The organism is Schinkia azotoformans (assembly GCF_035811335.1).
Classification (GTDB): domain Bacteria; phylum Bacillota; class Bacilli; order Bacillales; family Bacillaceae_J; genus Schinkia; species Schinkia azotoformans.
The window spans coordinates 173,014-230,684 of sequence record NZ_JARSMD010000016.1 but is presented as its reverse complement, the minus strand read 5'-3'; the positions used below and the strand labels follow the sequence as shown (position 1 = coordinate 230,684).

The window sequence follows — 57,671 nt, the reverse complement described above, 5'->3', positions numbered from 1 at the left end:
GGAAAACGAAAAGGACAAAGGTTAAATAAATAAACCTTTGTCCTTTCTATTTATTGTTCGACCTCACTGCCCACCCCTAGGCAAATGAATAAAAATATTGTTTTATTGCAATCCATATAAGAAGTTTGGTAACCATAAGCTTAATTGTGGTACAAATGTTACGATTGCAAGAGCAACAACTGTAGCTAATAACCATGGCCCAGTTGCTTTTGTAACATCGACAAGTGACATTTTTGAAATACCACTGGCTACGTACAAGTTCAGTCCGACCGGTGGCGTGATCATACCGATCTCCATGTTAACGATGATAATGATACCAAAGTGAATTGGGTCAATTCCTAATGCCATCGCTACCGGGAAAAGGATTGGAGCAAGAATTGTTATAATTGCTGTTGGCTCCATAAATTGTCCGGCAATAAATAAGATTAAGTTAACAATTAAAAGGAACGCGATTGGTCCCATATTCATATCCTTAATAACTGAAACAAGCTCATGAGGGATTCGCTCTAAAGTTAGAATGTGAGCGAATACCATCGCCATAGCAATGATAAAGAATAACATTGCTGTTGTCTTCGTAGATTCAATTAAAATGCCAGGTATATCTTTGATTCTTAAATCTCTGTGGATGAAAAATCCAACAATTAATCCGAAGAAGCAAGCTACGGCAGCTGATTCTGTCGGTGTAAACAAGCCGGAATAAATACCACCGATAACTAAAATAGGTAATGATAAACTCCAAATTGATTCGCGAAAAGCTTTCATTTTTTCAGAGAATGTAGCCTTAGGGCTAAGCGGATATTTATTTTTCTTTGCTACATAAAAACTTACAAATGCAAGAAGTCCTGCTAAAAAAATTCCTGGTACGATACCAGCTAAGAACATTCTTCCTACTGATTGTTCAACTGTAACACAGTATACAATCATCGGTACGCTTGGCGGTATAAGAATTCCAAGAGAACCAGCAGTGGCAATTGAACCTACCCCATAACTTTTCGGGTATCCAAATTTCACCATCGCTGGAATCATAATACCTCCAATCGCTGCAACGGTTGCTGGGGATGAACCAGATATAGCCGCGAATAAAGCACATGACATAATAGCCGCAATTGATAAACCACCAGGTAAATGACCGATATACGCATTAGCTAAATTAATAAGACGTTTCGCAACACCGCCAGTTGTAAAGATGTTACCAGCTAGTACGAAAAAGGGAATCGCCATTAATGGAAAGTTATCAAGACCAGAAAACACTTTTCCAGCTAAATCAGGAAGCGGATCGGTTGTAAAAAAATAAATAACTGCAAAAGATGCTAAACCTAATGAAATCGCAATCGGTAAACCTAAAAATAAACATAAGAATAATAATGAAAATACCGCTAAAGCTGCACTGCCTATCATAACTGAATAAATAACGCCGACTAATGATAGAACAATAAAGAATAATGAACTATATTTTTTTAATGGTGTTCCTGACTTTGGCATCAAAGGTTGCTCTAATGTTTGTTTAGGTACTGCATTCATTTTAATGTGCACCGCCTTCCTGTTGTTCAGCTAAGAGCTGTTCTGTCGGAGTTTTAATTGCTTTAATTAATTCTTGAAGATAACGGAATGTCATTAATGTAAATGCTATTGCAACAATGCCCTTTGGAATGTACATAGGGATTTCCATCTCCGGGGATACATTACCGAACTGCGCTAAAATTCCAATATGCTGATAACCTAGAATAGCAACAACAAGGCAGAACAAAATATTTAAACTATACATAAAAAGGATCATCCCTTTTTGTAAATTAGGAGAAAACTGCTTTACAAGTAAATCTACACCAAGATGAACTTTTTCACGTACACCAATTGAAGCACCGATCAAACCAACAAAAATCAATAAATAGTTAACCGCTTCTTGCGTGAAGCCTAAACTTGAACCAAAACCTCTACGTAAAATAACCTCAATAAATGCGAAAGTCGTTGCAAGCGATAAGGCAAGGCCGCATAGTAATTCCTCGGCTCTCGAGATAATTTTATTTAAGAAATTCAATGTTTTCACATCCCTTATCATCATACTTATGTCGAAATTTGTCTAACAATAGTTTTAAAAATAAGGGGCGTATCAGCCCCTTATTTTGTTCATGAAGTCTAGCTCCAGCGCCCAGCGACTAGTGGACTTCACCCACCTCCCTACGATAAGTCAACATCGACTCAGCATAGCTTCGTCGCCGGATATCCTTTATCTCAGTCGATGTGCTCCAGTCCATTCGTCGCTAAACGAGTGCTTACGCTTTGTGTTTTACCAAAGTGCTTTTGCAGCATCGATTAGATCTTTGCCGATTTCACCTTCGAATTCTGAATAGATAACAGTCATTGCATCTACCCATGCTTGTCTTTCTTCTTCAGATAGTTCAATAATTTCTGTTTTACCAGAAGCTTTAATTTCTGCAAGTTGTTCGTCATTTACACGCTTACTATTGTCACGAACCCAAGCAGTCGTTTCGTCTAAAGCCTTTTGTAATTGTGTACGAACATCTTCTGGAAGACCATTCCAGAAATCAGAATTTGTAATTACAGCATATCCAAGGTAGCCGTGGTTACTCATTGTGATATATTTTTGAACTTCATGCATCTTTTGGGAATAAACGTTAGAAATTGTGTTTTCTCCACCATCGATTACACCTTGCTCTAATGCACTATATACTTCACCAAATGCCATAGGTGTTGGGTTTGCGCCTACTGATTTGAACTGGGCTTCAAGTACTTTACTAGACATTACACGTAATTTTTGACCTTTGAAGTCAGCTGGAGCTACAATCTTTTTATTTGAATGTGTTTGTTTGAATCCGTTATCCCACATTGCTAAACCAAGTAGGTTTTGTTCCTCAAGCATTGTAAACAGTTTGCCGCCGATTTCTGGGCTTTCCATTGCTGCTTGAACGCCTGCTTCATCTTTGAAAATGAATGGCAAGTCAAAAAGAGTCCATTGTGGATATAGCTTTGTAACAACTGATGTTGAAGGTGCAGCTAATTGAACGTTGTTTTGCTGTACTGCTGCTAATACATCCTCATCTTTATATAGCTGAGAGTTCGGGAATACTTGAATTTCAACTTTTCCATTTGTATATTCTTCAGCTAATTGTTTAAACATTTCAGCTGCTTGACCTTTTGGTGTGTTTTCAGCAACAACGTGTGAGAATTTAATAATAATCTTTTCGTCACTAGCACCGCCGCCAGCTTCTCCACCTTCTTTAGAAGTACTTTGTTGTGATCTTGCACCACAGCCAGCTAGAATACCAACCATAAGTACTGCTGCGAGCATCATCATAAGCCACTTTTTCATTAAAAAACCCCCTAGATTTGTTTTAAATTCATAAACACCATTAAAAACATTTCGTCTCTTTTGTTTATTATGAATTGTCTATTATAGTACAGGCGGCGTCGATTTTTGTTAATAATTTGGTCATATTGTACCTTTTGGTCTTTTTGGTCTGAAAACGCTAACAGTATTGGTGTGAACAGAAAAAAGGAGCCATTAAGCCCCTTTTGAAAGTTTGTCAAAAATATGAATTGTAAGTAATCTATAAAATTATTATCCTTTTGTTATATAACGGTTTATTGGCCTTCCAACCCCGCCGTACTGGACATCAATGAAGATATGTCCACTCTTGGCAAGATAGTCTAAATAGCGTCTAGCAGTTACTCTAGCTAGACCAACTTTTTCAGCTACTTCCTCAGCTGAAAGAGGCAGTTTTTGGTCATTTAGGTAGTTCATAATCTTTTTGAACGTTACTTCATTCAATCCTTTTGGTAATTCTAAATTTGATGATTCATAGTCTTCTTTTTCAAAGCGAATTTGATCTAAATCCTGTTGAGTAAGATTTGCTTTGCTGTGAAGCTGGTTTCGGAATGATCGGTAGTTTTCTAGCGATTTTTTTATCCGTTCAAATTTAAAGGGCTTCATAATATAATCAAACGCTCCATTTTGAAGTACATTTCGAATTGTTTCCATATCTGTAGCAGCCGTAATGGTAATTATATCAACGGTAATAGCCTCTTTCCTAATTTGGTGAATCGTTTCAAGGCCGTCCTGAGCAGGCATGAAAATATCAATAAAAATGAGGTCGGGCTTTAATTTTTTGATCATTTTTATTCCTTCATAACCATTCCCGGCAATTCCCACAATCTTAAATCCTTCTATTCTTTCAATGAATTGACGGTTAACCTCTTGTACCATCGGATCATCTTCTATTAGCAATACCCTAATCATTTGACTCGTCATTTTCAAAACCCCCTATTGGAGAATTTTCGTAAAAAGTAATTATAAAGGAAGTACCGAATCCTTTTTCGGATTCGACGACAATTTCACCTTTTGCTTTATTCACAATTTCCTTTACTAAATGGAGACCGATACCATGGCCTTCTTGCCCTTTTGTTGAAAATCCATGCGAGAATATTTTTTCTTTAATTCCTTCGTCCATGCCATCACCGTTATCCTCTACGAGTATGGAAGTTACATTAGAATCTTGTTCAATACTTATGAATATTTGTTTATCTGTCTGACTCACTGTACGAAAGGATTCAAATGCATTTTCGATTAAGTTACCAATGATGACGACAAAATCATGATGGTCAAGCGGGGGAGGAAACCATCCTAAATTGCTATTGCGGTCGATGATAACTTGGATCCCCAGCTCTTTTCCCCTGCTGACCTTACTTAATAACAAACCTGATAAACTTTCATCACGAAAGCTCTTCCCTAAAAATTGCGTTAATTCCTGTTGTTCCTCTGTTATTTGAAAAACATAATCAAGCGCCTTTTCTTTATGATTCATTTGAATGAGACCTGCAATCGTATGGAGCTTATTCATATGCTCATGGTTTTGGACGCGGAGAGCGTTTACAAAGGCTTTTACCCCAGTCAGCTCCTCTGCCAATTTCTTTACCTCTGTTTGGTCTTGGAAAATAGCAATAGCACCGACCGTTTGATTATTTACTTTAATCGGAATCCGGTTGGAATGAAGGATTTGATTACGTACATTTAATTCCTTGTTATAGATGGGATGATTATAAGTCAGAATTTCCGGTAAATAGGTATCTGGGACTACATCACGAATTTTTTTTCCGATAATATCCCCTGAAACCCCTAATAATTGTTTTGCCTTATCATTAAAAATAGTAATAATTTCGTTATTGTCTATAGCGACTATGCCTTCGTGCATGGCATTAAATGTTTCTGTTCGTTCAACAAGTAAAGCGGCAATTTCATAGGGTTCTAAATGAAAGATTTGCCGTTTGATATGATTGGCCAACATCCATGAACCCCATCCTCCAAAGAGGATTGATACGATTAATGTAGTAATAATTTCAAATTTAAGACTTGCGATAATTTCGAATACTGTCGGCAGTAAATAGCCAACTAAGACGACTCCGATTTGCTCATGCTCATGATTCATTACAGGAACAAAAGCACGGACAGCTGTTCCTGATTCCCCTTTTGCTTTCACTGTATACGTATGTTCGGCAAAGGCGGGGCCTTCATCAGTACCTTCCGATACCTTCCCTATTAAAGATTCTACCGGGTGAGACAATCTGACTCTATTCATATCAAGTACGACGATATAACTGGCGCCATTAATGATCCGTACTCGCTCCACAAGCGGATTAATGGTGCTGCGTTCTTCCGATGAACCATTTACGGTAGATCTGATACCTGGAAATTCAGCAACTGTTCTTGCTGTTATTAGCGCCCGATCCTTTAATTCATCTTCTTTGACATTAATAAAATTTCCGATCAGCCCGATTCCAATCATAAAAATTGAAAAACCCATAATCATTAAAATGAGGCCCATGATTTTCCAACGAATTGGTATATTATGATACATTACAATACTACCTCTGTATTAAAAAAATTATATATAGTATATTGTACCACGCTTGGACAGGTATGATAAAATTATCTTAAAAATATTTCCATTATGGTGAATGTTATGAAAACCTTTATTAGTACTTTCATTTTGATTTTTATATTTTTTATGTTTGTTTTTTTTATTGGCTTTGGGCCTAATAATGACTCAAAATCGATTCCTTTTGATCATGAGCAGGAAGGGTTGAATAAACAAATTGTCATTAATTTTAGTCATGTTGTTGCTGAAAATACTCCTAAAGGACAAGCAGCCGAACGATTTGCAAAATTAGTAGCTGAGAAAACAAACGGCAAGGTAAAGGTAGAGGTTTTTCCAAATGGGGTTTTGTATGCTGAGGGTGAGGAGGTCAATGCGTTAATACGTGGAGAAATTCAAATGATTGCACCGGCCTATTCTAATATGACTGAGCTTTTGCCTGAATGGCTTATACTGGATCTCCCTTATATTTTTAAGGATGATGAGCATGTTGAAGCAGTTTTGAATGGTGAAATAGGGGACGCTTTACTCTCCCAATTGAAAAAACATAATATTAAAGGGATTGCCTTTTGGAGTAATGGATTTAAACAAATGATGAGCAATCGTGGCCCTTTAAAGGCGCCGGCAGATTTTCTAGGCCAACGATTTCGAATTATGCCAAGTAAAGCACTTGAAGATCAGTTTCATGAGTTAGGTGTGAAAACAAGTGCGATGCCCTTTAATCAAGTGTATCGCAACCTTGAAAGCGGATATTTGGATGGGATTGAAAATACGATTTCAAATATTTATTCCAAGCGCTTTTATAAAGTTCAAAAGTATATGACGATCAGCAATCACGGCTATTTAGGGTATTCGGTGATGATGAATCAAGAGTTTTGGGACTCCCTTCCGAAAGACATTCAAAAGGATATAGAAGAGGCCATGGATGAAACAACAAATTGGTTGTATACTGAGTCACAGGAAATTAATAATGATCAATTAAATATGATCAAAATAACGTCCGATATTCTCATACATGTGCTTAGCGATGAGGAACGAGAAAGTTGGATTGACTTTTTCCAACCCTTATACGAAGAATATGGTGAGAAGTACGGAAAAAGATGGATTAATGAAATTCAGAAACTATCGAACTAGACTAGGGGGAACAGTATGAGTGTAATTAAACTAGCAGTTATACCAGGGGATGGAATAGGGAAGGAAGTAGTGCCGGCTTCCTTAAAGGTATTGGATGTTTTGGCAGAGCTTCATGGGGGCTTACGGTTTGAATATAAACAGTATCCTTGGAGCTGTGAGTACTACTTAGAGCATGGGGTTATGATGCCGGAAGATGGCATTGAACAATTAAAGGATTCTGATGCTGTCTTTTTAGGTGCAGTTGGAAATCCAAACCTTGTTGCCGACCATATCTCACTTTGGGGATTATTAATTAAAATCCGTCGTGAATTTGAACAAGTTATCAATGTTCGTCCGGCACGCAGTATGAAGGGTGTTACGTCCCCATTAGCCAATCCTAAAGATTTTGATTTAATTGTTGTCCGTGAAAACTCTGAAGGTGAGTACAGCGAGTCAGGCGGACGAATTCATAGTGGTGAGGATGAGATAGTCATCCAAAATGCCGTATTTACTAGGAAGGCCACAGAACGGGCGATGCGATATGCTTTTGAACTAGCGAAGAAGCGTCGTAGCAAGGTAACAAGTGCAACGAAATCTAATGGAATTGTCCACAGTATGCCGTTCTGGGATGAGGTATTTCATCAAGTAGCCGCTGAATATCCCGGTATTCAGACAGAATCCAGACATATTGATGCTCTTTCAGCCTTTTTTGTAACCCGTCCACATGAATATGATGTTATTGTTGCAAGTAATTTATTTGGAGATATTTTAACTGATATTGGGGCGGCCATTATGGGAAGCATCGGCATTGCTCCAGCTGCCAATATCAATATAAACGGAAAGTATCCTTCCATGTTCGAGCCAGTTCATGGCTCCGCACCGGACATTGTCGGAAAGGGCATTGCCAACCCGATTGGCCAATTATGGACTGCATCGATGATGTTAGATCACTTCGGATATCAGGATTTAGGAAAAAATCTTTTACAAGCGATTCAATCAACATTGGAAAAAGGGATCAAAACTCCTGATCTTGGTGGCAGAAGCAAAATGGATGAGGTCATCGAAGAAGTAATAAACCAATTGAAAAATATGTAAATGTAAAAGTCCAGAGACTGGGCTTTTTTTGTCCTTCATAATTTCTTTATAATTTGCTCACAGTTTGTCAATGGTTAATCAATTACCTTACTTCTATACTAAAAATGAAGACAGCACTTATAGATAAATAGTTGGAAGGGGGAACATTGAGGTGAAAAAGAATCAGAAGAGGTTGTTGGGGATAATTTTTGCAAGTTTAATAGTCTTTACAGCAGCATGTTCGGGGGTCCAGCCGCCTAATCAATCAGTCTCACAGCAAGGTCAAGAAACAAATAAGGAAACTAGTTCCGGAAATAATCAAGATACAAACACAATCGAATTAGCTTATAACCCTCCGAAAATGGAGGAACTTGAAGGAAAAGATGATCCGCTAAGTGAATCAATCAAACGAGGCTATTCGTATGTCAATGAGTCAGATACGGCACTTGATCAGTATGTAGGGAATAAATTGTCTTGCACAAGCTGTCATGCTGGTGCTGGTGTAGGTGAAGCATCTTCACTAGTAGGAGTAACAGCGGTATCTCCAGAATATAATCCTCGTGCAGGGAAGGTAATGAGTATCGAAGACCGAATTAATGGCTGTATGGTACGCAGTATGAATGGAGAGAAACTGCCGCTAGATAGTCAGGAATTAAGAGATATGGTTTCATATTTACAATATATTTCAACCGGTGTCCCAATTGGTGCTGATATACCATGGAGAAAGCCAAATACGATGAAAGTAGAAGATATACCGGAAACAGATTTAGTTCTAGGGGAAGAAATTTATAAAAAATCATGTATTGCATGCCACGGTGCAGATGGTGAAGGAATCGGCGCTAATACTGGGCCTGCTGTATGGGGAGAACATTCATTTAATGATGGCGCAGGGATGGCTAGACTTTCTACTGCGACGATGTTCATCCAAAGAAACATGCCGGTTGGTCAGGAAGGCAGTTTGACAATCGAAGAGGCAGCAAATGTGGCGGCCTACATTCTTTCGCAGGAACGTCCTAAATGGAAGGGTAGAGAAAATGATTGGCCCAAAGGTGGGGCTCCTAAAGACAGTCCTTACTACGATGAGTTAAAAAGTGTTAAAGAAGGTCTATAAAAATTGAATGTTTGAAAATTTGTTGATTTTTAGTAGCTGAGGACTTGAGATGTCTTCGGCTACTTTTGTTATACTAAAACATACTTAACTTTTGAAAAGAGGGTGCATTATATCATGTTTAATGTCTTTATTGTTGAGGATGAACAAACGATAGTTGACGTTCTCACTGCCTACTTTGAAAAAGAGGGATGGTCTGTCAACTCTGCAACAAATGGATCTGATGGATTACATTTGATTAAAATCCTTAATCCTGATTTCATTATCCTCGATTTAATGTTACCTGATATTTCTGGTGAAGAAATTTGCAGAGAGATTCGTAAAGAGTCCAATGTTCCAATTATTATGTTAACAGCGAAAACAGCGGAAGAGGACCGGATTCAAGGAATTGAAATAGGGGCAGATGATTACATCCTAAAACCATTCAGTCCTAGAGAATTGATTGTAAGAATGAAAGCAATTTTAAGAAGAATCGACAGATTTGACAACAGTAGTGAATTAACATTTAACAATCGTGATTTAATAATCAAAGAAAAGGAAAATGAGATTATAGTTAACGGGAAGTATATTGAATTAACACAACTGGAATTTAAATTGCTGACTGAAATGGCCAAATCACCGGGCATTGTTTTTAGCCGTTCTAATTTATTAAAGCTAATACAAAGTGATGGTTTTTATGAGGGATATGAGCGATCTATTGATGTCCATATTAAAAATATTCGCAAAAAAATGGAAGTAAATACGAAACAGCCTCAATACATACAAACAGTATTTGGGGTAGGTTATCGGTTTGGGGGGAAACCAGATGCTGCGCTCGTTACATTCTAAACTTTTATTCTATTTTGTTATTTTATCCATTCTTAGCATTTTTCTGATGAGTATTGCATTTAGGCTTTCATTCGAAGATTGTTTCTCTACCTACCTAGATAACCGACGCGAAGATGAAATTACAAGATTTACGAATGTGATAAAAGACCTGTATGTAATGGAAGGGTCACTTAATAAAAGAAATATTGCAAATTCCGGTGAATTGCAGACGTTAATATCGTACCAAGCAGTATCGGAGGGTTTATTTTATGAAATCAGAAATAAAGATGGTGTTAAAGTTATCGATTCAACGAATTTAATAAAGGATATAATGGGAATTACGATTAATTTTGAAAACAAAGGATCGGTAATAAAGGATTTGGGGCTTAACTCGGAAACAAAATCATTATTTGTTAATAATGAAAAGATCGGGACAGTTACGTTTTATTATAAGCTTGGTTATAAAAAAGGTGAATTTGCGTTTAAGGAAAGATTGAACAAGCATATTATTGCAGCAGAAATGACGATGGTTTTAATTTCTCTCATCGTAAGCTTCTTTTTTTCAAAAAAATTAACGACAGGGTTGAGATATGTTTCTAACAAAGCGAAGGAACTGCGGGGTAATTTAAATGTAAGGATTCCAGTTAAAGGGCTGTCTGAAGAAATAGCCGCAGTGGCTATTTCAATTAATGAACTTGCAGAATCGTTAAGTTATCAAGAAAAGCTAAGAAAACAATATTCATCTGACATGGCTCATGAATTCCGAACACCGATATCAACATTAAGAAGTTTAATCGAAGCTTTTCAAGATGGAATATTACAGCCAACAGCTGATAAGCTTGAAAAATGTCATTCAGAATTAATGCGATTAGTTCGGTTGGTTAATGAGCAGGAACAGTTAATGGTTGCTGAAAATCCTAAACTTAAACTTCAGATTGAACCGATTTCATTATATGAAGAAATTTCGAATATCCAAGAGATTTATGCACCTGGTTTTCAAAAAAAGAATATAGCATTAGAAATTAAGGAATTACCAACAAATGTGAAGTTTCTTGCTGACCGAGACCGATTTAACCAAATTATTTCAAACATATTAATGAATTGTTTCAAATTTACAGGGGAAAACGGACAAGTTATGATTAGTGCTAATGATACTGATAATTTTATTGAGATCATGATAGCGGATAATGGGGTGGGAATTTCAGAAGAAGACCTTCCATATGTCTTTGAACGTTTTTACCGTGGTGATAAATCCCGCGTCCGACAGACTGGAGGCAGTGGACTTGGGTTATCCATCGTCAAGGCGTTGGTTAGTGCCCAAGAGGCAACAATTATAATAGAGAGTAAAGAAAAAGTTGGAACCAAGATCATCCTTCGTTTCCCCAAATATATAGAGAACTAAAAAATGAAGGTTTTTGGTACAAAAAAAAAGCGCATGTACTCACATGCGCAAACATAGGGAGAAAATATTTTATTAATCAGATACTGATTACAAAAATAATATAACCAAAGTATACAATAAATAAACAGTAAATGAAATAGATTTGAAATATTTGTGGTAAATAATTAATAAAATGACCAAATTTCTTATAATAAGTCCAAAATTTTACCTATGTATTGCTAATGTAAATGTTTGATTTCATCCTCAGTTAACATTTGGCTTTGGCCGACACCTTCCCCGGCCATTTTACTTTTGAATTTTTCAAGCATATATAATCCGACCATACTATAAAGTTCCTGTTCATTCATTTCTTCGATTAATTCAAGGATGTCCTTTCTTTTTAAAGCTTCTAAAACAGAAAAGATAATAATGTCCGCGTCTTCCTCATCACCGGTTAATATATGGCTATACATCTTATAAAGATCGTCAATCAACTTTTTCATACTATCAGCACTCCTCTACCGCTCTTCATTTGTTTTAGCTTTCCGTTATCCTCTTAAAAAGATGCATATTTTAACAGGTTTATTTATATTCCATTAGGCTTCTATACAAGCACCATTTTTTTTGTTTAATAAACTATAAGGACAAGGAGGTGTTGTGAAAATAATGGAACAATTGGGAAGTTTCTTGAAATTCTTTATAGCAATTGGTGGCTCGATCGTTTCATTTCTGTACGGTGGCCTCGATTCATTATTAATGATTTTTACTGGATTAGTCGTAATTGATTATGTTTCAGGCCTATTAGCTTCCAGCACAGAAGGAAAATTATCAAGCCAAGTTGGCTTTAAAGGTATTGCTAAAAAAATTATGATTTTCGCACTTATTGCTGTAGCTCATTTTGTTGACCAGTTGCTTGGAAATAACCACCTTATTAGAGATGCCACCATTTTCTTCTATATGGCCAATGAGCTCCTATCCATCATTGAAAATGCAGGAAGGCTTGGAATCCCAATTCCGGGTTTTTTAAAAAATGCTGTTAACCTTCTCCGAAATAAGTCAAAATAACCCTCTTATGAATATTTAACCCATATCTAAGGAAAAAGTAAAGTATATATTAACTTTATTCAGCTGAACCGAATGAAGTTAATGCCTCCGGCGGATGCTTTAGATTTTCAAAGGTAGTTTTTCGAGCAAGCTCGAAAAAATCTGGGCACAAATACGCCAAGGCGCATTTGATAAGTTGTAAGGAGCGATTATCGATGGAAAAACAAACGTACTATATTTCAGTAGGGTCAAGGGGAATTTCGCAAATAAAAACAGGTACTCCCTTTGAACTGGAAATTGAAGCAACAGATGAGGAAATTAGAGCACTGCGCGGGGTTTTTGACGAAATGTATACGGCAGATGTGTCGGGATTCGTTCGGGCTCATATTCCGTTTTTAGAATATCATAATGACCCAGAAAACGATAAGATGGACAGGGAATTAATGAATGTATACCAAATGCTTTACGACCTTGGCAAGACCGAAACGAAACAGCATATTGAATCTATGGGGATATTAACTAATCTAGATGGTGAAAATCACTCCACAATGTAGGAGTGATTTTTTGTAGACTAGAGAAAATACATGGTATGATATTCATAGTAGAATTGTGAAAAAGATGGGGTTTTAATATGATAAATTTTAATGATTATTATGGAAATGTAGTGCAGCTTTCATTTGATTATTTACCTTTTTCGAAAAATCCTAAGCATGTATGGGTCATATGCAAATATAAGGATCAATGGCTGCTAACCATTCATAAAAAAAGGGGATTTGAGTTTCCAGGGGGAAAAGTAGAACCGGGCGAAAGCCCAGATGAGGCGGCACGACGCGAAGTTATGGAGGAAACAGGTGCTACGATAAGCTCGTTACATTATCTTGGCCAGTACAAGGTTCAAGCGAAACTGGATTTAATTATAAAAAATATTTATTTTGCAGAAGTTGATCAATTACATGACAGGGATACATTTTTTGAAACAAATGGTCCAATTTTGTTAGATGAATTGCCAACTAATATTAGATTAAACGAAAAATTTAGCTTTATCATGAAAGATAAAGTCCTTCAGGAAAGCTTAAAGCAAATAGAAAAGCTCTCATTCTAGGGGTGAATGGGAGCTTGATTTTTTGAATTTCCCGAAACTTAATTTTTAAACAAAAAGAATACTGCGTTTTATCTTTTATAGTTGAATGCTGTCCAAATATTAAAAAGGTTGTATCATTCTATGCGTTTTTTTACGTCTTCAATTTTTTTTTAATCCGACATTTTTTTCTTTCAATAGCTTTTATCCTTTTAAATGTTAACAAAGATATTATTATTAATAAACTATAAAAGAAGGTGTAATCTTCAAGTTTAGAAGAAAATAATGATTTATCTATAATTTTTATAGTAATCTCCCTCTTTACACTTTAATTAAGTATAAGGATAACACTCTAAATCTGTAACTATAATGATTTTAATACACTTCTCCATCATTATTAATAATAAAATCACTTAAAGCACTAGCTATTTTTTCTATTTGTTTATAATCTAAAATATCTGGAGTATCTATAGGTTTATTAACCCATTCCCTGAAATTCTCTTGGCTAATAGTAATATTAGGCTTTTTAACCTTTTCAAAGCTCCTATGATCGCTACCTAATATTTGGTTTGTTTCAGTCAAATCTATACTATTTTTATTCATTGAAGTTTTAATAGAATCATACAGCTTTATTGAATATTTACTGTCATTTGGAAATACATAGTTTCCACCATTTTTAGCGCCGATGGAATCTATATTAATGTTGTACATGTTTTTGTACCACGATTTAGATAGTGATTGATTAATAAAAGCTGTACTTCCCATATACAATTGTTCTTCACCGTTAAATGCGCAAAAAATTATAGTTGACTCAAAAGGATTTTCTACTGAGGCAGTCTTTAACTTTTTAGCTACTTCTATTAAGGCTGCTACACCTGAAGCATTATCAAATGCTCCCCTATGTATCTTTCCATCTTTAATCCCTAATGAGTCAAAATGAGCAGATACTATAGTTGCTTTTTCGCTATCTTTACCTTTAATATATCCTACTATGTTTTGAACTGTTTTATACGAATTATAGTCATGGTTTACCCCATTCTGTTGGTATTTTTGAAAGTAACTATTTTCTGATAATGGATCTAGCCCAATATTTTCAAAAATGTTTGCTATATATTCACCAGCCTTTTCATTTCCGTTTGAAAAAGTCCGTCTCCCTTCAAATTCATCTGAACTCAAAGTAGCTACAATTTGTTCTATTGGAGGTACATTTATAGAAGATTTAACTTCCGATATTGAAGTTTTAGCTTTTGAGGTTTGATTACTACTTACAGTTGATTTTTCACTATTTGAACATGATGTAGTAAAAGAAAGAAAAAAACTAGAGCAATAATAATTAAAATACTGATTTTAAATTGATTTATCATACGATTCCCTCCTGAACAACTAAATCTAAAATATTTTATCTTTATATCCAATTATTTAATGACTATGCGTGTTAAGTGTAAAAAAAGCATGAGCTTATTTAAAAATGCAGATTTTCATCTTTTTATTTAAGACACATGTATCTCTGTCGTACCCCTTGTTTCTGAACTAATACTAGAAACACTAGTAGTAGTTAAATAGAATTTTAAGACAAAACACTTAATAATAATTTTATTTTTTCTGAAAATTGAATATAAAAATCTTTTTTATAACAAAATGTACGAATTAGCAGAAAAACGTTACATTTAGGAAAGGAAAGTTGTATTTTAGGAAAAAACAACCACTAAAATGAATATTTCTTTATAATTATGTAGAAAAAAGGGGGACACAGCAACCTTTGCTAGTTTCCCTGTACGATAACGGACATTGTTTAGTTTGAAGAATGAATTCTTTCAAATAAGTGGCTTGTTGACAACAAAGTGGACTTTTATCTAAAGGAACATCTAATTTATTGATTGGCGGTATAAGTTCAAATGCTATAAAAATAAGAGTGTTAATTTAAAGGCCTGGTGATTATTATAACTAAGGATAAAAATTATTTTGATTATTTTCTTGTTTTCCTTATATTTTTATTAATGGTTTTTAGTTGTATAACAATAAGCAGTGCACTAAAATACGTACAATTAAATGATAATTACCTTGTTAAACAGATTATTTGGTTTATTATTGGTTGTATTGTTGCGCTATGCATCTTCTATTTTGATTTTTTTTCAATTAGAAAACTAACACCATTACTCTATATTTTTGGAATTTTATTATTAATTGGTGTTTTAGTCTCACCTGAATCAATTGCTCCTTCACGGAATGGAGCAAAATCATGGTTTATTATTCCCAGTATAGGTTCCATTCAGCCTTCAGAATTCATGAAAATATTTTTAATATTGATGCTGTCCTATATAACAACTAAACATAAAGATCAATATGAAATTGGTATTATATACAATGATTTTAAATTGTTATTTAAACTTGGAATAATTGCTCTAATCCCTATGGGATTAACTCTCTTCCAAAATGACTTTGGAACATCTTTAGTAATGTTTATTATTACATTGGGCATAATATTTTTATCAGGTATAAATTGGAAAATTGTTTGCTCAATTATTTTTATTGGATTGTTAGTACTTGCTATATTAGTTGGAATATTTTTTTATGAGCCAGAAATTTTACTTAATTTTATAAGCCAATACCAATTAAATCGTATTTATTCATGGTTAGATCCTTTTGCGCATCCCAAAGGAATTGGTTATCAATTAAAACAGTCTATTTTAGCTATTGGATCGGGAATGTATTATGGAAAGGGGTTTCAAAATAGTAATGTATATATTCCAGAGTCACATACTGACTTTATATTTGCTTTATTTGCTGAAGAATTTGGTTTTATAGGAGCGAGCTTATTAGTTACCATATATTTTCTAATTATTTATCGTATGGTAATAATTTCTATATTAAATAAAAATAATACATTTGAATCACTTATTTGTGGCGGAATGATAACTATGATTACATTCCATGTCTTCCAAAATATTGGCATGGTTATAGGTTTAATTCCGATAACTGGAATACCTCTTCCTTTAATGAGTTATGGAGGAAGTTCTATTTTATCCACAATGTTGGGGCTAGGAATAGTGTTGAATATTTCTTTAAAAACAAAATACTATATGTTTGCTAAGGGGTAAACTTATGATTAATAATGATGAACAAACTAAAATATTAAAAAAACGGCTTGTAATTATCAAACATTTAGTTATACAAGTATTCATTGTGTTGATAATTGCATCTTTTACTTATTATTCATAAAAGTGAAATTAGTATTGAGTGTAACATCGTGAAATTCAAGCAGAAATCAAATTAAGGGGTAGAACGCGAAAAAAATATATATGTACGGAGCCAACAAGGTTCCTTTTTTTGTGTCAAAACTTATACCTTGATCTATCCAGTATCTATTTTATTTTTCATCTTTCTTGTGTAGCATCGATGAAAGATCGAAATCGTATCATCAGGATAGTTCCAGGATGCGATGAGTAATTTGCATAGAACTTGCACCAAAAGTATACGAAACTACACTGGAAATCATAATGTTGGAAGCAATAAGCAAGTTTCCCTGTACTCTGTAGTGTATCTGCTTATCCCAGTACATTAGAAGAGGAGTTTAAAAGTTTCATAACTAAAAAATGCAGCACAAACCATAACTTTGGTCTATACTACATTTTTTGAAGTTGTCAATCATATATTCTTACTTTAACGGAACTAGGATGGTTACTATCTGCAAAGAAGATATCATATGCTCCTTTCGGACCGATGTTTCTAAAAACAGCACAGTTTTCACCAGTACCAGATGTGTACTCATCTTTTTCCAAAGTTACAATACTATCAACCCCAAATTTAATTACATCCGATGTATAAGGAGCACAAACCTTAAGATCACCGCCACCACTTTGTATACGAATGACATTCGAAAATGTCCATTCCCCTAGAAGGTCCCATTCTCCAGCCCCTAGTGGCTCAACAACCATATTAGGTTCTTCTTCTGCTAGAGTTGCTGCTTCAGTAATATTTAGGGGTAAAGTTAATAAAAATGATGCTAATAATGCAACGCTTGAATTCAAAAACTTTTTCACTAATATTCTCCTCTCTTTTTCTAATACTTACGAAATACACAATATATTAGAATACTTATTCAAGATTTAATAATTAATATAAAATCGAAACCTGACCTACTTGAAAAGACCTACAATTCTATGAATTATTTACTCTAGCGTGAAATAAATTCTTCTCAATCACAGTATTACTATGGAACCTCTGAAAGACCAAATAGACCTAATACGCTACTAAGACTTAAAACAAAGTTTAATAATTCCATCCTTTTCACCTCCATTTATTTTATTTTTTTCTACAGAAATCGATTCAATTGCAGCATATGTTGCTTAATGTCGATTTTCCGCACCCACACAATAAACACTTGTAGTGGTTAATTAAAATTTAAATCAAAATTCTTTCAAATGATCACATTTTTCCTAAAATTGGATATAACACTCGTTTTTATAACAAATTGTGAGAATTAACCAAAAACGTTGCATTTGGGAAAGGAAAATAGCGTTTTAAGAAAAAACAACCATTAAAATTACTAATTGTTTATAATTGTGTAGAAAAAAGGGGAGATGTGGAAATAGGAAAAACTATTTTTATTTCTATCTAGTAAGTATTAACACTCAATTTAAAAGGAAAGAGGGATTTTGATGAATAACTATCGTTCAACAAAAAATTTACTGGTTAAAAAACTTTCTAATCTTGTTATTGCCTTTAGTGGGATAGCTGTTATACAAGGCTGTACTTTTTTTCTTCACGAGGAAGAACTACCGGAGGTACTCAAAAATGAACATCCTTTTAAATAAGTAAAACTAAGGATGCTATAGCTTGATATCACATTATTAAAAGCAGCAAAACAATGTTAATTGCTAGGCTGCTTTTAATTTGTCTTTATTGGTATAATTAGGGAGCGGGGGCGAATTAATGCAGCAACTGGAGCAGCGACTTGTTCATTATTTAACACAAGCACATTATACAGAGGTGGAAAAAGCGAAAATTGCTTTTGGCGTAAAGTTAATACTTTCTGATCTATCCAAATTTATCGCTGTTTATGGGGTAGCTATTCTATTAGATTGCTGGTTTCAGGTCATTATTATGCACTTGGCCTTCTATTTTTTACGTCAAGTTAGCTTGGGGTATCATTTTTCTAGTAACCTTCAATGCGTGATATGGAGCATTTTTTTGTTTCCTGTTCTTTGTAAGATTCAAATAATTATTACTTTTGAACATCATCTGCTGCTTCTATTAGCAAGTACATTTATATTATTTCTTTTTGCACCTGTAGGTACAAAAAAACATGGAATTGTCAGCCAGAAACATCGTAGCTACTTACAAAAAAAGTGTTGGATTCGATTGGTCATTATTCTCGTACTCTATCTTTTACTACCTCAAAATATCCAACCATTTATCGCTTTAGGTGTCAGTGTTCAAGCTATCCTAGTAATCATCCAGCTCATTCTAAATAAGAAAGCGGCATTTTGATGACGGTCTATCATTCAATCAGAATAAATTATCACCTGCATAAAAAAACAAAAAGCACTGCCATTGAAAATGGCAACGAACAGGATAATATAGCATGATAATTATTGGAATTATAGAATTTATCGCATTATTTATAGCAGTATTATTTTTGGCTAATATTAGAATTGATTTATTAAAGTTAATAGTAGGATTTATTTTAATTTTAATTCCCTCGTTGATAGGTTTTTTCTATTTTTCCCAAGGGGTAGGAATTATCGTTTTATTCGTAGGTTTGTCTTTTTTATTTTATATATTGGCGAAAACGAAATGGGTTCTTATTGATGTATGTATAGTCATGATGCTGGGAATCTTAGCAGATAATATCTCTCAATTTTTGCAAAATAAACCGATAGGCGGTCATGATTCAATTATTATGCATATTATCTTGTTTAATTGTGTCTTCTCTGCACTTATCGTACTTTATAAAGTGATTTTGAAAAGAAAGATGACATATGTCTACCTATCTTTTGTCAATCAATTAATTATAATAGTATTGATAATTGTTACTGTTGCAATTTTCTATATTAACGTCTTTGTCTTACATACGAAGATGCTTGTAATAATAAATATAGCTATCCAATTACTCTATCTTTCGCTTATTATTTTATTATTTTCATTATTACTAAGAACAACCAAAAAAGAGTATATGGTTAAGCAAAAAGAAATATTGCAACAACATTTTAGTGAATATACCAAAGCATTGGCAAAAGTAAATGAAGATATGCAAAAGTTCCGTCATGATTATATGAATATATTATTATCAATCCGGGGCTACCTTGATGAAAAAAATATAGATGGCTTAACGGATTATTTTTACACATACATTATTCCTACGGAGCAGCAAACACTGTTTCGTAATAAAATGTTTGGTGTACTTGAAAAATTAGAAGTATTAGATATTAAAAGTATTATTGCCTCTAAAATGATCCAAGCAGAAAGGGAAAATATTGAGGTGAATCTCGAAATTCCTCAGCAAATTTCACAAATTAATATCGATCCAATTGATCTTACACGTGTAATTGGCATCTATTTAGACAATGCAATAGAAGCTAGTGAAAACATTAAAAATCCTTGCATCAATATGGCTTTCTTCCAAAATACTGAAGAAAATATTATTATTATTGAAAATAAATGTAACCCAGACAACCTGCATCTAGACAAGCTGTTCAATAAGTCCTTTTCTACTAAAGGAGAACAGCGCGGACTAGGTTTGCTTAATGCACGCTCTATTTTAAATAAATATGATCATATAACAATGAATACACGTATTGAAAAAGATTGGTTTATCCAAGAAATACAAATTGACCAAAGGAGTTGAAACAAACCATGCGTGTTATTTTATGTGAGGACGATCCACAACAGCGACGATTCTTACAATCTACTATTTTGCAATATACGAGTTTTCACGAAACGAATATAGAACTAGTACTTTGTGCAGCAAAACCTGAAGAAGTGATGACCTATCTTACAGATCATCAGGCGGATTGCTATTTTTTGGATATTGAGCTAGATGCGGACATAAACGGACTAGAACTGGCTCAATTCATTCGGGAAAAGGATCCTTTAGCCAATATTATCTTTATCACAACATTTGCCGATAAATTGAAACTGACATTTACCTATAAACTAGCAGCATTAGATTATATCCTAAAAGAAGCTCCAAATTTAAAAGATAATATCATTTCTGCTTTGCAAGTGGCTTATGAAAAGTATGAACAAATTCATTTCAAAGAAGAAACAGGATTTTTTGCATTAAAAATCGGGGAGTTCATCAAAAAAGTACGCTTTGAAGATATTTATTACTTTGAGACCTCACACCATGCACATAAAGTTATCCTAAGGGAGATAAATGGTTTCTATGAATTTTACGGGAATTTAAAAGAAATTGAAGAAAAAATAGATGAACGCTTTTTCCGTTGTCACCGCAGCTATTTGATTAATCTTGATTATATAGAAAAACTTGATATGCAAAAAAGACAAGTGTTGCTGAAAAACGGTACCATTTGTGATGTCTCTTATCGTTATTGGAAAAACTTAAAACAGCACTTTTTACAAAGTCAATTAACAGGACACAAGTAACAAATAATATTTAAACTAGTAGCAAATTTGGCTCCCCGAATCTAGATAGCTATGCTTCATTTTTCACAAGCTTCTTTTCAAGCCACTCCACCAATTTGTACATAATCGTTGCAAATACTGCTATAAGCAACAGGCTCATTAATACGAGCGTAAAATTGAAGACCTGGAAGCCGTATATAATTAGATATCCGAGCCCCTTAGCGGATACAAGAAATTCCCCGACAATAATCCCAACCCATGATAAGCCTACATTCACCTTTAACGTTGAAATGATTGTTGGAAACGAAGCGGGAAGGATCGTGTGCTGGAATGTTTGGACTCTTGTCGCTCCGAACGTTTGCATTACTTTAATATAATTGGAATCTACCTCTCGAAAAGACGTGTATACAACGATTGTTGTAATGATAACGGATATAATCGTTCCCATGGCAATTATGGAGGTATAACCTGGTCCCAAAGCAACGATAAGGATCGGTCCTAAGGCTACCTTTGGCATCGCGTTTAAGATGACGAGGTAGGGGTCAAGGATATTCGATAACCGTGGCGACCACCATAGGATGGCAGCTAAAATTGTACCTAACAATGTCCCTAAAATAAATCCTAGAATCGTCTCAAACAATGTAACTTGTAAATTAACAAGCAAAGAACCGTCGCTTATTTTTGTTAAAAATAAATTCCACACTTTCGTAGGAGAACTGAAAATTAGTGGATCAATCCAGTGATATTTACTGGAAATTTCCCATAAGCCAAAAAAGGTAATAAAAATAAGAAGCTGCCAAAATTGAGTCAAGCGTTTTTCTTTTTTTAACGTCTGTAAATATTCTTTGTGCAGAAGCTCTGTGTTACGTTGTTTTTGACTCAAGATTGTTCAACTCCTCCCATATGATTTGGAATAACTCTGAAAAACTCGGATGCTGCCTCGCTGCAAAAGGGGTAAGGCCTTGTAACTCTTTTGGGACAATAAAGGATTGTGCGATTTCTCCTGGATTTGCTTTCAGGAGGAAAATACGGTCACTCATGGCGATGGCTTCGCCGATGTCATGGGTTACCAAAAGCGCTGTTTTATTATACTCTTTTAAAATTTGAAACACTAAATCTTCAAGTTTAAGCTTTGTTTGATAATCAAGTGCGGAAAAGGGCTCATCAAGCAAGAGAATTTTTGGATATGTTGAAAGTGTTCGAACTAATGCCACGCGCTGGCGCATTCCACCTGATAATTCACTTGGATACTTTTTTTCTATGTTTTCCAACTTCATCTCTTTTAGAAGATCAAGAGACTTTTGATAATTTTCCGGGGTATCGATTTTCATTATTTTTAAACCAAGCGTAATATTTTCCTCGATTGTTTTCCACGGGAAAAGATAATCCTGCTGGAGCATATAACCGATCATCGCCTTCTGGTCGCTAACATTTATGCCATCAATTTTAATAGAACCTTCCGTCGGTTCTAAGAGTCCCGCAATGATCGAAAGTAATGTTGTTTTCCCACAGCCGCTAGGGCCGAGGAAGGAGATAAATTCCCCCTCCTCAATTGAAAGTGATATATTTTCTAGAGCCGTAGTTGCTGTTTTTGGAGAAAAATAGGTGTGATAAACATTTTCGATTTCTAAAAAGCTCATTGGAGAAAAACCTCCCTCCTATTTAGCCATCACTTTTTTCGCAATGTCTGTATTTACAAGTGTTTCATAATCAATTCGTTTTGGAAGATCACCGGCTTCATCCATAATGTCCTGTAAGTTGTTCCACTCTTCTTCATCCAAAATTGGATCGGTAGCAAAGGAACCTTGGCTCTTATAGCGGTCAACAACCGTTTCAATAATGGATAGGTCCGTGTCTTGGAAATGTGGCGCAATTGCTTCGGCAATTTCTTTCGCACTATGCTCCTGAACCCAAATCTGTGCTTTATAAACAGCTTTCGTGAATTTTTCAATAACCTCAGGATTTTCCTTCATGTAGCTATCCCGAGCCATAAATGTTGTATATGGAACATGACCGGACTCCGTTCCAAATGATGCTACAATGTATCCTTTTCCTTCATTTTCAAAAATACTGGCTGTCGGTTCGAACAACTGCACATAATCGCCTGTTCCAGAGGCAAAAGCATTCGGGATATTAGCGAAATCGATGTTTTGAATCAAAGTCGTGTCATTATGCGGATCAATACCATGTTTCTTGAGAACGAATTCTCCAACCATTTGCGGCATGCCGCCTTTACGCTGTCCTAGGAAGGTGCTGCCTTTTAATTGCTCCCATGTGAAATTGTCAACTTTTTCACGAGCAACAAGAAACGTGCCATCAGTTTGAGTAAGTTGCGCAAAGTTGATGACCGGATCCGTTGCACCTTGGGCTTCCACGTAAATTGAGGTCTCAGAGCCTACTAAAGCAACATCCGCTCCGCCTGTTAACAAGGCTGTCATTGTTTTATCTCCGCCCCAAGTAGTCGTCATTTCAACATCAAGGCCCTCTTCAGCAAAAAAACCTTTTTCAAGCGCTACATATTCTGGGGCATAAAAAATCGAGCGAGTAACCTCAGCCAGCCTAACCTTCTGTGGTGTATCTTGTGAACATGCCGTAAATGCAAATAGAACAAGTAAAGATATTGTTACCACCATTAGTTGACGAAATTTCATATTATACAAACCCCCTTGAATTGAATCTAAAATAGACTATGATGAAAGAATAAAATGTGTGAATGCCCATGTAAAAATTTAAATGGAGCCATGCACCAATTGTCGGTGGGGGTGCCTGTCCCCGCATGGCAGTTGATATAGCAGAAGGGAGTTAAGTTAGTGTTGAAGTATGTTAACATAATTGATTCGCAACGATATCCTTCACCGCACCCTGAGATCGATGTCTTTCTCATTACATATTTAAGCGATCGTTACCGGGTTAAGGCTTTTTTAGCCGTTCCAAAATGGGAGCCGGAGCGGAGAAATGGGAAGTTTCCAGGCTTTTTATACTTAAGAGGTGGAATTAAAGGTGTAGGAATGGTGCGAGTTGGAAGAATCATTCAATTTGCCTCGGAAGGCTTTGTTGTAGTTGCACCATTTTACAGAGGGAATTGCGGTGGGGAAGGTTATGAGGATTTTGCTGGGGAAGATCGAAGAGATGCCTTTGAGGCATTTGAAATATTGAAGGAGCACCCTTTAGTGGATCGCAATAATATCCATATATTTGGCTTTTCCCGTGGAGGTGTGATGGCATTAATTACAGCGATTGAAAAGCCTGATGCGAGATCAATCGTGACATGGGGAGGTGTCTCCGATATGACTTTAACATATGAAGAAAGAGAAGATCTCAGAAGAATGATGAAGCGGGTGATCGGTGGAACCCCGGCTAAGGTTCCTGACCAGTACAGCTGGAGAACCCCGTTAGACCAAGTAGAAAAAATCAATGCCCAGGTATTAATCATCCATGGAGCACAGGACAAAAATGTATCAGTGGAACATGCGTATTTATTGGAAAATAAGCTAAAAGAGCATGGTAAACGGTATTCTAAATGGATTTTCGAGGAATACACCCATTACTTCCCGCCACAAGTTAATCGTCAAGTTGTTCAGAAACTAGCGCAATGGATGCAACAAGGTGAGGATGGTACCGCTATAAGAATTTAATCCAACATCAAATGCTCTCAGGGGTCGGTTTGATTATGGATAACAAGCGATTACAATCATCTTCAAGAGAACAAATCAAACTAAGTCTGTCATCCTTTTTCATTCCAACAAAAAAAGCACGGAACCCCATCAAACGGGCATCACCGTGCTTTGAATTTTATTATTTTACCAATGGACCTGCATTTTTGATTTCGTCAGATACATCACCGAACTGCTTGAAGTTTTCATTGAATGCTTGTGCTAATTCTAATGCTTTCTTCTCGTATGCAGCACCGTCAGCCCAAGTTTTCTTAGGTTGTAATACTTCATCAGGTACTCCAGGGCAATGTAATGGAATTTGTAATCCAAAGATTGGGTCTGTTACTGTTTCAACGTTGTCTAAATCTCCTTCAAGAGCAGCACGAACCATTGCTCTAGTGTAAGAAAGATTCATACGCTTACCAACGCCGTATTCACCGCCAGTCCAACCAGTGTTAACTAAGAATACATGTGCATTGTATTGGTCGATTTTTTCGCCAAGCATTTCAGCATACACTCTTGCTGGTCTTGGTAAGAATGGGGAACCAAAGCATGTTGAGAATGCTGGTTGTGGTTCAGTGATGCCACGCTCAGTTCCAGCAACCTTACTTGTATAGCCACTGATAAAGTGGTACATTGCTTGCTCTTTAGTTAAACGGCTTACTGGAGGTAAAACGCCAGAAGCATCAGCTGTTAAGAAAATAATTGTATTTGGATGTCCACCAATACTTGGTGTTACGATATTATCAATTGCGTGAATTGGATAAGCCGCACGAGTATTTTCTGTTAATGATGAATCATCATAATCTGCCACTCTAGTAGCATCGTCAAGAACTACGTTTTCTAATACAGTACCGAAACGGATTGCATCCCAAATTTGTGGTTCCTTTTCTTGAGACAGGTTAATACATTTAGCGTAGCAGCCACCCTCAATGTTAAATACGCCATTATTAGACCAACCATGCTCATCATCACCAATTAGACGACGATTTGGATCAGCAGATAATGTTGTTTTACCAGTACCTGATAATCCGAAGAATAATGCTACATCACCTTCTTGACCGATATTGGCTGAGCAGTGCATTGGCAATACATTCTTTTCAGGTAATAAATAGTTCATAATAGAGAAAATGGACTTCTTCATTTCACCAGCATACTCAGTACCACCGATTAATACTGTTTTTTGCTCAAAAGAAATGATAATAAATGTTTCTGATTTTACACCATCAACAGCTGGATCAGCTTTGAAATTAGGTGCAGTTATTACAGTAAATTCCGGAGTATGTGACTGTAATTCTTCATCAGTTGGACGAATAAATAATTGATGAACGAATAAATTATGCCATGCATATTCGTTGATTACTTGAATTGGTAAACGATATTTAGTATCTGCCCCGGCAAATCCTTGGAAACGGAAGATTTCATCTTTGGAACTTAAGTAATTTAACACTTTTTGATAAAGTGAATTGAATACTTCAGAAGAGATTGGTTGGTTAACGGAACCCCAATCAATTTTATCTTTTGTTGAAGCCTCTTCGACAATGTATTTATCCTTTGGTGAACGGCCAGTATATTTTCCAGTTGTAGCACGGATAGCACCTGTTGAAGATAATACAGCTTCTTCTCTTGATAGTGTTTTTTCCACTAATTGTGGAACAGACAGATTATGATGGACATTAGCTCCACTAATCACATCCTTTAATTCAATCGTGTTACGAACAGAGTTCATGAACAAAACCTTCCTTTTCATTAATTTAAATCATTTTATAATCTAATCTATAATATGTTAAATAGTATAACATATTTAGATTAATAGTCTATACTATTTAAAATCTTTATCTAATTTTTAAATTTTAATTGCAAAATATGGTTTTCTACGATACTATAGGTCAGAACGGATACTCTCTTATCCCGAGTTGGTGGAGGGGGGACAGACCCTAAGAAACCCGGCAACCGACACTATTATTATTTCCATGAAATTATCGCAACTATCCGGTTTATTTCGTTGGAAAATAAAAAATGGTGACAAGGTGCTTAACCTGTTGCAAGACAAGCTTTTGTCTTGAGCGATAAGAGTGAAAGGCTTAGTTGATTAAACAACCTTTCCTCATTTATTTGTAGGAAAGGTTTTTTTGCGTCTTTATATGATTTATTTTGAGTTTTTTATACAAAGATGGATACCTTAAAATATAGAAAAGGTATGAGCCAACGTATAAAGGGAATGAGTACCGTTAAAATTGATTTATTCTTAGGAGGTACATATTTAAATGACAAAGAATCGTCGTTTGTTTACTTCAGAATCAGTAACGGAAGGACACCCGGATAAAATATGTGATCAAATTTCTGATGCTATTTTGGATGAGATCCTTAAAAACGATCCAAACGCTCGTGTAGCGGCTGAAACGACTGTAACAACAGGCTTGGTACTAGTTGCCGGCGAAATTACCACATCCACTTATGTGGATATTCCAAAAATTGTACGTGAAACAGTTGATGGCATTGGGTATAATCGTGCAAAATATGGATTTGATGCTGAGACATGTGCTGTTTTAACATCGATTGATGAACAATCTCCTGATATTGCAATGGGTGTTGATAAAGCCCTGGAAGCCCGTGAAGGTAAAATGTCAGATGAAGAGATTGAAGCGATTGGAGCAGGAGACCAAGGATTAATGTTTGGATTCGCTTGTAATGAAACACCTGAATTAATGCCGCTTCCTATTTCATTGGCACACAAACTATCACGCCGATTGGCAGAGGTTCGTAAAAATGAAACCCTTTCCTATTTACGTCCCGATGGTAAGACACAAGTAACGGTTGAGTATGACGAAAACGATAAACCGGTGCGCATTGATGCTATTGTTGTATCCACACAGCATAATCCGGAAGTATCATTAGAACAAATTCAAAAAGATATTAGGGAATTTGTCATTAACCCAATTGTTCCAAAAGAGCTTATTGATGAAAAAACAAAATACTTCATTAATCCTACAGGCCGTTTCGTAATTGGCGGACCTCAAGGTGATGCTGGCTTAACAGGCAGAAAAATTATTGTTGATACTTATGGAGGATATGCACGTCATGGCGGTGGTGCATTCTCTGGGAAAGATCCAACAAAGGTTGACCGCTCAGCGGCTTATGCAGCAAGATATGTAGCCAAAAATATTGTTGCAGCTGGGTTAGCTGAAAAGTGTGAAGTCCAGCTTGCCTACGCAATTGGTGTTGCCCAACCGGTATCGATTGCTGTTGATACGTTTGGAACTGGAAAGGTTTCAGAAGAGAAGTTAGTTGAAGTTGTCCGTAATAACTTTGACCTTCGTCCTGCTGGAATCATCAAAATGTTAGACTTACGTCGCCCAATCTATAAAGAAACGGCTGCTTACGGACATTTTGGTCGAATCGACCTTGATGTACCTTGGGAAAAAACAGATAAAGCAGAAAGACTACAAAAAGAGGCATTACAATAATAATAGAGGGTAGATAAGCTTTAGAAGTTTATCTACCCTTTTTTTTAGAGGGAATGGGCGCATATCCATAATTTTGAAATAAATTGGTATAAAAATGTTTTATAGGGTATACTATGAAAAAGGGTTTAAAAATTCATATTTTGAAGTCGCTTATTATAAAGATATAACACATCCTATTTTGTTATGTTTTTATAATAAGTTTTTTTGTTGCAATCATGGCTAATTTGGATTTTTTATGAACATAATTCTCGAAAGGTGTGGTAGGTAATGGCTTTTGGAAGAAGACCAGTAGAAGAGGTTGTTACAGAGGAGACTAAGGTGTGGGTGTGTACTTCAGATGATTGCAACTGTTGGGTTCGTGATAACTTCAAAAGTAGTGACGAGCCAGCTTGTCCATTATGTCATAGCGAAATGAGCCCAAGTACTAAAATGCTGCAGGTCGTTGAAAATCACAGCCGACATAATTTTAAATAAAAATTTGACTTAGGAAATTATATGGTATATTATTAGGCATACGCTATTAAGTTCGTTTATAAAATTTTGCATGTATATACGTAAGTCGTGACTGCAAATGGAATGTGGACGATTACTTTCTCCACAATTTGTAGTTACGGCTTTTTTATATTTGATTAAATGTAAGTAAATAAGCTTATGGTGATTAATAAAAATATTGGAGGAAATACAAATGAAAACTGGTACAGTTAAATGGTTTAATGCAGAAAAAGGTTTTGGATTTATTGAAGTTCAAGGTGGAGAGGATGTTTTCGTACATTTCTCAGCTATTCAAAGCGATGGCTTTAAGTCATTAGAAGAAGGTCAAAAAGTTTCTTTCGAAGTTGTTGAAGGAAACCGTGGACCACAAGCTGCTAATGTTCAAAAAGCATAATTAGCGTAATAGAATATAGCATGGGGTTGTCAATGACAGCCCCCCTATATATTTTATCTACTAAACTCCTCTTGGTTGATTCCATCTTTTTATCCCACATTATTTTATTTTTCAAATTATCTAATGTTTAAATTGATTAACAAGTTGGTTTTTATAAGCTAATTCCCATGGCGCGGCCTAGGAGCCGTAAAGATGAAAGAGAGGCAGGGCTTTCGTTGTTTTAGATATATCTGTCGAGAAGTGTTTAGTAAAAATAACAAGGAGACTATGCTTCAAAGCTAAAGTCTCCAACTACATATAATTTTAATTTATTCGTAATTGTCTAGCTACAGTGCCCAGCGACTCGAAAAACTTCACAGGCCTCCCTACGATAAGTCAACATCGACTCACCATGCTCGTCGTGTTTCCTTTATCTCAGTCGACATGCTCCAGTTTTTTCGTCGCTAGACGGGCACCTCCGCTTTTCTATTTTTGCAACCCTTTATAAAATTGACCTTTTTCTACATATTCCCGTCTAATTCTAGCCATGTCTTTCAGGTCTTCTTCATTCAATTCGCGGACGACTTTCGCGGGGCGTCCAAATGCTAATGTGTTTGGCGGAATTTTTTTGCCTTGAGAAACGAGGCTGCCGGCACCGATAAAAGCACCTTCCCCAATCTCAGCACCATCCAAAATCGTTGAGCCCATCCCAATTAAAGCATTTTTTCTAATCGTACAGCTATGTAAAATAACCATATGTCCCACTGTTACGTCATCTTCTATTATTAGCGGGTTATTAGGACTTTGGTGAAGGACTGAGTTGTCCTGGATACTTACACGATCCCCGATAATGGTCGGGGCTACATCGCCACGGATGGATGTATTGAACCAAATATTAGTTAATTCACCAATCGAAACGTCACCAGTTATAGTTACATAATCTGCAATAAAAGCGCTTTCTGCTATTTTTGGATATTTTCCCTTGAATTCATAAATCATAACAATATCATTCCTTTTTAAAAAAATTTGTGTCTTGAATAAAGGTCCGCTCAAACCATAAAATGATTGTATCATGGATAATTGGTAAAATTAACTTTATTCAGCGGAAAATTCTTTTAATCATAAAATGGAGAAATGACTCCAATTTGTATTACGTATCAATAGGATTCAAACCCCTGCTGAATAAAGTTAAGCCTCTGGCGGATGCCTCAGATTTTTTAGAGGAAATTATCGAGCAAGCTCGATAAAAATCTGGGCGCCAATACACCAAGGCATATTTGATTAGTAAAGGAGACTTTTTTCATGTGGAAGTGGGAAGTTGAAGACCCTCGTGGAGTGTTTGTAGTTGTTCATGGTGCATTTGAACATCAGGGACGCTATAAGTGGTTAACAGAAATGTGGAAAGCAAGCAAAATGAATGTAGTACTTGGCGACTTGCCTGGTCAAGGTACTTCTACAAGAAAAAGAGGGCATATCGATTCTTTTAATGAATATATAGATACGATTTGCGGATGGATTGAGGAAGCAAGAGTGTATGATTTACCGATCTTTTTGCTTGGCCACAGCATGGGGGGCTTAGCTGTCATTCGGACATTGCAGGAAAAACAATTACCTATAAAGGCAGCTGTTTTGTCTTCTCCGTGTTTAGGACTAACAACCCCACCACCGAAAGGGTTACAATTAGCTGCAAAAGCTTTAAATGTAGTCGTTCCTTCCCTCCGGCTTGCTTCCCATATGGAACCGAAAATTGCGACACGAAATAAAGAAGTGATGCAATTCGATGAAAATGACTCGCTTTATGTGACAAAGGTTTCTGTCCGCTGGTATCAAGAGCTTATGAAGGCAATGGAGCAGGCAAATCGAAATATTGATAAATTACCTGATGATATTCCGGTATTACTGATGCAAGCAGGGGCGGATAAAATTGTCGATAAAGTTGTTGTAAAAGAATGGTTTAATAAAATAAAAGTAAATGAAAAGCTTTATAAAGAATGGCCAAAGCTTTATCATGAAATTTTCAATGAACCGGAAAGAGATGAAGTATTTAAATATGCCAAAGGTTTTATAGAAATGCAATTGCAAAAATCTTTTTAATTTTTTTGATAGATCTTGTTTGGAGTGAAAAAGGATTGACAGCACCAGGCTACGTATTTTACTTAATGAAAAAAATATATAAAAATGTTTTTCCAAATGTCCATCAACAATTAAATAAATGGAAAAAAAAAGCGAGCGAAATTCCTGATCCTGAACTTAGAAAGCAGGCATTAGCCAGTATTAATTCGAAAACCTTTCATTGTGAAGGTGGAGGAGTCTATGCCATTTTGGCAAGGGAATCACTAACCGATTGTATTGAATTCATTGTCGCTTATCAAACGATTAGTGATTACTTGGATAATTTATGCGACAGAAGCACCTCCTTAGACCCAGTTGATTTCAAGTGCCTGCATGAGTCGATGCTGCATGCCTTAACACCGGGTGCAAGTACGAAAAATTATTATTGCTACCGCAAGGAGCAGGATGATGGGGGCTATTTGTGTGAATTAGTGGAGACATGTCAAAAAACTCTTATGAGAGTAAAGCACTATGAAAAAATTGCTCCTTATTTACATGAATTAGCTTCCTATTATTGCGACTTGCAGGTGTACAAGCATATTAAACCTGAAGAACGGGTACCTGAATTGGAAGCATGGTTTGAATTGTATAAGGAAAAGCTGCCGAAAATGGAATGGTATGAATTTTCGGCCTGTGCAGGTTCAACATTAGGAATTTTTTGCTTAGTTGCCTATGGCTTCAATTCAGTTTTTACTGACAAAGAAATGTTGCAGGTTAGACAGGCTTTATTTCCATATGTCCAAGGCCTTCATATTTTATTAGATTATTTTATTGATCAAGAAGAAGATAGGATAGGCGGGGATTTGAACTTCTGCTTTTATTATCCAAGCCCGGAAGTATTAAAAATAAGGCTTGTTCATTTTTTTGAACAAGCCAATGTACATACTAAAGGATTACCGGATGAAACTTTCCATCGCTTAATTAATCATGGACTTTTAGGTCTATATCTTTCCGATCCGAAGGTAAAGAGACAAACCGAAATTCAACGTGTTATGCGAAAAATTTTAAAAAGCGGCGGATTTACTTCCTTATTTTTTTACATAAATGGACGTTGGTATCGTAAAAATGTAGGACAAAATAGAAAGGTTGCCTCTTAAGTTTCTGTTGAGACAACCTTTCACTTTTTGTTATTTAATTTTTTCTATTGCGATTACAAATGGTGCATGATTAATTTGGTTCAAAAATTGATATTGCAGCACTTGGGCCTGTTTTTGATCAATCGTTTTAACATATTGAATCAACTGATCCCGTTCAATTTGACCCTTGGGATGTCCATGGTAGACAACAAGTACAATGATTCCACCCGGGGGCATCATTGTTAGCAGCTGTTTCACGGCGCTTATGCTAGAGTCCGGGGTTGTAACAATGGTTTTGTCTCCACCCGGTAAATAACCTAAATTGAAAATGGCAGCTTTGATTTTTTTATGAAGTTCTGGTGGAATAACAGATTCAATTTGATCATGACTTTTTAGAAAAAGTTCTACTCTTATCTGGAGTTCATATTCTTGTAGGCGCAGGTGTGCCTTTTCCAGCGCATCCTGCTGGATGTCAAAACCGTAAACCTTTCCGCTTGAACCCACCAAATTGGCCAATAATACCGTATCATGACCATTTCCAACGGTCGCGTCGATAGCAATATCTCCTTCTTTGACAGCAGCTTCAAGCAATGAATGGGCAAACGGCAAAACTCGTTTCAACATCATTGCGAACATCCTTCTTTGACTGCTAATTTACCCTGCCAACTATCGCGTCTTTTCAGCTCGGCATCAATCGCATTTAAAACTTCCCATTTCTTTAGACTCCACATTGGACCAATCATTAAATCGGGCGGCCCGTCACCTGTGATGCGATGAATCACAATTTCAGGGGGGAAAATCTCCAATTGGTCACATACTAAATTTACATAATCCTCAAAAGATAAAAATTGGAGCAAGCCTTTTTCATACTGCTTGACCATCGGGGTTCCTTTTAGCAAATGAAGAAGGTGAATTTTAATTCCTTGAATATCAAGCTTTGCAACTTCTTTTGCTGTTTCTAACATCATTTCTGGTGTTTCTTGCGGAAGTCCATCAATAATATGGGAACAAACTCTAATACCATGCTTTCTGAGCTTTGTAACGCCTTCTTTGTAACAGTCATAGTCATGAGCACGATTGATTAGATTTGCTGTTGATTCATGTACGGTCTGAAGGCCAAGCTCGACCCATAAATAAGTCCGTTCATTCAGTTCTGCCAAATATTCAACGACATCATCCGGGAGACAATCCGGTCTTGTTGCAATCGACAAACCGACTACATCGGGCTGTTGTAAAATAATTTCATATTTTTCTCGAAGCTCTTTAACAGGTGCATACGTATTTGAAAATGCTTGGAAATAGCCTAGATATTTTCCGTCTTTCCATTTCTCATGCATTTTCGTTCTTATATCATTAAATTGTTTAACTAAATGATCGGTACGATTACCGGCAAAATCACCGGAACCGGCAGCACTACAAAAAGTACACCCGCCATGGGCAACCTTTCCGTCCCGATTCGGGCAGTCAAAGCCGCCATCAAGTGCCACCTTAAATACTTTATGTCCAAATGTTTCACGTAAATGGTAGTTCCATGTATGGTACCGCTTTTGGTCAGTTGTATAAGGGAATGAATTCTTCATCTGTATTCCCTCCTTCTTTTGAAATTACTTTTGTGTTATTAAACACACTGTGTCATTTTAGCATGATAACCACTTTTGGGACAAGAGGTTGGGACGCAGGGTCGGGTTCTGTGTTCAGGAGTTCCCCAGAGCCAGAGTTCCCGACCCTGTGTCCCGGAGCAATCCCGTGGCCCAGAGCCAGAGTTCCCGACCCTATGTCCCACCCCAACCCCGTGGGCCGTATAACAATCCTGCAACCTGTACAAAATAATAATGCTGCACCTAACCAACACCTACTCCATTTAAATAAAGGAGGAATCTTCAATGGCAACACGTGCATCAGTTGACCAACATATCAACAGAGCTGAAGAAGCTTGTAAATACGCATTAGAACAATTGGAAGTTGCGAACCAGCAAGAGCATTACAATACGACTGAGTATATAGATGCGCAAATGATGTTAAATGAGTCCTACATGGAACTGCAAAAGCTAATGTTAAGCTCCAATAAGCAGCAGAAAGAGCGTTTATACCGGATGCAATTACAAATTAATCGCATCCAAAATGATATGATTTTAGATCAGCAAAACTTATTAATGTAGCTCATATTTGCCAATGGACTTGACAATGAACCGGTAAATTCTTAAAATACAGACTATATGATATAAACAACTATGATGAGGAATAGTAATGGTTGATGAGTCTTCTAGAGAATTGGCGGTTGGTGCAAGTCAATAGCTTATCATCATGAACTCGCCTTTAAGTTGCAAATGTGAAAAATAGTAATGTTTGCCGTATTGTCCGCGTTAAGGAATTAGAAGTGGGTTAATCTTTATATGAATGGTGTATAAAGATTTGCTAATGTGGGTGGTACCGCGGGAAGTTCAAATAGCCTCTCGTCCCTGGTTATTTTCAGCTGGGGCGAGAGGTTTTTGTATTGGTAAAAGTTATAAACTTACATAAAAGTGGGTAACTTCAATTAATAAAGTATTTCAAATAGAAAACTACCATACATACATTGAAATAAAAAATAAAAGCAGGAGGTTTTTTTATGTCATTTGATCATAAAATTATCGAAAAGAAATGGCAGAACCATTGGGAAGAAAATAAAACATTTAAAACAACAGAAGACAAGGACAAGCCTAAATTTTATGCATTAGACATGTTCCCTTACCCTTCAGGTGCCGGATTGCACGTTGGACATCCAGAAGGCTACACAGCTACAGATATTTTATCCAGATTGAAGCGTATGCAAGGATATAATGTACTTCATCCAATGGGCTGGGACGCATTCGGTCTTCCTGCTGAGCAATATGCTTTAGATACAGGAAATGACCCAGCAGAATTTACAGCTAAAAACATAAATACATTTAAGAGACAAATCAAATCACTAGGATTTTCTTATGATTGGGATCGTGAAATTAATACAACGGATCCAAATTATTATAAATGGACACAATGGATTTTCCTAAAGCTATATGAAAAAGGCTTAGCTTATGTTGATGAGGTGCCTGTTAACTGGTGTCCGGCATTAGGAACAGTTCTTGCCAATGAAGAAGTAATCGATGGAAAAAGTGAGCGCGGTGGTCATCCGGTTATTCGTAAACCGATGAGACAGTGGATTTTGAAAATTACTGAATATGCAGACCGTCTTCTTGAAGATTTAGAGGAGCTTGACTGGCCTGAAAGCATTAAAGAAATGCAGCGCAATTGGATTGGACGTTCAGAGGGTGCAGAAATTATATTTGAAATTGCTGGCACAAATCAAAGCTTTGAAGTATTTACAACAAGACCGGATACCATTTTTGGGGCAACGTATGCGGTATTAGCACCGGAACATCCATTAGTGGCTGAAATTACAACAGCTGAGCAAAAAGCAGAAATTGATGCCTATCTTGAAAAAGTTCAATCAAAGAGTGATCTTGAAAGAACAGACCTAGCAAAAGAAAAAACAGGTGTGTTTACAGGTGCTTATGCCATTAATCCTGTTAACGGGGAGAAAATGCCAATCTGGATTGCAGACTACGTGTTAATGGGCTATGGTTCAGGGGCGATTATGGCTGTACCTGCCCATGATGAACGTGACTATGAGTTCGCTGTAAAATTTGAATTGCCAATCAAAGAGGTTGTAGCAGGTGGAGATATTTCAAAGGAAGCCTATACAGGTGATGGAGCTCATGTAAACTCTGACTTCTTAAATGGTTTAAATAAAGAAGAAGGTATTAAAACAGCGATAGAGTGGTTTGAGTCCAAAGGTAAAGGAAAGAAAAAGGTATCATATCGCTTGCGTGACTGGTTATTTAGCCGCCAGCGTTATTGGGGTGAGCCAATTCCAGTCATCCATTGGGAAGATGGCACAACAACAACTGTACCTGAATCTGAATTACCTTTAATTCTTCCAAAAACCAATAATATTAAACCATCTGGAACAGGTGAATCACCGCTTGCCATTATTGAAGATTGGGTAAATGTAGTAGATCCTGAAACAGGTAAAAAAGGTCGTCGTGAAACAAATACAATGCCACAATGGGCAGGCAGCTGCTGGTATTTCTTACGATTTATCGACCCAGACAACAGTGAGGCACTTGCAGATCCCGAAAAGCTAAAACAATGGCTGCCAATTGATATTTATATTGGTGGAGCCGAACATGCTGTCCTACACTTATTATATGCTCGTTTCTGGCATAAATTCCTTTATGATATTGGAGTTGTCCCAACGAAGGAGCCGTTCCAAAAGTTATTTAACCAAGGTATGATTCTTGGTGAAAATAACGAAAAAATGAGTAAATCAAAAGGAAATGTAGTAAATCCAGACGACATCATTGAAAGCCATGGTGCCGATACGCTTCGCCTTTATGAAATGTTTATGGGACCATTAGATGCTTCGATTGCATGGTCAACAAATGGACTTGATGGAGCCCGTCGTTTCCTAGATAGAATCTGGCGCTTATTTGTAACAGATACTGGCACATTAAATGAAAGAATTCAAAAAGGTACCAATTTAAAATCTTTAGAACGTGTTTATCACCAAACAGTGAAAAAGGTAACAGACGATTACGAGCATCTACGATTTAATGTGGCTATTTCACAAATGATGGTATTTATTAATGAAGCGTACAAAGCTGAAGTTCTACCATATGAGTATATGGAAGGCTTTGTAAAATTAATCTCTCCAGTTGCCCCACATGTGGCAGAAGAACTTTGGGAAAAACTTGGTCACGGTGAAGGCTCTATCAGCTTTGAACAATGGCCAACTTACGATGAATCAAAATTAGTTGAAGATGAAGTAGAAATTGTTGTCCAATTGAACGGCAAGGTACGTACAAAGCTTAATATTCCAAAGGATGCAACGAGAGAAGTGATGGAAGAGATTGCAATGAAAGATGAAAAAGTAATCGAAGGCATTGAAGGCAAAACAGTACGCAAAGTTGTTGCAGTACCAGGGAAATTAGTTAATATTGTTGCTAACTAAATACATTAAAAACACGACATTCCCATTTGGGGCGGAAATGTCGTGTTTTTTTGTAGAAAGCTTGAATATGCTAAGTTATCTATAATCAAACGGAGCCCGGGTCTTATTTGGTGAGGATAAAACCAAGTTATCTATAATCAAACGGAGCCCGGACCTTATTTGGTGAGGATAAAAGAAGGGTAGTGACTACTTGCTTTGCTTCCCCGCATTCAACCCAGCCAGTCGCCCAGTTACTAATGCTGCTGTAATATTATAGCCGCCCGTGTACCCATGAATATCTAATATTTCACCGCAAAAATAAAGCCCGTTCATTAGTTTTGAAGACATTTCCTTAGGGTTAATCTCTTTTACTGAAACGCCGCCGCCGGTAACGAACGCTTTTTCAATAGGCAATGTACCATTGACCTTGATTTCAAATCTTTTTAAATCTTTAACAAACCCGCGGATTTTATCATTGGGCAAATTCGCATAGGTGATTGACTCGTCAATTTCATTTTTCTCAAGTAAAAACAATAGCAATCGTTCTGGAACAAAGCCCTTTAAAACATTTTTGACTGCTTTTTTAGGATCAGCTTTGATTTTTTTCATGATTTGTTGAAAAAGCTCTTCTTCGTTCACAGTAGGAAAAACATCAATGGCAACAATAATTTCGTTTACTTTAAACTTTTGTAAGGCCTTTACAACAAATTGACTGCAGCGCAAAATGGCTGGACCAGACAAACCGAAATGTGTGAAAATCATATCCATTTGATGGGTAACGATCGGTTTTCCTTTTTTGGGATCCAAAACAGAAACAGCAACATCTCTAAGTGAGAGCCCCTGCAAAGCTTTATTTTTAATAAAAGGCTCTGAAGATGTCACAGGAACTTCAGTAGGGTAAAGGTCCGTTATTGTATGACCAGCAGCTTTTGCCCAAGCATAGCCGTCACCTGTTGAACCAGTATGGGGGACTGATTTTCCACCGACTGCAACAACAACAGCACCAGAATGATAGGTTTCTCCATTATGCAACTCCACACCAACGGCACGGTCACCCTCGTATAAAACCTTTTTAACTGCTGCCTTCGTCCGAATATCCACATGCAGCTTCTTCAGTTGATTCAAAAGGGCGTCAATTACTGTTTGCGATTGATTTGAAGCGGGAAACATCCGTCCATGGTCTTCTTCTTTAAGTTTGACTCCTAAATTTTCAAAAAAGCAAATAATATCGAGATTATTAAATTCGGAAAAGGCACTATATAAAAACCGACCATTTCCCGGGATATGTTTGATGATTTCATCAACCGGTAGACGGTTCGTAACATTGCAGCGCCCACCGCCGGAGATTGCTAGTTTCCTGCCAAGGTTGTCCCCTTTATCTAACAACAGTACCTTGCATTTTTGTTCAGCGGCAGCGATGGCCGCCATTAGTCCTGATGGGCCGCCGCCAATGACGATTACATCATATTTGTTCATAATTACACCAGCTTTGGGAACATGGGGACGGTTCTCATGTTCCATATTTTTATAGGATAATGATTATTTCGGAATGGAACACGAGAACCGTCCCCATGTTCCGCTTTCCTAGGCTCATACTGTATGTTAAAATACAGAAGTTGTGTTTGCTTGTCAAATGCTACCGAAAAGGTCTTATTTTACATAATTGGAGGGCGAAATGTCCGGTTCAAAATTTCTTAAAGGAACATTAATGCTTACAGGAGCAACCTTCCTGTCTAAATTTCTGGGAATGATTTATGTATTTCCTTTTCAATCTATCGTTGGTTTAAAAGGGGGTACGCTCTATGCTTATGCTTATATTCCATACACGATTCTTTTAAGCATGGCAACAATGGGGGTACCGCTTGCCGTTTCAAAATTTGTTTCAAAATACAATGCATTAGGAGATTATTATACAGGTAGAAGGCTTTTTAAAACAGGCTTATTGTTGATGTTTATAAGTGGTCTCGTTACCTTTTTAATTTTTTATAGTATTTCTCCTTGGCTTGCACCGAAAATTGTTGGGCAAAATGAATATGGGATTAAACATGAAGAAGTCGTTTATGTTCTTAGAATGGTGAGTACAGCCCTTATTATCGTTCCGATGATGAGTATTATCAGGGGATTTTTTCAAGGCTATCAATCAATGGGACCAACGGCCATATCACAGGTCATCGAGCAAATTGCGAGAGTCATTTTTTTGCTGGCTGGAAGTTTTCTTGTCATGAAAGTATTAAATGGCGATTTGCATACGGCTGTCGGTTTAGCTGTTTTTGCGGCTACTGTGGGTGCAATAGCGGGTATGGGTGTCCTCATCTGGTATTGGGTAAAAAGAAAAGAAAATCTTGATGAATTTCTTGAACAGAGCACAACCCAAAGTAGTTTAACAACAAAGGAAATGCTGTTGGAGCTGCTTTCGTATGCCGGACCGTTCGTATTCGTTTCATTAGCGATTCCATTATATCAATTAGTGGATGAATTTACATTTAGTCGTGCCATGGAAAGTATAAATAAAGGCGGCGAATATGCCGAGAATTTATTTTCGATTTTTAATATGTATGGCCATAAATTAATTATGATACCAGTATCACTTGCAACAGCATTTGGTTTAACGCTTGTACCAACGATTACGGAATCATTTACCGCGAGGAATACGCCGCGATTAAACAAACAAGTCTCACAAGCTTTACAAATTGTTATGTTTTTAACATTACCGGCTGTGTTTGGACTGGCGGTGGTGGCCGGGCCGGCAATCGGTGCCCTTTTTAGTGTTGAGCATATTGATATCGGGGAAGGGATTATGTTTTATTATTCCCCTGTGGCGTTATTTTTTGCTCTCTTTACCGTTTCCGCTGCCATTTTGCAAGGAATCAATCAGCAGCGGTTTGCTGTTTATAGTATGTTCGGAGGCTTCCTTTTAAAGCTAGTTTTGAACATACCGCTTATTAAGCAGTTTGAAATTTATGGCGCCATTAGTGCAACAGCGATCGGCTTTTTATTTTCAATTATGTTTAATTTTTGGGCAATTAAAAAATATGCAAATGTCCGTTTTAACTATACGATTCGCCGCAGTTTACTAATTACTATTTTTGTAGGAATTATGGTGGCGGTTGTTCAATTGGTAAAATGGATTCTTTCCTTTGTTATTTCTTATGAAGATGGACGTGGTCAATCCATTGTTGTGTTGGTTCTTTCAATTACAGCAGGTGCCGGTGTTTATTTATATTTAAGTATTCAAAGTAATCTAGCGGGAAGTATTCTTGGCTATCGATTTAAATTTTTACAAAAACAAAAACGAAGGGAAAAGGCGAACAGTTAAGTCCGCCTCTTTTCCTAAACTGGGACAGAGAACCCGACCCTGTGTCCCATTAATCCCATGCTTCAAGGGCAAAGCCTAATTGCCGTTCAACACGCTGGAGGCGGCGGTTTAGTCGGTTAATACGGTCGTTTTGGCGCTGCAATTGATTTTCGATGCGGTTTAAACGACGATCAATATTGCTGCCACCGCCTGGGAACCCGCCCGGGCTACCCGGACCACTAGGACCACCTCCGGAAAATCCAGGAAAACCAAATTGACGTTCATAATCATAATAGTAGTCCATTATCTTCTTCTCTCCTTTTTGTATGTGCTTTTATTACGTTAATAATCTATGCAATATGGATAATCGTGGACTAAACTATAGCCTATATGGATTCTTTACCCGCTTCGAATATTTGAAAATGGAGGACTTAACATGAGAATTGACAAGCTGCTTGCCAATACAGGCTATGGTAGTCGGAAAGAAGTAAAAAAATTACTGAAAACCGGTGCGGTACAAATAAACGATACCGTGGTTAAAGACCCCCAAACACATCTTGATCCGGAAACTGATCAGGTTACGGTTCACGGTGAGATAGTAGTATATAGAGAGTTTATCTATTTAATGATGAATAAACCGGACGGTGTCATTTCAGCGACAGAAGATGACCGTGAGGAGACCGTTATTGATCTTCTTGAGATGGAGGATCAAATTTATGAACCATTTCCGGTTGGGCGGCTTGATAAAGATACGGTCGGTTTATTGCTATTAACGAATGATGGCCAGCTAGCTCATCAGCTTTTATCCCCAAAAAAGCATGTACCGAAAACGTATTATGCCAAAATAGCCGGGCTTGTTACAGAAAAGGACATCGAGGCCTTTAAGCGGGGGGTTACCCTGGATGATGGCTATATAACAAAGCCAGCTAAGCTCGTTATCCTATCAACAAATGAAGAGGAAAATAGATCGGAAATCGAACTGACGATCATGGAAGGGAAATTTCATCAAGTAAAACGAATGTTTGAGGCTGTTGATAAAAAGGTGACTTTCTTAATGAGAATTAAAATGGGTCCCCTATCACTCGATGAATCATTAAAACCGGGGGAATATCGGGAACTAGATGATGAGGAAGTTGAATTATTAAAGCAAACATCATAAGGGCTGTACCCAAGTTGCTTAGCAATTGCAATTTGGGACAGCCCTTTAATTTCCTAAGATATCTTTACCTTCTTTTCAGTTGTTGTCCATACTCCTCGGCTCGGACTGCAGACCAAATCATTATAAGTCAGCACATTTAAGTCCCTTTGAATAGTCCGAGGTGTTGTACCAAATTCTTCTACAAGTTCTTGTGTTGAAACTATGCCTTTTTCATTAATGAATAAGTAAACAGACTTGATGCGGTTTATCATCCGGGTAGTTGGGTTCAAAAAACCACTCCTTAATATAATGTTCAAACCCATTTGAACAAGAAATTAAATAGAGGTGAATTCATACTCTTGAAACTCCAAAACTAAAACCAAGTAACAATACCAACACTTGATAACATTATTGTACACGTTATTGTTAAAAATTTCTACTATAACATATGAATTTGCAAAATATTTACACTTCTTATACAATCACCCCGCTTAGTGCCATTTCACTACTAACATATGTAATATAATTTGAATATTATGACTATTTATCCGTGAAATTAAGATAGGTTTTACGCGCGTAACTAAATAAAAAGTAGTATATTGATAAAAAATAACATTATTTATTTCAAAGGGAGGACAATTAAGAATGTCAAATCAAATAAATTGGACGGAAGAGGTTTTAAAAAGAAAAGAGCAAATCATCCATGATACTCAAGCATTTTTACAAATCAAAAGTGTTTTAGATGAGGATGGTGCAACCGAACTAGCCCCATTAGGCCACGGAATTGATCAAGCTTTAAAGTTTATGCTTAATAAAGGGCAAAATGATGGTTTTTCTGTAAAAAATGTCGGTGGCTTAGCAGGCCATATTGAATATGGGGAAGGTACAGAGTTATTAGGAATCCTGTGCCATGTTGATGTTGTCCCTGAAGGGGATGGTTGGACAAGTGATCCGTATAGTGCGGAAATAAGAGATGGGAAAATTTTTGCAAGAGGGGCGATCGATGATAAGGGACCAACAATGGCAGCCTATTATGCCATGAAAATCGTAAAGGAATTAGGACTTACTGTACAAAAAAGGGTTAGAATGATTTTAGGTACAGATGAGGAAAGCAACTGGCGCTGTGTGGATCATTATTTTAAACACGAGGAAATGCCTACGATTGGTTTTGCGCCTGATGCCGATTTCCCGATCATAAATGCAGAAAAAGGAATTTTTGATTTTATCCTGGAGCAAAAAGGTTTGGAACAAAATGAGAATAGCGGTACGGCAGTTTTAGAAATGCTGCAAGCCGGAAGACGTCTTAATATGGTACCAGATCTGGCAGAGGCAAGCATTCAATGCAGAACAAAAGATAGTGCCGAACAAATTAAATATTCTTTTGAACAATACATAAAAGATAATACCCTAACAGGTGCTGTTATAATAAAAGAAAACAACTTGCAACTTCGTTTGGAAGGTATATCTGCCCATGGAATGGAACCTAATAAAGGAAGAAATGCCGGTCTGTTGTTAAATAGCTTTTTATATAATAATCTCCTTGATGTGCTCGATCCAAAGGCGTGTTCCTTCGTTTCTTTTGTTCAACAGTATTTTGGAGGGGATACTCGCGGCAAAGCACTTGGTATTGCTTATGCGGACGAAATCTCGGGGGAATTAACAATCAATAATGGTACTCTTTCCTATAGTAAGGAAAAGGGTGGAAAAATCGGATTAAACCTTCGTTATCCGGTTACCCATGATATTGAACCATCCAAGCAGAAAATAAAAGAGGTTTCTGAAAATCATCATTTTACATGTAAAGAATTAAGTGATTCAAAGCCACATCATGTTGATCAACAGCATCCATTAATTAAAGTACTGCAGATGGTTTATGAAGAGCAAACAGGTGAAAAAGCAGAGTTAATCGCCATTGGTGGAGGGACCTATGCCCGTTCATTACGTGCCGGTGTTGCTTTTGGTCCGTTATTTCCGGGGCGTCTGGATGTTGCCCACCAAAAGGATGAGTACATCGAAATTGAGGATTTATTAAAGGCGACCGCAATTTACGCACAAGCTATTTATGAATTGGCAAAATAGCAAAAAAAAGGAGAATTCTGGGGGGTTTTTATGGGGGGCTATATTCGAATTTTTTATCAAATTGGGATACTTTACGTTTTTTATTACATTGGTTTATGGATTCAACAAACCTTTAAACTATTAATGCCAGGCAGCATTATCGGGATGCTTTTATTATTTTGTTTATTAATGACTAAGAAATTTAAGGTAACATGGATTGATAAAGGGGCCAGTTTTTTGCTATCCCATTTACCGCTATTATTTATTCCGGTAACGGTTGGAATTATTGACTATTTCGAACTTTTTAAAGGCCGTGGGTTTCTTTCGGTGATTGTAGTAATCATTAGCACCATTTTAGTGATGATAACTTCCTCATTCGTCGCCGGGTGGATTGCTGAAAAAAATGTAAATGCAGTAAAAATGCGTACACAGGAGGGTAAAGAAATATGAGCCTATTCTATGCCGCATTAGCAATAGCGGGTACCATCTTAACCTATAACTTAATGAAAAATGTATATGTAAAGTTTTATACACCATTTATGGTGCCAATTGTAACATCAACGGTTTTTATCGTGTTATTTTTGCTGTTATTTCATATACCGTATGAAACCTATATGAGCGGCGGTGAGTGGATTGTCCATTTATTAGGACCGGCCGTTGTTGCTCTTGCTTATCCGTTATATAAGCAGATTGATACAATTAAAAAATATGGGGTGTCAATCGTGACAGGGGTATTTGTCGGCACTTTTATCGGAATCGTGAGCGGGATAGGTTTAGCCCTTTTATTTGATGTAGAGCCGTTAACTTTACTTTCCCTAGTGCCTAAATCGGTAACATCACCAGTTGCCATGGATATTGCTCTAGTGATTGGTGGTAATCCGACTTTAGCAGCGGTCTTTGTTATGGTTGCAGGGGTGCTTGGTGCCGTTTTAGGCCCATATCTGTTAAAATGGATGAGGATCAACCACTTTATCGCCAGGGGAATTGGGTTTGGAACAGCAGCCCATGGGATAGGAACGTCAAAAGCGCTTGAAATGGGTGAACAGGAAGGAGCAATTAGCTCCATTGCAATGACACTAAGTACAATTTTTGCCTCGATATTAAGCCCGCTTCTTGTTCAGCTTTTATTATAAAAGGCATAATTTTGTACATCATTGTCTAGCTCCAGCGCCCAGCGACTAGTGGACGTCGCTTAACGGGCGCTTACGCTTTTCTAAGTTTGGAGGAAATATTGTGGCACAGTTAATAAAACTGCAGGATTTTATATCCCGCTATGAAACAGATATATACCGATATCCAAGCCAGTATATCCGTTTGAAAAAAGAACGCTGGGAAAAAATCAATGCTTCATTAGACGATCAACAACCCAAATTAAGTGACTCAACATTTTTTGAAGGCTTTGAGGATTTCGATCAAAACTGGCTTGAACCTGAGAAAAAAGGCTTGTTTGGAACATTAAAGCGTTGGCTAAAAAAGCCGAAAAGCAGCATTGAGGACGTAAGCGAAATCGAAACACCTTTTCGGGAGTTCGATCAATTATCAGCAGATAGAAAAAAAACAAAAGAAGAAATAAAACAGGAATTTCTTAATGAATTATTTCGTTTTCAAATAAACTGGGCCAGCTCGACAATTAGAGATTTTTCCTATGTAGATAAAAGGATTTATGAGGATGAAATATTAAAATACTTTCTACAGCATTTCCCCGATAACTATTTATTATTATATAAGCCGACTTTACTTGTAAAAAAAGCACCGATTGAATTGGAAATCATTTTAATCAGCCCTGTAACAACGTTTTGTATTACTATCATTGAAAACGATGATATGAGTGTTTTTAAGACGGATAGAGGCAATTATTGGTCTGAGCTAATTCGAGATCAAGAGATTAAAAGAATAAATCCAATGCTCTCTTTAAACAGAGCTGAGAGTTTAATTAAAGGCTATTATAAACATTATGAGGTTGAAATGCCGGTTCAAAAAATAGTGTTGTCGCGAACGGGGTATATAGAGGGTGAATACGAACCATCCAATACATTGTTAATTGATAAACGAAATTATAGCGAATGGTATACAAAGCTTAGAAGACTGCCTTCCCCGATAAAATTTGTTCAATTAAAGGGTGCCCAAGCCTTATTAAAACATAGCCAATCAACCTATGTCCGCAGGTATGAATGGGAACAGGATAATGATGAAATCAATATTGATGGTTTTTTTGATGAAGACAAGTAAAAGGTGTTGAAAGCTAATTGAAAATCAATGGCTTTCAACACCTTTTTTTGTAGAATAATATATAATAATAGGTAAAAGAAGTATGTTAAACAAGTCGTAACGTAATAGTTGGGGTGTGAGAGATGAACTGGTTTGAAGCCTATTTAGATGAAATGGATATCGTTACAATCTTGTTTTCCAAAGAAACGCCTTCATTAAACAATCATGAATTTTACTTGCATGATGGAGTTCAAAGACACTCATTGACAGTGATTAAAAAAGAAGAATTAGTAACAGAGACTAAATTTACATGCAAGTCACCGGTTGACATAGAAATAGGCAAATTTAATTTAGTATCGGACCTTTTTGGAAATCAAACTGAACTATTAATCGGCTCAGTTATAAGAACGAAAAAATTTGATCAATTATATTATTATAGCGGAAACGATTTAGGGGCCAATTATTCATTGACGGAAACAACCTTTAAAGTATGGGCTCCATCTGCAGAGGATGCTTCCCTTTTGTTTTATAATAAAAGAGGAACGATCTACCAAATGTTTTCGTTGGCAAGGGAAGAAAAAGGAGTTTGGTCGATTACTTTACACGGGAATTATGACGGCTATTTTTACCGCTATAATGTTTGTGTTAATAAAGTATGGCGGGAAGCTGTTGATCCATATGCCAAAGCGGTGTCCGTAAATGGGGAGTATGGGGTTGTCGTTGATTTGAGTAAAACAACAGTCCCTAAATACTCTCAGTATTTACCGCCCTTTAAATCTTCAACAGATGCTATTATTTATGAAACCCATATCCGTGATTTTTCGATACATCCGGAAAGCGGTGTAAAAAATAAAGGGAAATATGTAGCCTTTTGTGAAGAAGGTACAAAAGGACCATATGAATGTAAAACCTGTCTTGATTATTTAGTAGATTTGGGAATTACCCATGTTGAACTGCTCCCTTTTAATGATTTTGAAGGAATTGATGAGTCAAGTAATCAGGATCAATATAACTGGGGCTATAATCCGGTTCATTACAATGTTCCTGAAGGAAGCTATGCTACAGATCCATATGACCCTTATGTTCGAATTCGTGAAACAAAGGAAATGATCGAAGCCCTACATCAAAAAGGGATTCGGGTCATCATGGATGTTGTTTATAACCATGTTTATATGCGTGAATATTCATCCTTCCGAAAAATAGTTCCCGGCTATTATTTCCGTTTTAATGAATTTGGACTGCCTTCTGATGGGACCGGTGTTGGCAATGATATTGCATCAGAACGATTAATGGTTAAAAAGTTTATTATAGATTCAGTTCAATATTGGGTTAAAGAATATAATGTTGATGGATTTCGTTTTGACTTAATGGGTATTTTGGATATCGAAACAATGAATGTTGTTCGACAAAAGATTGATGAGATTGACCCGTCGATTATCATACTCGGAGAAGGCTGGAACCTGGACACACCACTACCGGAAGAAGAAAAGGCCATCATTAAAAATGCAGAAAAACTACCAAGAATAGCTCATTTTAATGATGTATTTCGCAATTCAGTTAAAGGCAGTATTTTTGATCTTTTGGAACAAGGGTTTATTTCTGGAGATATACGGTATAACGATAATTTTAAGATGCTTTTTGCCGGAAGTATCACAATTACGAAAGAAATGGATGGTTTATTTCAATCACCACAGCAAAGCGTTAACTATGTAGAATGCCATGATAATCATACATTATGGGATAAGCTTGAAATTAGCAATGCGGATGAATCGCTGGAAATTAGAAGGAAGCGACAGTATTTAGCCATTGCCATTGTGCTGCTTTCTCAAGGCATCCCGTTTCTGCATAGCGGGATGGAATTTTTTCGGACAAAATATGGCGAGAGTAACAGCTATAACAAGCCTGATAATATTAATCAGCTTGATTGGGCAAGAAAAAATATGTACGAAAACTATATTCCGTTATTCCAAGCTCTAATAGCGATTCGGAAAGCACATCCGGCCTTTCGTTTATCCACTTCAGAAGAAATTCAAAGGCATTACAAGTGGCTGGCACCGTCGCCGAATCTAATAGGTTTTTTACTACATGATCTTGATGAAATAGACACATGGGAAAATATCATTGTCCTGTTTAATAATGGTGTCCTCCCAAAAGAATACTTGTTGGATGATTGTGATCAATGGATTATTGCTGTTAGTGGAGATAAAGCAGATTTGAATGGAATAGAACAAATAACAAAAAAGGTCATGATAGAGCCGCTGTCAACGATGATCCTTTTTAAAACAAAAATCTAGTGGTTTCCTAACGAATTGATTTACGTTATACTAAAAATGGTATAATGACGGGAATTTTAGCATAAGTTGTCGATTTAATAGATAAGTAATCAAGGAAAATGTAGGTGAACAGCATTGGAAATCAGTTTAGACTTAGGAGAAGGTTGGGAGGTTTTTCCCGCAGGTGGTGCCACTGGCGAAGCCTACATCGCTCAATATGAAGGCCAAAATAAACTTTTCCTTAAAAGAAACTCCTCCCCATTTTTGGCTGTTTTGTCCGCTGAAGGGATTGTTCCGAAATTAATTTGGACAAAAAGAATGGAAAATGGTGACGTAATTACAGCGCAGCACTGGTTAAAAGGGAGAGAGCTCAAGCCCATAGATATGACGGATAAGGCTGTTGCGATCCTTTTGAGTAAAATTCACAATTCTAAAGAGCTTTTAAACATGCTGCAAAGAATTGGAAAAAAGCAACTCCAGCCATTGCAATTGTTAGAGGACTTAAAACAAATACTTGAAAAGTCACTTTCTACTGAAAAAGAAATTTGCAATTCTATTCAATTTTTGGAGCAGAACTTGCCATATATAAATCATGAATACTTAGGTGTATGTCATTGTGATGTAAATCATAATAATTGGTTAATGAGTGATGAACAGGAATTATATTTAATTGATTGGGATGGGGCGATGATAGCAGATCCAGCACTAGACTTAGGCCCATTGCTTTATTGGTATATACCCCAAAATAGCTGGGGTGATTGGCTTCATAATTACGGTTTGGAGCTGACAGCCAACTTGGAACGAAGAATGAAATGGTATGTAGTGTACCAAACAATTTCAGCAATTGTCTGGTACAAGAACCGCAATGAAAACCATGAATACGAACAATGGATCGATCAATTAGGAAACATGTTGTCAGCTTTCTCAATTTCCTAGGAAATATTGTAGGTTTATGTCATATTATAATTGTTGAGGTCATCAATCCACATCGATAGACGGTCTTGGTGCTGATTAATATGATCATCCATATTTTTGGAGTTTTGGGCATTTAGACTATAGTTGTAAACATCCATTAAAGTGTTTTTCATTTGTTCATCTACTTGTTGATTGCCAATCAAAGATTGAATGAGCCGCTCCAGTTGTTGGCATTCAGATACTGTACCGCAGCAATCAACTTGATGGTTTTTTAATATATCTTGCAGAATTGTTAGTTGGTGTTGTTCATTCAATGGCATCAGTATTCCTCGCTTTCTTTTCTTATCATGAACTAAATGACAAAATAATATTCGAAACCTAAAGCAGCCTTCAACTCATGGCTGCTTTGCTTTTTTATTCTTTTCATTTTTCTTAAATGATGGTATGTTTGAACTTGTAGTTAAAGGAGGCATTGAATTTAATGAGATTGCGAAACAAGCCAGGAGCACATGATAAAATTAATGGACATCCCGACAGAGTAATTTCCACACCGGCAGATTTCCGTGGGAATTGGAAAAAAGAAATATTTAAAAATGAAAATCCAATTCACATTGAAATCGGAATGGGAAAGGGGACTTTCGTAAATGGTATGGCTAAATTACATCCTGACGTGAATTTTATCGGGATTGAAAAATATACAAGTGTGATTGTAAGTGCATTGGATTTAACTTTAGAACAGGCCTTGCCTAATGTAAGGTTATTAAATATAGATGCAAATACTTTACCGGAGATTTTTGAACAAGGGGAATTGGCACAAATCTATTTGAATTTCTCTGACCCATGGCCGAAAAATCGTCATGAAAAAAGACGTTTAACCCATGAATCATTTTTAGCAATGTACGAATCAGTGCTTGTTAAAGGCGGAGAGGTACATTTGAAAACTGATAACCAAGGGTTGTTTGAATTTTCATTAGAGAGTTTTTCAAGATACGGCATGATTGTTAAAAATGTAAGTCTTGACCTACATAAGAGTGGTATTAAAGGGAATGTCATGACGGAGTATGAACAAAAATTTTCAAGCAAAGGAAACCGAATATACCGCTGTGAAGCGCAATTTAGGTAAACGTAGGTAATAGGAAGATCATAACTATTTAAATGCTATGCTATATGCGGCCAAGGAACCTACGATCAAGCTAGTCAGTGGCCGCAATTGCATTTGCATAAATCCGTTTTATAACGGGTTTACATCAATAATCGTACCTGTCATGGCATCAACCAAAAATTCATACTGCTCCACTTCGTTATTAACCGTCCTTGTAATACCGCCCCGATAAATTTTATAAGGTAGGTTATATTTTTTTATATTTTCCGGATTCATATGAATCCAAGACCCATCAATTGGACCATTCTCTTTAAATGCCTTCTTTGCTAAGCTTAGCGCAACATCAGATGAAATTGTCTTTTTCTTCGCTGCTTGGCTAATTAACGCTCCTGCAATGATTCCTGTACTAAAGCCGATTAATAATTTATTCCACTTCAAATGCATTCCCTCCGCTTCTAATACTCTTAATACTTTATAATATAAGTGTTGGAAACGAAAAAATTCAAGTGAATACCATGTTCTTTTTGGATAGTGTACAATATTAATATTACATAATATAAAAAACAATTTCATTTGAAGGAGTTTTGTAGAATGAATCAAGAAACACTTCAGCTTTTTAAAACATTGACGGAACTTCAAGGTGCCCCTGGCTTCGAACATAATGTGCGTAAATTTATGAGAACTGAAATTGAAAAGTATGCTGACGAAATGATCCAAGACCGCTTAGGTGGAATTTATGGAGTGAAAAAGGGCTCCGACGAAGGACCAAGGGTTTTAGTCGCAGGACATATGGATGAAGTAGGCTTTATGGTTACCCAAATAACGGAGAATGGATTACTTAGGTTTCAATCATTGGGTGGTTGGTGGAGCCAGGTGCTGCTTGCACAGCGAGTACAAATAGAAACTGACCAGGCCCAAGTTATCGGTGTTATTTCATCTGTTCCTCCTCATTTGCTTGATGAAGAGACAAGAAAAAAACCAATGGATATTAAAAATATGTTGATCGACATTGGTGCAGATAATAAGGAAGATGCAATTCGGATTGGAATCAAACCGGGACAGCAAATTGTCCCTATTTGCCCATTTACACCGATGGCAAATGAAAAGAAAATATTAGCGAAGGCATGGGATAATCGTTATGGCTGCGGATTAGCAATCGAACTGCTGAAAGAGACGAAAAACGAAAAATTGCCCAATAAGCTGTTTGCCGGGGCTACTGTGCAGGAAGAAGTGGGCTTACGTGGGGCCCAGGTGGCTGCAAATTTAATCCAACCTGATATTTATTATGCGTTAGATGCCAGCCCGGCAAATGATGCATCAGGGGAAAAAGATGTATTTGGAAAGCTTGGTCAAGGAGTATTATTAAGAATTCTTGATCGCACAATGGTCACTCATCGCGGAATTCGGGAATTTGTATTAGATACAGCAGAAAGTGCTAATATTCCTTATCAATATTTTGTATCACAGGGTGGAACAGATGCCGGACGTGTCCATACATCTAATAACGGTATTCCATCGGCGGTAATAGGTATTTGCTCACGGTATATTCATACATCAGCGTCTATTATCCATGTAGATGATTATGCTGCGGCTAAAGAACTATTAATTAATCTTGTGCGAAAAACAGATAAAACAACGGTAGATACAATTCTAAAAAATAGTTAAGGTGATGGATAGGTAAATGAAAGTAGCAGTAGGTTCGAAGAATAAAACCAAAGTTCGTGCAGTTGAAAATGTATTTATATCCGCGATAAGTCCGCAAATAGTTGCAATCGATGTTCCTTCTGGTGTATCGGCTCAGCCTTTTTCCGACGAAGAGACAATGAGAGGTGCTAAAAATCGGGCCTATCAAGCCTTAGTTGAAACAGATAGTGATATCGGGATCGGACTTGAAGGAGGAGTAATGGAGACCGGTAAAGGATTACTCCTCTGCAATTGGGGAGCTCTTAAGCTAAAGGATGGTACAGAATTAATTGCAGGCGGGGCCAGAATTCTTTTGCCTGAGGAAATTTCTGAGGGTTTGAGAAAAGGCTTCGAGCTATCCCATGTCATGGATGAATACACATCAAAGCACGATGTTCGCTCAAACGAGGGTGCCATTGGAATCTTTACCAATAGCCTTGTCCAGCGAGAAGAGATGTTCACCCATATTGTAAAATTACTGTTCGGTCAATATTTATATTCTTCACAAAAGGAAAGTTAAAGGGGTCAAAGAAATGAAAGTTTATAGTAAATTAGCAGCAATAATGATTATAAGTTTTGGTTTGCTAGTAGGTTGCAGTAGTTCAAAGGATGAAGCTATCAGTCAAGCAAAACAGGTAGCGGAGTCAACATTTAATGGGCCGGCCGAAAAGACTACGGAAACAACGAAAGGGTTTAGTTATTATTTGCCAGAGGGATTTAAAGTGAAGGATGAATTTGAAAACAATGTTATCCTATCAAAAGGAAACCAGGAATATATATTATTTGTAAATTCGCATGAGTCACTTCATAGCGATGTTATTTTTAATGAAATCAAAGGTGCGAAGGATGAAAAAGGGATAGAAACATTTAAAGGCGAGGACAGATTTGGGTACATAAGTATATCCCCTGGTGAGGACAAAAAGTACGAATTAATAGTTGGTATCGGTGGTGTTAAAACGACAACAATGACAACAACAAATGATATGGTAGAAAATGCAAAAAATATGATGATCATTGCTAATTCTGTGGAGTATGGCCAAGAGGGAAAAGAAGAAAAAGTAGAAAATAAAGATAATACAAAAGAACAATTGGATTTAGGTAAAGCAAAAGAAGGGGAACAAAAAAAGAATGAAAATGACAAGTAATAAGATGAAAGATCTTTTAATGGAACGACTAATGCGGAGTAGCTGGACTATAGAGTATGACCATAAAAATGAACAGCTTCGAATTGAGGATACTGAATCGAAAAAAGGTGTTGCAGTTTCAGTACCGACGGTCGTTTCTAAGTGGGAAGATCGAAAAGAAGGGGCCGTTGATGAAATAGTCTATTATGTTGAAGAAGCATTAAAAGCGATGTCTGATAAACAAAACTTATCAGGAAAGGAAAAGAACATTTTTCCTGTTATCCGTTCGACTTCTTTTCCGATAGAAACTAAAGACGGCAAAAAGTTAATTTTTGAAGAACACACTGCTGAAACAAGAATTTATTATGCACTTGATTTAGGTTCATCTTATCGCTTGATCGATTTATCTTTTGCGGAGCAAGAAGGGTGGAAGGAAGAACAAATTAAACAGGTGGCCCGCTTTAATGTAAGGTCATTGGATTATAATTATAAAAAAGATATCGTCGCAGGCAATCAATTTTATTTTGTAAATACAAATGATGGGTATGATGCAAGTCGAATCTTAAATGATTCCCTATTAGAAAAGATGTCTTCTTTAATAGAAGGAACGATGACCGTAGCCATTCCACATCAAGATGTTTTAATTTTCGGTGATATCAGAAATGATAAAGGTTATCATATACTCGGTCAAATGACAATGCATTTTTTTGCTGAAGGACGTGTACCAATTACTGCGCTTCCATTCTTATATGAAAATAAAGAGCTTGAGCCTATTTTTGTTTTGGCTCAAAATAAACAAGAGTAACATTAAGGCTTTAGAAAGAGTGATAGGAATGAATAATTGGTTTAAAAAATTATTTGGTTTGGAACAAGAGGAAGATGAAAATAGACCGAATGAGATATCTGATCAAGAAATAAAAAGACAACAACAGAGCAGCTTTTACAAGAGCTCAAATAAAGAGGCTCGGGTTGTCTATGATTATCCAAAAGGTCATTTTCGTTTTCCATTAATACCCGATGAAAACGATCAAGTAAAAGCAAATTCCAACATCAACACCAATATTTCTTCTAGAAGAATAGAGGAACAATGGCCTAAAGAAACCCGGGCTGCTTCTCAATATGCTTCAGGTATAACTAGAAAGGAATATCGCAGCCAGAGCAAAGAACGCAGCCGATCGAGAGACCGAGACCGCAGCCAAATAAGAGAACAAAGCGTAAATAAAGATACTAGTCAAAGCAGTGCTAGTAAGACTAAAAAAAGCCCATTTAAACCTACTGAAGTGCCATCACCAATTTATGGATTTAATAGACCGAAACCAGAACCAGAACCTATTTTAAATCACGAAGAGGTTTCAGCCACGGTTGAAATTTTTGAAGAAAAAATAACCGCCCCAAATATGGTGGATTACGTAAATGACATTGTAGAGGAATCTCAAGATGATCATTTCAAGCAAGAGGAATTTAGCTCGACCATAATCGAAGAGGATATCTATGAGGAGCCCATTATTCCTGAACAGGTTGGAGTGAAGGAAGAGGAGGAAGAAAAAGAAGAAAAAGAAGAAGCTTCAGAAGCAGCTGCGAGTACCGAAACAATAGAAACGGTAACCCCAGATGAAACAGCTACCGAGACTGTTGACGAAATAGTTGTTACTACTAATGAAACTAAGGAAGAAAGTCGCAAAAGGCATGGTGTTCCGTTCAATGTGATGATGCTGAAGCAGGACAGAGAATCAATTAAAAAGACTCCGCCTACGAACGAAATCCAACCACTGAAAGAAAGTAATCTAAATAAGCCTCCATTAAGTCTTCTTGATATTCCGCCACTTGAGGTTGAAGAGGATGAAGAGTGGCTTCATGAACAGAGCCGCCTTTTAGATCATGCATTTGTAAGCTTTAATGTGGGGGCTAAGGTAGTGAAAGCAACTAAGGGTCCTGCTGTCACTCAATTTGAGGTACAGCCGGATATGGGAGTTCGAGTTAATAAAATTACTAATTTATCAGATGATTTGAAGCTGGCTTTAGCAGCGAAGGATATCCGGATTGAAGCACCCATTCCAGGTAAAAGTACGGTTGGTATTGAGGTTCCTAATCGGAAAAGCCGTGCCGTATTAATACGTGAGATATTGCGTAGCCCTGTTTTTCAAAGGGATAAATCACCGCTTGTCGTGGCGCTGGGTCTAGACATTTCCGGTCAACCGATTGTGACTGATCTTAAAAAAATGCCCCATGGTTTGATAGCTGGTGCTACAGGGTCGGGAAAAAGTGTTTGTATTAATTCAATCATTATTAGTTTGTTATATAAAGCTTCCCCACATGAAGTGAAGCTTATGTTAATTGACCCAAAAATGGTTGAGCTTGCACCCTATAACGGCATTCCACATCTAGTCAGTCCGGTTATAACAGATGTAAAAGCGGCGACAGCTGCCCTGAAATGGGCCGTAGAGGAAATGGAGCGTCGTTATGAACTATTTGCGCACGAAGGGGTTCGGGATATTTCTCGCTTTAATGAAAAAGTTCAACAAGAGGACCCTAAAGCGGAAATTATGCCGTACTTAGTCATCGTTATCGATGAGTTGGCAGATTTAATGATGGTTTCACCAGCAGATGTTGAAGATGCTATTTGTCGTATCGCCCAGAAGGCTCGTGCATGTGGAATCCATTTGCTATTAGCAACACAAAGGCCTTCGGTCGATGTTATCACGGGATTAATAAAAGCCAATGTTCCTACTAGAATTGCATTTTCTGTTTCCTCACAAGTAGATTCAAGAACTATAATAGATATTAGTGGGGCCGAAAAACTGCTTGGTAGAGGAGATATGCTCTTCCTAGAAAATGGTTCAAACAAACCGGTACGTATCCAAGGAAATTTTGTTAAAGATGAAGAGATTGAAAGAGTGACCTATTTTGTAAGAAAACAAATGAAACCTAACTATCTATTTGTTCAAGAGGAGCTTATTAAGCAATCCGTAGATTATGGAGTGGATGACGAATTGTTTGAGGAAGCTTGTCAATTTGTTATTGAACAAGAAGGGGCATCTGCTTCCAGCCTGCAACGCCGTTTTCGGATAGGCTATAACCGGGCTGCTAGATTAGTAGATATGATGGAAGCCCAAGGCATCGTCTCTGAAGCAAAAGGTTCAAAGCCACGTGAGGTTCTCGTTTCAAAAGAGCAGGTAGAAAATAATTTTCAATCATGATTTAAACTACAACAAATGACAAAAGATATGTATAATGGAAAATATATTTAACTAAGCGCCAAGGCGCATTTGATAATAAAACAGGCTCGTTATTTTTAATGTAACATATACTTAACCATAGCTACGATTTGGATTGTGGAGGTTCTTTTTATGAAAGTTTACCACTTTGTTGGAATCAAGGGGACTGGAATGAGTGCATTAGCACAAATTCTTCATGATATGAATTATGAGGTTCAAGGTTCTGACGTTGATAAACGCTTTTTTACACAGCAAGCATTGGAAAATAAAAATATAAAAATCTTACCTTTTTCAAAAGAGAATATAAAAAGTGACCAAATTATCATTGCGGGAAATGCTTTTCCCGATGATCACGAAGAAATTAAAGAAGCGTTAAATCAAGGTTTACCTGTGTTTCGATACCATCATTTCTTAGGAGATCTGATTGAAAAATCGATAAGTATTGCTGTTAGTGGCGCACATGGGAAAACATCAACTACAGGGCTATTAGCACATGTATTGAAAGCAGCAGAACCAACATCTTATCTTATTGGTGATGGAACTGGGGAAGGTACGGAAAACGCAAAGTATTTTGCATTTGAGGCATGTGAGTATAGACGTCATTTTCTAGAATATTTTCCTGATTATGCGATCATGACGAATATTGATTTTGACCATCCGGATTATTTCAGTGGCATTGAAGATGTTTTCGATGCTTTCCAACAGATGGCATTGCAAGTAAAAAAAGGGATCATCGCCTGCGGTGATGACGAACAATTACAGAAAATACATGCAAATGTACCTGTATTGTTTTATGGATTTAATCAGGAAAATGACTTCCAGGCTAGAAATGTTAATAAAACACCAGATGGAACATCATTTGATGTCTTTATTAGACATACTTTTTATTCGTCTTTTAGCATTCCTACCTATGGTGACCATAATGTACTTAATGCGTTGGCTGTTATAGCATTATGTCATTATGAAGAAATACCTGTTGATATCATTAAAAGTCAGCTTTTAACCTATCAAGGGGTAAAAAGAAGGTTTAGTGAAAAAAAGGTTGGAAATCAAGTATTAATTGATGACTATGCCCATCATCCAACTGAAATTAGAGCTACAATTGAGGCGGCACGCCAAAAATATCCTGATCGTGAAGTGGTGGCGATTTTCCAACCGCATACTTTCACAAGAACCCAGACTTTTTTAAATGAATTTGCTGAAAGCTTGAGTGGTGCCGATTATGTATATTTATGTGATATTTTCGGTTCTGCTAGGGAGAATAATGGCAACTTAACAATCGGTGATTTGATGGATAAAATCGATAAGTCTGAGTTGATTACAGAAGACAATACTTCCATACTAAAAAAGCACGACAATGGGGTATTAATCTTTATGGGTGCTGGCGATATACAAAAGT

Annotated in this window: 56 protein-coding genes, 1 riboswitch and 1 other annotated feature (1 of these 58 running past the window's edge); of the genes, 36 read left to right on the top strand and 20 right to left on the bottom strand. The window is 36.7% G+C overall.

Features of this window, described 5'->3' with window-relative positions; translation table 11 throughout:
* Positions 1 to 102: 102 nt before the first annotated feature.
* The 5 genes from P9E47_RS09650 to P9E47_RS09630 form a co-directional block, all read right to left on the bottom strand.
* Positions 103 to 1,521: a TRAP transporter large permease gene (locus tag P9E47_RS09650; RefSeq protein ID WP_003333469.1), complete on the bottom strand. Its 1,419-nt coding sequence runs from the start codon at positions 1,519 to 1,521 to the stop codon at positions 103 to 105.
* A gap of 1 nt (position 1,522) precedes the next feature.
* Entirely contained in the window at positions 1,523 to 2,044 is a 522-nt protein-coding gene (locus P9E47_RS09645) for a TRAP transporter small permease (RefSeq protein WP_326153994.1), read from the bottom strand.
* A gap of 240 nt (positions 2,045 to 2,284) precedes the next feature.
* A complete protein-coding gene (locus P9E47_RS09640) occupies positions 2,285 to 3,328 on the bottom strand; it encodes a TRAP transporter substrate-binding protein (protein ID WP_003331846.1) in 1,044 nt (347 codons plus the stop codon).
* Between the two features lie 249 nt (positions 3,329 to 3,577).
* Complete coding sequence (locus P9E47_RS09635) at positions 3,578 to 4,255, bottom strand: response regulator (protein ID WP_326163298.1); 678 nt, start codon at positions 4,253 to 4,255, stop codon at positions 3,578 to 3,580.
* Positions 4,248 to 5,870: an ATP-binding protein gene (locus tag P9E47_RS09630; protein WP_003331848.1), complete on the bottom strand. Its 1,623-nt coding sequence runs from the start codon at positions 5,868 to 5,870 to the stop codon at positions 4,248 to 4,250. Before P9E47_RS09630 ends, P9E47_RS09635 begins: the two co-directional genes overlap by 8 nt.
* Positions 5,871 to 5,975: 105 nt before the next feature.
* On the opposite strand from P9E47_RS09630, the gene P9E47_RS09625 reads away from it, so the two are divergent.
* From P9E47_RS09625 to P9E47_RS09605, 5 genes are all read left to right on the top strand, one after another.
* Positions 5,976 to 7,022, top strand: a complete 1,047-nt coding sequence (locus P9E47_RS09625; RefSeq protein WP_003331849.1) for a DctP family TRAP transporter solute-binding subunit — start codon at positions 5,976 to 5,978, stop codon at positions 7,020 to 7,022.
* Positions 7,023 to 7,037: 15 nt separating this feature from the next.
* Positions 7,038 to 8,096, top strand: coding sequence for a tartrate dehydrogenase (locus P9E47_RS09620; protein WP_326163278.1), 1,059 nt, complete (start codon positions 7,038 to 7,040; stop codon positions 8,094 to 8,096).
* Between the two features lie 151 nt (positions 8,097 to 8,247).
* The gene (locus tag P9E47_RS09615) at positions 8,248 to 9,186 is read left to right on the top strand and encodes a c-type cytochrome (protein ID WP_326163276.1); all 939 of its coding nucleotides are present in this window, start codon (positions 8,248 to 8,250) and stop codon (positions 9,184 to 9,186) included.
* 114 nt (positions 9,187 to 9,300) lie between these two features.
* Positions 9,301 to 10,011, top strand: a complete 711-nt coding sequence (locus tag P9E47_RS09610; protein WP_326163273.1) for a response regulator transcription factor — start codon at positions 9,301 to 9,303, stop codon at positions 10,009 to 10,011.
* Positions 9,989 to 11,392, top strand: a complete 1,404-nt coding sequence (locus P9E47_RS09605) for a sensor histidine kinase (protein ID WP_326163272.1) — start codon at positions 9,989 to 9,991, stop codon at positions 11,390 to 11,392. The genes P9E47_RS09610 and P9E47_RS09605 overlap by 23 nt, the downstream gene beginning before the upstream one ends.
* A gap of 218 nt (positions 11,393 to 11,610) precedes the next feature.
* Here the strand turns inward: P9E47_RS09605 and P9E47_RS09600 are convergent, their stop codons facing one another.
* The gene (locus tag P9E47_RS09600) at positions 11,611 to 11,874 is read right to left on the bottom strand and encodes a DUF6154 family protein (RefSeq protein WP_003331855.1); all 264 of its coding nucleotides are present in this window, start codon (positions 11,872 to 11,874) and stop codon (positions 11,611 to 11,613) included.
* A 163-nt stretch (positions 11,875 to 12,037) separates the two neighbouring features.
* Here P9E47_RS09600 and P9E47_RS09595 point away from each other — a divergent pair, with 163 nt between their 5' ends.
* The 3 genes from P9E47_RS09595 (at position 12,038) to ytkD (ending at position 13,517) form a co-directional block, all read left to right on the top strand.
* Complete coding sequence (locus tag P9E47_RS09595; protein WP_003331856.1) at positions 12,038 to 12,436, top strand: phage holin family protein; 399 nt, start codon at positions 12,038 to 12,040, stop codon at positions 12,434 to 12,436.
* A 194-nt stretch (positions 12,437 to 12,630) separates the two neighbouring features.
* A complete protein-coding gene (locus tag P9E47_RS09590) occupies positions 12,631 to 12,969 on the top strand; it encodes a hypothetical protein (RefSeq protein ID WP_003332761.1) in 339 nt (112 codons plus the stop codon).
* Positions 12,970 to 13,046: 77 nt separating this feature from the next.
* Positions 13,047 to 13,517, top strand: a complete 471-nt coding sequence (gene ytkD / locus P9E47_RS09585) for an RNA deprotection pyrophosphohydrolase (RefSeq protein ID WP_003332760.1) — start codon at positions 13,047 to 13,049, stop codon at positions 13,515 to 13,517.
* A gap of 351 nt (positions 13,518 to 13,868) precedes the next feature.
* Here the strand turns inward: ytkD and P9E47_RS09580 are convergent, their stop codons facing one another.
* Entirely contained in the window at positions 13,869 to 14,669 is an 801-nt protein-coding gene (locus P9E47_RS09580; protein ID WP_326163271.1) for a M28 family metallopeptidase, read from the bottom strand.
* A 755-nt stretch (positions 14,670 to 15,424) separates the two neighbouring features.
* On the opposite strand from P9E47_RS09580, the gene P9E47_RS09575 reads away from it, so the two are divergent.
* Positions 15,425 to 16,591, top strand: a complete 1,167-nt coding sequence (locus P9E47_RS09575) for an FtsW/RodA/SpoVE family cell cycle protein (RefSeq protein ID WP_326163270.1) — start codon at positions 15,425 to 15,427, stop codon at positions 16,589 to 16,591.
* Positions 16,592 to 17,134: 543 nt separating this feature from the next.
* Here P9E47_RS09575 and P9E47_RS09570 read toward each other — a convergent pair.
* Positions 17,135 to 17,533, bottom strand: a complete 399-nt coding sequence (locus P9E47_RS09570; protein ID WP_326163268.1) for a hypothetical protein — start codon at positions 17,531 to 17,533, stop codon at positions 17,135 to 17,137.
* Between the two features lie 618 nt (positions 17,534 to 18,151).
* On the opposite strand from P9E47_RS09570, the gene P9E47_RS09565 reads away from it, so the two are divergent.
* The 4 genes from P9E47_RS09565 to P9E47_RS09550 all read left to right on the top strand — a co-directional run bounded on the left by P9E47_RS09565 (position 18,152) and on the right by P9E47_RS09550 (position 21,101).
* A complete protein-coding gene (locus P9E47_RS09565) occupies positions 18,152 to 18,307 on the top strand; it encodes a cyclic lactone autoinducer peptide (protein ID WP_326163267.1) in 156 nt (51 codons plus the stop codon).
* Between the two features lie 118 nt (positions 18,308 to 18,425).
* Complete coding sequence (locus P9E47_RS09560) at positions 18,426 to 18,983, top strand: accessory gene regulator ArgB-like protein (RefSeq protein WP_003333208.1); 558 nt, start codon at positions 18,426 to 18,428, stop codon at positions 18,981 to 18,983.
* A gap of 94 nt (positions 18,984 to 19,077) precedes the next feature.
* Positions 19,078 to 20,340 carry a sensor histidine kinase gene (locus tag P9E47_RS09555; RefSeq protein WP_003333209.1) on the top strand — a complete coding sequence of 421 codons (1,263 nt, stop codon included), beginning with the start codon at positions 19,078 to 19,080 and terminating at the stop codon, positions 20,338 to 20,340.
* Between the two features lie 8 nt (positions 20,341 to 20,348).
* On the top strand, positions 20,349 to 21,101 hold the full coding sequence (locus tag P9E47_RS09550; RefSeq protein ID WP_326163266.1) for a LytR/AlgR family response regulator transcription factor: 753 nt from the start codon (positions 20,349 to 20,351) through the stop codon (positions 21,099 to 21,101).
* A gap of 49 nt (positions 21,102 to 21,150) precedes the next feature.
* Here the strand turns inward: P9E47_RS09550 and P9E47_RS09545 are convergent, their stop codons facing one another.
* From P9E47_RS09545 to P9E47_RS09535, 3 genes are read right to left on the bottom strand one after another with little or no spacing between them, the layout of a single operon-like run.
* The gene (locus P9E47_RS09545) at positions 21,151 to 21,963 is read right to left on the bottom strand and encodes an ABC transporter permease (RefSeq protein ID WP_003333212.1); all 813 of its coding nucleotides are present in this window, start codon (positions 21,961 to 21,963) and stop codon (positions 21,151 to 21,153) included.
* Positions 21,944 to 22,720, bottom strand: coding sequence for an ABC transporter ATP-binding protein (locus P9E47_RS09540; protein ID WP_003333213.1), 777 nt, complete (start codon positions 22,718 to 22,720; stop codon positions 21,944 to 21,946). Before P9E47_RS09540 ends, P9E47_RS09545 begins: the two co-directional genes overlap by 20 nt.
* Before the next feature lie 18 nt (positions 22,721 to 22,738).
* Positions 22,739 to 23,731 carry an ABC transporter substrate-binding protein gene (locus P9E47_RS09535; protein WP_003333214.1) on the bottom strand — a complete coding sequence of 331 codons (993 nt, stop codon included), beginning with the start codon at positions 23,729 to 23,731 and terminating at the stop codon, positions 22,739 to 22,741.
* A 159-nt stretch (positions 23,732 to 23,890) separates the two neighbouring features.
* On the opposite strand from P9E47_RS09535, the gene P9E47_RS09530 reads away from it, so the two are divergent.
* The gene (locus tag P9E47_RS09530) at positions 23,891 to 24,715 is read left to right on the top strand and encodes an alpha/beta hydrolase family protein (protein ID WP_003333215.1); all 825 of its coding nucleotides are present in this window, start codon (positions 23,891 to 23,893) and stop codon (positions 24,713 to 24,715) included.
* 160 nt (positions 24,716 to 24,875) lie between these two features.
* On the opposite strand, the gene pckA is transcribed toward P9E47_RS09530, so the two are convergent.
* Positions 24,876 to 26,462, bottom strand: coding sequence for a phosphoenolpyruvate carboxykinase (ATP) (gene pckA / locus P9E47_RS09525; RefSeq protein WP_003333216.1), 1,587 nt, complete (start codon positions 26,460 to 26,462; stop codon positions 24,876 to 24,878).
* A gap of 174 nt (positions 26,463 to 26,636) precedes the next feature.
* Positions 26,637 to 26,809, top strand: a riboswitch (SAM riboswitch).
* A gap of 191 nt (positions 26,810 to 27,000) precedes the next feature.
* Here pckA and metK point away from each other — a divergent pair.
* From metK to P9E47_RS09510, 3 genes are all read left to right on the top strand, one after another.
* On the top strand, positions 27,001 to 28,200 hold the full coding sequence (gene metK, locus P9E47_RS09520; RefSeq protein WP_326163264.1) for a methionine adenosyltransferase: 1,200 nt from the start codon (positions 27,001 to 27,003) through the stop codon (positions 28,198 to 28,200).
* Between the two features lie 267 nt (positions 28,201 to 28,467).
* Entirely contained in the window at positions 28,468 to 28,674 is a 207-nt protein-coding gene (locus P9E47_RS09515; RefSeq protein WP_003333218.1) for a cold-shock protein, read from the top strand.
* 211 nt (positions 28,675 to 28,885) lie between these two features.
* On the top strand, positions 28,886 to 29,086 hold the full coding sequence (locus tag P9E47_RS09510) for a cold-shock protein (RefSeq protein WP_003333219.1): 201 nt from the start codon (positions 28,886 to 28,888) through the stop codon (positions 29,084 to 29,086).
* Positions 29,087 to 29,551: 465 nt separating this feature from the next.
* Here the strand turns inward: P9E47_RS09510 and P9E47_RS09505 are convergent, their stop codons facing one another.
* Positions 29,552 to 30,064 (bottom strand): gamma carbonic anhydrase, encoded by a 513-nt coding sequence (locus tag P9E47_RS09505; protein ID WP_003333220.1) that lies wholly within the window; start codon positions 30,062 to 30,064, stop codon positions 29,552 to 29,554.
* A gap of 303 nt (positions 30,065 to 30,367) precedes the next feature.
* On the opposite strand from P9E47_RS09505, the gene P9E47_RS09500 reads away from it, so the two are divergent.
* Positions 30,368 to 31,159: an alpha/beta hydrolase gene (locus tag P9E47_RS09500; protein ID WP_326163263.1), complete on the top strand. Its 792-nt coding sequence runs from the start codon at positions 30,368 to 30,370 to the stop codon at positions 31,157 to 31,159.
* Positions 31,160 to 31,194: 35 nt separating this feature from the next.
* Positions 31,195 to 32,274 (top strand): tetraprenyl-beta-curcumene synthase family protein, encoded by a 1,080-nt coding sequence (locus P9E47_RS09495; RefSeq protein ID WP_407697177.1) that lies wholly within the window; start codon positions 31,195 to 31,197, stop codon positions 32,272 to 32,274.
* Positions 32,275 to 32,304: 30 nt separating this feature from the next.
* Here the strand turns inward: P9E47_RS09495 and P9E47_RS09490 are convergent, their stop codons facing one another.
* Together P9E47_RS09490 and P9E47_RS09485 are read right to left on the bottom strand one after the other, a co-directional pair.
* Positions 32,305 to 32,880: a class I SAM-dependent methyltransferase gene (locus P9E47_RS09490; RefSeq protein ID WP_326163262.1), complete on the bottom strand. Its 576-nt coding sequence runs from the start codon at positions 32,878 to 32,880 to the stop codon at positions 32,305 to 32,307.
* Positions 32,877 to 33,833 (bottom strand): TIGR01212 family radical SAM protein, encoded by a 957-nt coding sequence (locus P9E47_RS09485; protein WP_326163261.1) that lies wholly within the window; start codon positions 33,831 to 33,833, stop codon positions 32,877 to 32,879. The genes P9E47_RS09490 and P9E47_RS09485 overlap by 4 nt, the downstream gene beginning before the upstream one ends.
* A gap of 303 nt (positions 33,834 to 34,136) precedes the next feature.
* Here P9E47_RS09485 and P9E47_RS09480 point away from each other — a divergent pair, with 303 nt between their 5' ends.
* Positions 34,137 to 34,412 carry a YtzC family protein gene (locus P9E47_RS09480; protein WP_003333226.1) on the top strand — a complete coding sequence of 92 codons (276 nt, stop codon included), beginning with the start codon at positions 34,137 to 34,139 and terminating at the stop codon, positions 34,410 to 34,412.
* Between the two features lie 63 nt (positions 34,413 to 34,475).
* Positions 34,476 to 34,717 (top strand) — a binding site (T-box leader).
* Between the two features lie 144 nt (positions 34,718 to 34,861).
* Positions 34,862 to 37,282: a leucine--tRNA ligase gene (leuS, locus tag P9E47_RS09475; protein WP_326163259.1), complete on the top strand. Its 2,421-nt coding sequence runs from the start codon at positions 34,862 to 34,864 to the stop codon at positions 37,280 to 37,282.
* 186 nt (positions 37,283 to 37,468) lie between these two features.
* Here the strand turns inward: leuS and P9E47_RS09470 are convergent, their stop codons facing one another.
* Complete coding sequence (locus P9E47_RS09470) at positions 37,469 to 38,737, bottom strand: BaiN/RdsA family NAD(P)/FAD-dependent oxidoreductase (RefSeq protein ID WP_003333228.1); 1,269 nt, start codon at positions 38,735 to 38,737, stop codon at positions 37,469 to 37,471.
* A gap of 199 nt (positions 38,738 to 38,936) precedes the next feature.
* Here P9E47_RS09470 and P9E47_RS09465 point away from each other — a divergent pair, with 199 nt between their 5' ends.
* Complete coding sequence (locus P9E47_RS09465; RefSeq protein ID WP_326163257.1) at positions 38,937 to 40,577, top strand: putative polysaccharide biosynthesis protein; 1,641 nt, start codon at positions 38,937 to 38,939, stop codon at positions 40,575 to 40,577.
* A 49-nt stretch (positions 40,578 to 40,626) separates the two neighbouring features.
* Here P9E47_RS09465 and P9E47_RS09460 read toward each other — a convergent pair whose 3' ends face one another.
* Entirely contained in the window at positions 40,627 to 40,860 is a 234-nt protein-coding gene (locus P9E47_RS09460) for a hypothetical protein (RefSeq protein WP_003333230.1), read from the bottom strand.
* Between the two features lie 132 nt (positions 40,861 to 40,992).
* Between P9E47_RS09460 and P9E47_RS09455 the strand changes: the two genes are divergently transcribed.
* A complete protein-coding gene (locus tag P9E47_RS09455) occupies positions 40,993 to 41,715 on the top strand; it encodes a pseudouridine synthase (protein ID WP_326163255.1) in 723 nt (240 codons plus the stop codon).
* 53 nt (positions 41,716 to 41,768) lie between these two features.
* Here P9E47_RS09455 and P9E47_RS09450 read toward each other — a convergent pair whose 3' ends face one another.
* Positions 41,769 to 41,984: a DeoR family transcriptional regulator gene (locus P9E47_RS09450; protein ID WP_326163252.1), complete on the bottom strand. Its 216-nt coding sequence runs from the start codon at positions 41,982 to 41,984 to the stop codon at positions 41,769 to 41,771.
* 355 nt (positions 41,985 to 42,339) lie between these two features.
* On the opposite strand from P9E47_RS09450, the gene pepV reads away from it, so the two are divergent.
* The 6 genes from pepV to P9E47_RS09420 all read left to right on the top strand — a co-directional run bounded on the left by pepV (position 42,340) and on the right by P9E47_RS09420 (position 49,169).
* On the top strand, positions 42,340 to 43,773 hold the full coding sequence (gene pepV, locus P9E47_RS09445) for a dipeptidase PepV (RefSeq protein ID WP_326163250.1): 1,434 nt from the start codon (positions 42,340 to 42,342) through the stop codon (positions 43,771 to 43,773).
* 30 nt (positions 43,774 to 43,803) lie between these two features.
* On the top strand, positions 43,804 to 44,202 hold the full coding sequence (locus P9E47_RS09440; RefSeq protein ID WP_326163248.1) for a CidA/LrgA family protein: 399 nt from the start codon (positions 43,804 to 43,806) through the stop codon (positions 44,200 to 44,202).
* Positions 44,199 to 44,885 carry an LrgB family protein gene (locus P9E47_RS09435; RefSeq protein ID WP_003333236.1) on the top strand — a complete coding sequence of 229 codons (687 nt, stop codon included), beginning with the start codon at positions 44,199 to 44,201 and terminating at the stop codon, positions 44,883 to 44,885. The genes P9E47_RS09440 and P9E47_RS09435 overlap by 4 nt, the downstream gene beginning before the upstream one ends.
* Before the next feature lie 100 nt (positions 44,886 to 44,985).
* Positions 44,986 to 45,981 (top strand): NERD domain-containing protein, encoded by a 996-nt coding sequence (locus tag P9E47_RS09430; protein ID WP_326163247.1) that lies wholly within the window; start codon positions 44,986 to 44,988, stop codon positions 45,979 to 45,981.
* Between the two features lie 122 nt (positions 45,982 to 46,103).
* Positions 46,104 to 48,254: a type I pullulanase gene (gene pulA, locus P9E47_RS09425; protein ID WP_326163246.1), complete on the top strand. Its 2,151-nt coding sequence runs from the start codon at positions 46,104 to 46,106 to the stop codon at positions 48,252 to 48,254.
* Between the two features lie 114 nt (positions 48,255 to 48,368).
* Positions 48,369 to 49,169, top strand: a complete 801-nt coding sequence (locus tag P9E47_RS09420; RefSeq protein WP_003333239.1) for a phosphotransferase family protein — start codon at positions 48,369 to 48,371, stop codon at positions 49,167 to 49,169.
* A gap of 14 nt (positions 49,170 to 49,183) precedes the next feature.
* On the opposite strand, the gene P9E47_RS09415 is transcribed toward P9E47_RS09420, so the two are convergent.
* Positions 49,184 to 49,468 carry a YtzH-like family protein gene (locus P9E47_RS09415; RefSeq protein ID WP_003333240.1) on the bottom strand — a complete coding sequence of 95 codons (285 nt, stop codon included), beginning with the start codon at positions 49,466 to 49,468 and terminating at the stop codon, positions 49,184 to 49,186.
* A gap of 161 nt (positions 49,469 to 49,629) precedes the next feature.
* On the opposite strand from P9E47_RS09415, the gene trmB reads away from it, so the two are divergent.
* A complete protein-coding gene (gene trmB / locus P9E47_RS09410) occupies positions 49,630 to 50,271 on the top strand; it encodes a tRNA (guanosine(46)-N7)-methyltransferase TrmB (RefSeq protein WP_326163244.1) in 642 nt (213 codons plus the stop codon).
* A gap of 108 nt (positions 50,272 to 50,379) precedes the next feature.
* On the opposite strand, the gene P9E47_RS09405 is transcribed toward trmB, so the two are convergent.
* The gene (locus P9E47_RS09405; RefSeq protein WP_326163243.1) at positions 50,380 to 50,694 is read right to left on the bottom strand and encodes a PepSY domain-containing protein; all 315 of its coding nucleotides are present in this window, start codon (positions 50,692 to 50,694) and stop codon (positions 50,380 to 50,382) included.
* Positions 50,695 to 50,841: 147 nt separating this feature from the next.
* Between P9E47_RS09405 and P9E47_RS09400 the strand changes: the two genes are divergently transcribed.
* From P9E47_RS09400 to murC, 6 genes are all read left to right on the top strand, one after another.
* On the top strand, positions 50,842 to 51,915 hold the full coding sequence (locus P9E47_RS09400; RefSeq protein ID WP_003333243.1) for a M42 family metallopeptidase: 1,074 nt from the start codon (positions 50,842 to 50,844) through the stop codon (positions 51,913 to 51,915).
* A gap of 16 nt (positions 51,916 to 51,931) precedes the next feature.
* The gene (locus P9E47_RS09395) at positions 51,932 to 52,453 is read left to right on the top strand and encodes a DUF84 family protein (RefSeq protein ID WP_003333244.1); all 522 of its coding nucleotides are present in this window, start codon (positions 51,932 to 51,934) and stop codon (positions 52,451 to 52,453) included.
* 13 nt (positions 52,454 to 52,466) lie between these two features.
* Positions 52,467 to 53,078 carry a hypothetical protein gene (locus P9E47_RS09390; protein ID WP_003333245.1) on the top strand — a complete coding sequence of 204 codons (612 nt, stop codon included), beginning with the start codon at positions 52,467 to 52,469 and terminating at the stop codon, positions 53,076 to 53,078.
* Positions 53,068 to 53,862 (top strand): DUF1444 domain-containing protein, encoded by a 795-nt coding sequence (locus P9E47_RS09385; protein WP_326163295.1) that lies wholly within the window; start codon positions 53,068 to 53,070, stop codon positions 53,860 to 53,862. The genes P9E47_RS09390 and P9E47_RS09385 overlap by 11 nt, the downstream gene beginning before the upstream one ends.
* A gap of 28 nt (positions 53,863 to 53,890) precedes the next feature.
* On the top strand, positions 53,891 to 56,254 hold the full coding sequence (locus tag P9E47_RS09380; RefSeq protein WP_326163242.1) for a DNA translocase FtsK: 2,364 nt from the start codon (positions 53,891 to 53,893) through the stop codon (positions 56,252 to 56,254).
* A 150-nt stretch (positions 56,255 to 56,404) separates the two neighbouring features.
* On the top strand, positions 56,405 to 57,671 hold the 5' portion of the coding sequence (murC, locus tag P9E47_RS09375) for a UDP-N-acetylmuramate--L-alanine ligase (RefSeq protein ID WP_326163241.1). Its footprint extends 41 nt past the window's final position; only the first 1,267 of its 1,308 coding nucleotides appear in the window; the start codon lies at positions 56,405 to 56,407; the stop codon falls past the right edge of the window.

Coding starts and splice junctions, on each gene's coding strand:
- P9E47_RS09650 (WP_003333469.1), bottom strand. CDS start 1,521: ATGAATGCAGTACCTAAACAAACATTAGAGCAACCTTTGATGCCAAAG.
- P9E47_RS09640 (WP_003331846.1), bottom strand. CDS start 3,328: ATGAAAAAGTGGCTTATGATGATGCTCGCAGCAGTACTTATGGTTGGT.
- P9E47_RS09635 (WP_326163298.1), bottom strand. CDS start 4,255: ATGATTAGGGTATTGCTAATAGAAGATGATCCGATGGTACAAGAGGTT.
- P9E47_RS09630 (WP_003331848.1), bottom strand. CDS start 5,870: ATGTATCATAATATACCAATTCGTTGGAAAATCATGGGCCTCATTTTA.
- P9E47_RS09625 (WP_003331849.1), top strand. CDS start 5,976: ATGAAAACCTTTATTAGTACTTTCATTTTGATTTTTATATTTTTTATG.
- P9E47_RS09620 (WP_326163278.1), top strand. CDS start 7,038: ATGAGTGTAATTAAACTAGCAGTTATACCAGGGGATGGAATAGGGAAG.
- P9E47_RS09610 (WP_326163273.1), top strand. CDS start 9,301: ATGTTTAATGTCTTTATTGTTGAGGATGAACAAACGATAGTTGACGTT.
- P9E47_RS09605 (WP_326163272.1), top strand. CDS start 9,989: ATGCTGCGCTCGTTACATTCTAAACTTTTATTCTATTTTGTTATTTTA.
- P9E47_RS09600 (WP_003331855.1), bottom strand. CDS start 11,874: ATGAAAAAGTTGATTGACGATCTTTATAAGATGTATAGCCATATATTA.
- P9E47_RS09595 (WP_003331856.1), top strand. CDS start 12,038: ATGGAACAATTGGGAAGTTTCTTGAAATTCTTTATAGCAATTGGTGGC.
- P9E47_RS09590 (WP_003332761.1), top strand. CDS start 12,631: ATGGAAAAACAAACGTACTATATTTCAGTAGGGTCAAGGGGAATTTCG.
- ytkD (WP_003332760.1), top strand. CDS start 13,047: ATGATAAATTTTAATGATTATTATGGAAATGTAGTGCAGCTTTCATTT.
- P9E47_RS09565 (WP_326163267.1), top strand. CDS start 18,152: ATGAATAACTATCGTTCAACAAAAAATTTACTGGTTAAAAAACTTTCT.
- P9E47_RS09560 (WP_003333208.1), top strand. CDS start 18,426: ATGCAGCAACTGGAGCAGCGACTTGTTCATTATTTAACACAAGCACAT.
- P9E47_RS09555 (WP_003333209.1), top strand. CDS start 19,078: ATGATAATTATTGGAATTATAGAATTTATCGCATTATTTATAGCAGTA.
- P9E47_RS09550 (WP_326163266.1), top strand. CDS start 20,349: ATGCGTGTTATTTTATGTGAGGACGATCCACAACAGCGACGATTCTTA.
- P9E47_RS09540 (WP_003333213.1), bottom strand. CDS start 22,720: ATGAGCTTTTTAGAAATCGAAAATGTTTATCACACCTATTTTTCTCCA.
- P9E47_RS09535 (WP_003333214.1), bottom strand. CDS start 23,731: ATGAAATTTCGTCAACTAATGGTGGTAACAATATCTTTACTTGTTCTA.
- pckA (WP_003333216.1), bottom strand. CDS start 26,462: ATGAACTCTGTTCGTAACACGATTGAATTAAAGGATGTGATTAGTGGA.
- metK (WP_326163264.1), top strand. CDS start 27,001: ATGACAAAGAATCGTCGTTTGTTTACTTCAGAATCAGTAACGGAAGGA.
- P9E47_RS09515 (WP_003333218.1), top strand. CDS start 28,468: ATGGCTTTTGGAAGAAGACCAGTAGAAGAGGTTGTTACAGAGGAGACT.
- P9E47_RS09510 (WP_003333219.1), top strand. CDS start 28,886: ATGAAAACTGGTACAGTTAAATGGTTTAATGCAGAAAAAGGTTTTGGA.
- P9E47_RS09505 (WP_003333220.1), bottom strand. CDS start 30,064: ATGATTTATGAATTCAAGGGAAAATATCCAAAAATAGCAGAAAGCGCT.
- P9E47_RS09500 (WP_326163263.1), top strand. CDS start 30,368: ATGTGGAAGTGGGAAGTTGAAGACCCTCGTGGAGTGTTTGTAGTTGTT.
- P9E47_RS09490 (WP_326163262.1), bottom strand. CDS start 32,880: ATGATGTTGAAACGAGTTTTGCCGTTTGCCCATTCATTGCTTGAAGCT.
- P9E47_RS09485 (WP_326163261.1), bottom strand. CDS start 33,833: ATGAAGAATTCATTCCCTTATACAACTGACCAAAAGCGGTACCATACA.
- P9E47_RS09480 (WP_003333226.1), top strand. CDS start 34,137: ATGGCAACACGTGCATCAGTTGACCAACATATCAACAGAGCTGAAGAA.
- leuS (WP_326163259.1), top strand. CDS start 34,862: ATGTCATTTGATCATAAAATTATCGAAAAGAAATGGCAGAACCATTGG.
- P9E47_RS09470 (WP_003333228.1), bottom strand. CDS start 38,737: ATGAACAAATATGATGTAATCGTCATTGGCGGCGGCCCATCAGGACTA.
- P9E47_RS09465 (WP_326163257.1), top strand. CDS start 38,937: ATGTCCGGTTCAAAATTTCTTAAAGGAACATTAATGCTTACAGGAGCA.
- P9E47_RS09460 (WP_003333230.1), bottom strand. CDS start 40,860: ATGGACTACTATTATGATTATGAACGTCAATTTGGTTTTCCTGGATTT.
- P9E47_RS09455 (WP_326163255.1), top strand. CDS start 40,993: ATGAGAATTGACAAGCTGCTTGCCAATACAGGCTATGGTAGTCGGAAA.
- pepV (WP_326163250.1), top strand. CDS start 42,340: ATGTCAAATCAAATAAATTGGACGGAAGAGGTTTTAAAAAGAAAAGAG.
- P9E47_RS09440 (WP_326163248.1), top strand. CDS start 43,804: ATGGGGGGCTATATTCGAATTTTTTATCAAATTGGGATACTTTACGTT.
- P9E47_RS09435 (WP_003333236.1), top strand. CDS start 44,199: ATGAGCCTATTCTATGCCGCATTAGCAATAGCGGGTACCATCTTAACC.
- pulA (WP_326163246.1), top strand. CDS start 46,104: ATGAACTGGTTTGAAGCCTATTTAGATGAAATGGATATCGTTACAATC.
- P9E47_RS09415 (WP_003333240.1), bottom strand. CDS start 49,468: ATGCCATTGAATGAACAACACCAACTAACAATTCTGCAAGATATATTA.
- trmB (WP_326163244.1), top strand. CDS start 49,630: ATGAGATTGCGAAACAAGCCAGGAGCACATGATAAAATTAATGGACAT.
- P9E47_RS09405 (WP_326163243.1), bottom strand. CDS start 50,694: ATGCATTTGAAGTGGAATAAATTATTAATCGGCTTTAGTACAGGAATC.
- P9E47_RS09400 (WP_003333243.1), top strand. CDS start 50,842: ATGAATCAAGAAACACTTCAGCTTTTTAAAACATTGACGGAACTTCAA.
- P9E47_RS09395 (WP_003333244.1), top strand. CDS start 51,932: ATGAAAGTAGCAGTAGGTTCGAAGAATAAAACCAAAGTTCGTGCAGTT.
- P9E47_RS09390 (WP_003333245.1), top strand. CDS start 52,467: ATGAAAGTTTATAGTAAATTAGCAGCAATAATGATTATAAGTTTTGGT.
- P9E47_RS09385 (WP_326163295.1), top strand. CDS start 53,068: ATGACAAGTAATAAGATGAAAGATCTTTTAATGGAACGACTAATGCGG.
- P9E47_RS09380 (WP_326163242.1), top strand. CDS start 53,891: ATGAATAATTGGTTTAAAAAATTATTTGGTTTGGAACAAGAGGAAGAT.